This is a genomic window from Fusobacterium sp. JB019 (genome assembly GCA_030673965.1).
Classification (GTDB): domain Bacteria; phylum Fusobacteriota; class Fusobacteriia; order Fusobacteriales; family Fusobacteriaceae; genus Fusobacterium_B.
Genome location: JAUTCN010000006.1, coordinates 1 through 57,671, shown reverse-complemented (window position 1 = coordinate 57,671; position 57,671 = coordinate 1). Strand labels below are relative to the sequence as shown.

At 27.2% G+C, this 57,671-nt stretch carries 31 protein-coding genes and 1 riboswitch (1 of these 32 running past the window's edge); of the genes, 9 read left to right on the top strand and 22 right to left on the bottom strand.

The annotated features are described in order from the left end of the window. Positions 1-22,232 carry the 5' portion of a hypothetical protein gene (locus Q7K47_05370; GenBank protein ID MDP0506648.1) on the bottom strand. The gene continues 796 nt to the left of window position 1, outside the view, so the window shows 22,232 of its 23,028 coding nt (coding positions 1-22,232); its start codon is at positions 22,230-22,232; its stop codon lies off the left edge, out of view. A 14-nt stretch (positions 22,233-22,246) separates the two neighbouring features. After that, the gene (locus tag Q7K47_05365; protein ID MDP0506647.1) at positions 22,247-25,675 is read right to left on the bottom strand and encodes a hypothetical protein; all 3,429 of its coding nucleotides are present in this window, start codon (positions 25,673-25,675) and stop codon (positions 22,247-22,249) included. Between the two features lie 266 nt (positions 25,676-25,941). Here Q7K47_05365 and Q7K47_05360 point away from each other — a divergent pair, with 266 nt between their 5' ends. The 6 genes from Q7K47_05360 (at position 25,942) to Q7K47_05335 (ending at position 32,247) form a co-directional block, all read left to right on the top strand. After that, complete coding sequence (locus Q7K47_05360; protein MDP0506646.1) at positions 25,942-26,832, top strand: class I SAM-dependent methyltransferase; 891 nt, start codon at positions 25,942-25,944, stop codon at positions 26,830-26,832. A 5-nt stretch (positions 26,833-26,837) separates the two neighbouring features. Beyond that, on the top strand, positions 26,838-27,785 hold the full coding sequence (locus Q7K47_05355) for a DUF1848 domain-containing protein (GenBank protein MDP0506645.1): 948 nt from the start codon (positions 26,838-26,840) through the stop codon (positions 27,783-27,785). A gap of 87 nt (positions 27,786-27,872) precedes the next feature. Then, positions 27,873-28,586: a hypothetical protein gene (locus Q7K47_05350; protein ID MDP0506644.1), complete on the top strand. Its 714-nt coding sequence runs from the start codon at positions 27,873-27,875 to the stop codon at positions 28,584-28,586. A gap of 144 nt (positions 28,587-28,730) precedes the next feature. After that, entirely contained in the window at positions 28,731-29,462 is a 732-nt protein-coding gene (locus tag Q7K47_05345) for a DeoR/GlpR family DNA-binding transcription regulator (protein MDP0506643.1), read from the top strand. Positions 29,463-29,474: 12 nt separating this feature from the next. Continuing rightward, positions 29,475-30,386: a 1-phosphofructokinase gene (pfkB, locus tag Q7K47_05340; GenBank protein ID MDP0506642.1), complete on the top strand. Its 912-nt coding sequence runs from the start codon at positions 29,475-29,477 to the stop codon at positions 30,384-30,386. Positions 30,387-30,411: 25 nt separating this feature from the next. After that, complete coding sequence (locus tag Q7K47_05335) at positions 30,412-32,247, top strand: fructose-specific PTS transporter subunit EIIC (GenBank protein ID MDP0506641.1); 1,836 nt, start codon at positions 30,412-30,414, stop codon at positions 32,245-32,247. A gap of 45 nt (positions 32,248-32,292) precedes the next feature. Here the strand turns inward: Q7K47_05335 and Q7K47_05330 are convergent, their stop codons facing one another. Further along, a complete protein-coding gene (locus Q7K47_05330; GenBank protein ID MDP0506640.1) occupies positions 32,293-32,748 on the bottom strand; it encodes a VOC family protein in 456 nt (151 codons plus the stop codon). Positions 32,749-32,892: 144 nt separating this feature from the next. On the opposite strand from Q7K47_05330, the gene Q7K47_05325 reads away from it, so the two are divergent. Then, positions 32,893-33,165 carry a metal-sensing transcriptional repressor gene (locus tag Q7K47_05325; protein MDP0506639.1) on the top strand — a complete coding sequence of 91 codons (273 nt, stop codon included), beginning with the start codon at positions 32,893-32,895 and terminating at the stop codon, positions 33,163-33,165. Between the two features lie 58 nt (positions 33,166-33,223). Here Q7K47_05325 and Q7K47_05320 read toward each other — a convergent pair whose 3' ends face one another. The 19 genes from Q7K47_05320 to Q7K47_05230 all read right to left on the bottom strand — a co-directional run bounded on the left by Q7K47_05320 (position 33,224) and on the right by Q7K47_05230 (position 53,628). Continuing rightward, a complete protein-coding gene (locus tag Q7K47_05320) occupies positions 33,224-34,474 on the bottom strand; it encodes a hypothetical protein (GenBank protein MDP0506638.1) in 1,251 nt (416 codons plus the stop codon). Positions 34,475-34,494: 20 nt separating this feature from the next. Continuing rightward, positions 34,495-35,565: a YibE/F family protein gene (locus Q7K47_05315; protein ID MDP0506637.1), complete on the bottom strand. Its 1,071-nt coding sequence runs from the start codon at positions 35,563-35,565 to the stop codon at positions 34,495-34,497. 147 nt (positions 35,566-35,712) lie between these two features. Continuing rightward, on the bottom strand, positions 35,713-36,369 hold the full coding sequence (locus Q7K47_05310) for an outer membrane beta-barrel protein (protein MDP0506636.1): 657 nt from the start codon (positions 36,367-36,369) through the stop codon (positions 35,713-35,715). Positions 36,370-36,562: 193 nt separating this feature from the next. Then, positions 36,563-37,195: an outer membrane beta-barrel protein gene (locus tag Q7K47_05305; protein ID MDP0506635.1), complete on the bottom strand. Its 633-nt coding sequence runs from the start codon at positions 37,193-37,195 to the stop codon at positions 36,563-36,565. A gap of 87 nt (positions 37,196-37,282) precedes the next feature. After that, the gene (locus Q7K47_05300; protein ID MDP0506634.1) at positions 37,283-39,265 is read right to left on the bottom strand and encodes a glycoside hydrolase family 13 protein; all 1,983 of its coding nucleotides are present in this window, start codon (positions 39,263-39,265) and stop codon (positions 37,283-37,285) included. An 8-nt stretch (positions 39,266-39,273) separates the two neighbouring features. Further along, entirely contained in the window at positions 39,274-41,715 is a 2,442-nt protein-coding gene (locus tag Q7K47_05295) for a glycogen/starch/alpha-glucan phosphorylase (GenBank protein MDP0506633.1), read from the bottom strand. Between the two features lie 42 nt (positions 41,716-41,757). Further along, entirely contained in the window at positions 41,758-43,197 is a 1,440-nt protein-coding gene (gene glgA / locus Q7K47_05290) for a glycogen synthase GlgA (protein ID MDP0506632.1), read from the bottom strand. Between the two features lie 39 nt (positions 43,198-43,236). Further along, complete coding sequence (glgD, locus tag Q7K47_05285; protein ID MDP0506631.1) at positions 43,237-44,355, bottom strand: glucose-1-phosphate adenylyltransferase subunit GlgD; 1,119 nt, start codon at positions 44,353-44,355, stop codon at positions 43,237-43,239. A gap of 23 nt (positions 44,356-44,378) precedes the next feature. Further along, positions 44,379-45,521 carry a glucose-1-phosphate adenylyltransferase gene (locus Q7K47_05280; protein MDP0506630.1) on the bottom strand — a complete coding sequence of 381 codons (1,143 nt, stop codon included), beginning with the start codon at positions 45,519-45,521 and terminating at the stop codon, positions 44,379-44,381. Positions 45,522-45,551: 30 nt separating this feature from the next. Next, positions 45,552-47,495 (bottom strand): 1,4-alpha-glucan branching protein GlgB, encoded by a 1,944-nt coding sequence (glgB, locus tag Q7K47_05275; protein MDP0506629.1) that lies wholly within the window; start codon positions 47,493-47,495, stop codon positions 45,552-45,554. 33 nt (positions 47,496-47,528) lie between these two features. Further along, entirely contained in the window at positions 47,529-47,963 is a 435-nt protein-coding gene (locus Q7K47_05270; protein ID MDP0506628.1) for a DUF523 domain-containing protein, read from the bottom strand. Between the two features lie 9 nt (positions 47,964-47,972). Further along, positions 47,973-48,860: an RluA family pseudouridine synthase gene (locus Q7K47_05265; protein MDP0506627.1), complete on the bottom strand. Its 888-nt coding sequence runs from the start codon at positions 48,858-48,860 to the stop codon at positions 47,973-47,975. Positions 48,861-49,118: 258 nt separating this feature from the next. Then, entirely contained in the window at positions 49,119-49,802 is a 684-nt protein-coding gene (locus tag Q7K47_05260; protein MDP0506626.1) for a LytTR family transcriptional regulator DNA-binding domain-containing protein, read from the bottom strand. Continuing rightward, positions 49,795-50,307, bottom strand: a complete 513-nt coding sequence (locus Q7K47_05255) for a flavodoxin family protein (protein ID MDP0506625.1) — start codon at positions 50,305-50,307, stop codon at positions 49,795-49,797. The genes Q7K47_05260 and Q7K47_05255 overlap by 8 nt, the downstream gene beginning before the upstream one ends. A 15-nt stretch (positions 50,308-50,322) precedes the next feature. Beyond that, a complete protein-coding gene (locus Q7K47_05250) occupies positions 50,323-50,976 on the bottom strand; it encodes an energy transducer TonB (GenBank protein ID MDP0506624.1) in 654 nt (217 codons plus the stop codon). Between the two features lie 16 nt (positions 50,977-50,992). Then, a complete protein-coding gene (locus Q7K47_05245) occupies positions 50,993-51,382 on the bottom strand; it encodes a biopolymer transporter ExbD (protein ID MDP0506623.1) in 390 nt (129 codons plus the stop codon). Between the two features lie 12 nt (positions 51,383-51,394). Then, on the bottom strand, positions 51,395-52,006 hold the full coding sequence (locus Q7K47_05240; GenBank protein MDP0506622.1) for a MotA/TolQ/ExbB proton channel family protein: 612 nt from the start codon (positions 52,004-52,006) through the stop codon (positions 51,395-51,397). Next, a complete protein-coding gene (locus Q7K47_05235) occupies positions 52,007-52,384 on the bottom strand; it encodes a YbaN family protein (protein ID MDP0506621.1) in 378 nt (125 codons plus the stop codon). Positions 52,385-52,386: 2 nt separating this feature from the next. Further along, on the bottom strand, positions 52,387-53,628 hold the full coding sequence (locus tag Q7K47_05230) for a coproporphyrinogen-III oxidase family protein (protein MDP0506620.1): 1,242 nt from the start codon (positions 53,626-53,628) through the stop codon (positions 52,387-52,389). Between the two features lie 275 nt (positions 53,629-53,903). On the opposite strand from Q7K47_05230, the gene Q7K47_05225 reads away from it, so the two are divergent. Both Q7K47_05225 and megL read left to right on the top strand, forming a co-directional pair. Beyond that, positions 53,904-56,066 (top strand): TonB-dependent receptor, encoded by a 2,163-nt coding sequence (locus Q7K47_05225; GenBank protein MDP0506619.1) that lies wholly within the window; start codon positions 53,904-53,906, stop codon positions 56,064-56,066. Between the two features lie 64 nt (positions 56,067-56,130). Further along, positions 56,131-56,216: riboswitch (SAM riboswitch) on the top strand. Between the two features lie 78 nt (positions 56,217-56,294). After that, on the top strand, positions 56,295-57,485 hold the full coding sequence (megL, locus tag Q7K47_05220) for a methionine gamma-lyase (GenBank protein ID MDP0506618.1): 1,191 nt from the start codon (positions 56,295-56,297) through the stop codon (positions 57,483-57,485). Positions 57,486-57,671: the final 186 nt, after the last annotated feature.

Sequence of the window (57,671 nt, the reverse complement as noted above, 5' to 3'; positions counted from 1 at the left end):
ACAACTGCTATATTCTCATACATATTTGGTGATACACCAACTCCTACTCTAAGTAAATATGTTATTTTTAAATTTTCTTTTTCCATTAATTTTCTAATGAAAAATTCCATTTTTCTTCCCTTAAGTGTAGGATCAATTGTTGCTTTTTCATATTTTCCTGTACTGTCTTTTCTATATATTCTCGCACTTCCCTTAACATATCTGAATCCTGATGGAAGTTTATCCTCAATATAGATTTTTGGAACATTTCCTCTTTCCCTTTGATTTTCTACTTCAAGTTCATAGGCTATCAAATCTCCAACACTTGCCTTATCTTTATTAGCTTTCTTAGATATTTTTATAACCTTATCTCTTATCATAGCTTGTAATAAAGGTGGCTCTTGATCTGGAATAATTTTTCCATCAAAACTAGTTAATCTATTTAATGCTACTGGAGTATTCCTTTCTTCTTTTGCTTTAATTTTATTTTCAATAGGAACTCCTTCTTCTTTTAAATTACTATTGTTTACTAGTTTATCAATAGCTTCTTCTAAATCTTCTGGTAGATCTTCATTTATTTTTATTTTAAATTCAATCTCTACTTTTTTTTCTTCTGATCCCATAGGTGGAACTTGGAATGTTCCTGATATTCCTATTTTTTTATTTTCATCCTCTTCAACTTTTGTATTATAATCTGTTGTTCCTGTTACAGTTAAAGAATTATCAATATATTTAGAAAAATAAGTTATATCATTCATAAGGGAAATATTATGATTTTCTTGTTGATTTAAAAGATCTTCAATATCTACTTTTACATCCCTATTATATGGATTTATTATAGTTGTAGTATATGTTATTTCTTCACCAGTTTCAGCTATATTATCACCTGTATAATCATGTGATTTGAATTTAATAATAATTTCATAATCAATAGGTATCTTTGTTTCACTTTTATTTATTATTCCATTATCATTTATTGTAGCTGAGTTTTTAATAAAATCCCCTACATCTATTCCGTCTGGAATAGGCATTTTCACTTTTACTTTAAATTTAACATTAACTTTAGTTTTACCTTTAATTTTAATATTTCCTATTATTCTTTGATTTTTCTTATCATAAACTAGATTCCCATCACTAAAACTATCAGCTTTATCTTTTACTAGTTCTATTGAATTTTCTACAAAATCACAAACTTCAAATAATGAAATATCTTTAATATCTCCTGATTTATTTTCCATTTTAGTTTTTAAATCATCTATAAGTTCTAAAGAATTTTTAGGGTTAACAGATGGGTTATAAAGTTCTAAGTTATATGTTAATATTTCTCCTGATTCAGCTTTTTTATTAATATTTTCATCTTCACATGCTTTCAATACTGTTGTACTAGTATCAAATATTAATCCTTCATCTCTTCTAGAACTATTCTCTTTTATTCCATCGTTTCTTATAAAGGCTGTATTATATACAATTTTGTTTTCATCTACTTCATCTGGTATTTCTGAGTTACTAATTACTTTTATTTGAATAATTCCTATGCTTTTTTCAGGTAAAGTAGTTATTGTATAATTTAATTTTTTATCTTCAGTTGAGAAGAAACTTAAAATATCAGCTTCATTATAAGTTATTGATTTTATTGTTGAGAATTTTAAGATTTCAGCTAAAGAATCTTCAATAACTATATCTTTTACAGGAGACGCTGATAAATTTTCAACTTTGATTTCATAAGTTATTTCTTCATTTAATTGAATTTTTCTATCACCATTTAAAGTTTTAGATGTTTTTGATTTTTTAAGCACAGAATCTAGTACTGGCCCTTCTGTTGCTGGACTTAGTTCTTGTTTTCCACTTATATTACCATTTGTAATTCCTGCTTCATTTGGTAACTCCTTAGGGAAAACTGTATCTTCTGGTAATTTATCTTTTATCTTAACTTTAAATGAAATAACTGCAAAATTTGATTTTTCAATTTCATGAATAACAAATTTAATCTTTTTATTTTCTCCATCAATTATAGGAGAAACATTCTCTTTATCAATTTCTTTTCTGTTAATATTATCTACATATAGTTTTATATCTTTTTTATCTTTATCTTTAACTTCTAAGCTACCAGCTATAAATTCTGAATAATTAAGAATATCTGATATATCATCTTCAAATTCAGTAGACCAAGCATTTATATCCTTATTATCATTTGAGATTTTAATAGTATACTGAACTATATCACCTGGAAGTACGAACACTCTACCATTTTCATTTTCTTCTATCTTCTCATCATTTCTATAAGCTGTAAATTCCTTAATACTTTTTAATTCTACTTTTCCTTTTTTTAGAACTGGGGGTTCTTCATCTTCTACTTTTATAGAAACACCATTTTCAATTAATTCCATTGAATTTTCTAATTTACTTCCATCCTTTGTAAGTAAAGGTAATGGATTTCTTATTACAATATCAATTTTTGCTTCAATTGTTTCTTCACTTGGTAGATTAGTTGCTTTTAATATTAACTTATCTTTTTCTATACTAGAAGAAACATAAGCTTTTCCAGTAATAATTTCCAAAGAATTTTCATCAATATCAGCTATTCTACGACCATTAGGACTTAAGGCCCTTGTAAAGTCATCATTTAATATTACATTTGTAGATTTTGATGAATTATTTTTAAAGTTAAATGTATAAGTTACTCTTTCTCCTGGTTCTACTATATCGTCACCATCTTGAGTTATTGAAGTTTTTGTTCCTGTTATATTTTTCATATTAACCTTATATTCTTCAGTTTCTCCACTTCTTGCATAAGCATCTGGTTTTGTAATATCATCTTCGTCCCCTGCATATCTTATTCTTAATATTCTTGTATCCAGTGGAGTTAATTCAGGTAATGATTTACTAATGACACTATCTTCAATAAATGCATATTTTGAAATTGTTATTTCTGTAATACCTGATCCTTCAACTCTAAATGTTCTTTCTAGTCCAAGAAGAGGTGTACTATCTTTCCAGTTATAACTTGAACTTGCATTTGCAGATGTTAACCACAATGTAATATATCCACTTTGAGAATGCTTAACTTTTATTGTATTATCAATACCCATGGTAAATATTATTGGATCTCCTTCATTTAAAGGTTCTCCGTTTACTTCAACTATACCGTCAGCATCATCACTAGAATCATAATCATCTTCAATATCATATTTATCACCTAGATAATATAGATTTTCTCTTGTCTCGTCTATCTTACCAGCTCTATAATGTAAAGATTTATTTGTTTCTGTTAGCTCACCGTTACTATAATCTCTTTCCATATCTAGAATACTTTCATCTCTTAAAGTATTATCTACAGATACTTTTTCTTTTAGTTTATAGTCATCTTGATTTTCTTCTTTTATTTCCTCTTTGAATTTCAAAGTAATAAATGAATTTTCTTTAATTTTCAAGATATTAATTTTATATTTTCTTGTCCCATCTTCTTTTTCTATTGAAGTAATACTTCCGTTTTCTTCTGGAGTTACTAATGTTATTTTTTCATCCAGTAATATTTCTCCAATATTACTTTCAAAATAAACTCTTTTATTTTCTTGAGGCACATTAGTTTTATTTTCAATAGTTATAGTATGCTCTACAATTTCTGTAGGACATACATTTCCGTCATTTTCTCCAATTGAAACTCCGTCATTTGAAATATGTCCTAAATCATTTAATACATAAGAAGTTTCAGCTTTTTCTCCAAACTTAACATCTAATCCTGAAACTAGTTTCAATTGATAATCTTCTATTTCTCCAGTTACACTATAGTCTTTAGAAAGATCTTCTTTATCACCTGCAAATCTTATTCTTAATTTCTTATCCTCAAAATTTCCATCCTTCATATAGTCTGGAATTTCAAGCTTAACAACATTTACATCCTTTGTAACAAGTTGTTTATCAATTAAAAGTTTTGCATTTGACCAATCATTATTCTTTGCTTCATCAAGGTATATTGAAATATATCCTTCTGTAATCATTTTAGGATCTTCATTAAATTTAATATTAATTTCATTTGTTAAACCGTTATAGATTATATTTTCTTTTCCTAACTTATCCTTTGTAAATATTACTCCATCATTATCACTAGATGTAGTATTATTTTCTTCTTCTGCTACTTTCTCTCCTAGATAGAAATCCTTTGTAATATAGTGTCTAATATTTTCATCTGACTCTACTTCATTTCCAATATTTTCACCATAATCTCTTAACATTAATCCAACATAAGATCTTTCACTTTGGATATCTTCTTCTAAAAATTTAGGTATATACCCTTCATAAATTATTCTATCTTGTAATTTAAATTTACCATCTTCAGTTAAATCTTCACCTATAACTTTAAACTTAACTTTTAGGATTATTGAGCTATTTCCTTCTATTTTTCCTATTGTTATTTTTGTATTATAAGTACTTGGTAAACTAGTATCTACAATATCTTCTATCTTAGAAATATTATTATCTGAAGCATCTACTGATTCAAAAGTAAATTCTTCTCCCCCATATTTACAAAGATTTGAATTTAATATTATTTCTTTATTTTTTTGAACATAATCATTATTATTTACTATCTTTATTCTATGTTCTATTATTTCTCCTGGAACAAAGTTTTCATCATTTGCACCGTATATAACACCATTGATATGAACACCTAAATCCTTAGGCGCATATTTTCCAAGAGTTGTACTTTCCTTTTCAAAAGTAGCACTAAATCCAGAATTAATTTGAATTTTATAGTCTTCAACTTCCCCTGTTTTAGCTACTCCTATAGGTTTTTCTACATCTTCCTTATTAGTGGCGTATCTTATTCTTAAAATTCTATTTAAAGGAGCTTTTTCTTTAATATAATCTTTAATATCAAATATTATATCTTGATCTTTTTCCGTAACCTTAAGTACATAAGCTTCTTTCTCACTAGGAACTTCATCAGTTATTTTCCTAATATTTAAAGAGGTAGATGTATTCCAGTTACTTTTAACATCTGAATCTTCACTTAGCCATAAAGATATATATCCTTCATGATTTGGCTTAATTGTTATTTTATTCGTAAAGTTATTATGCAATATATTTATTTTACTGTCCCCAACAACTTTTGTTTTTAAAATAACACCATCATTAGTTCCTTCTTCAACTGTTTCCCCAAGATAAGCTTTATTTATACCCTTTGTTGTATAATGTCTTACTCCTGAATATTCATCATATGAACCTATGAAGTTTTCACCATAATCTCTTAACATATCTTTTTCTAAATTAGCTAGTTCTAAGTCAGTTGTAAAATCACAAATTTTTTCTCTTAACTTCCATTCTTTCCACTCTATACTTTCCTTAGTTATTTTCATAAAATAAGTTAGTTCTAAAGTTTCATTTCCATCAATTTCATGAACATTAACTTCATATTCATTATATCCAGGTTCAATAGAAGTTGGTACCTTAATTATTGAATCTATTTTATTTTTAGGTTCAATCCATTTTAAATTATCGCTTTCTAAACCATCAAGATAAATTTCTCCAACATTAACCTTTATTCTTATTTTTTTATTTTCTTGAGGTAATTTAGATAAATTTGTTATTATTACTTTTTGTTTTACATATTCACCAAGAGAAATATTTTCATCATTTGGCCCTATTTTCTCTCCATCAAAATTATCAATTGGAACTCCTAAATCTTCTAATTCACCAAATTCTGCTTTGAATCCTGAAACTAATTTTATTTTATAATCCTCTACTTCTCCAGCTTGGTTATATCCTATTGGTAAAATATTATTTTCAGTTAGTGAATAACCTGCTCTTAATATTCTATTTTGATCTTCACCTTTTGCTAAAATATCTCCAACTCTTACAATTATTTCTTTTTCACCTTGAACTACATTAAATAAATCTATATCAAGCTTATCTAATATAGGGGTCCATGTATTTTCATCTAATTTAGATGTCCATAATTTCAAATAACCATTATGAGAAGCTGTTACTGGAATAGCATTATCAAAGTTATTATAAAGAACTAAAGTATTTTCATCTTCTATATCTTTTCTTAAAGTCAGTCCATCATTTTCTAACAATTCATCGTTAACTTCTTCTTCATTATCAAAATTAGTTCCTAATTGTACCTGCTTATCATTTAGTTTAACTGAATAGTATCTGTTTCCTTTGAATGAAACTTCACCTTCTTTTAAAATTGAAGCATAATCTCTTTCCATATTATATTCTATAGTATCAACTACATTACTTTCTAAAGTAAGAGAACTTAAAGCCTTCCATTTCTTCTCTTTTTCATATGTTGCTACCGGTTCACTTTCAACAGTTCCTATTAATTTAATATAGAATGTCTCACTTTTATCTATTTTCTTTATTCTTATGCTATAACTATTTTTAATAGCCAATGGTACTATCTCTAAGTTTTCACTAGGATATTTTTCAACTTTTATTTCTCCATCTTTTGCTTTACTAAATAATTTAATATGATCACTATTTGTATTAATAGTTTCAATATTATTTTTTAGAATAATTTCTACAGGCTCTTCTTGAGATAAAGAAGTTAAGTTCTTTATTTCTATAACTTTAATATTCTTTTCTCCTATAGTTAAGTTCTTATCATTAACTCCTGCCATGGTACCCTTAGAATCTATATCTATTCCTAGGTCATGTAATAACTTTCCTTCTGATATTTTACTTTCAATTTCCTCATTATCAGAATCTGTTTTATTAAATGAATCTATGAATCTTGTAGCTAATCCTGAAACAACTCTAACTTCATAATCTTCAATTTCTCCTGTTGTTCCTATTTTATTTTCTAAAATTACATCCTCTTCATTTAATCCATATCTAACTCTTAATATTTGATCTGTATTTGGAATATCTGGAGTTTTAATATATATTATATTTTTACCCTTTGTAACTTTCACTGCTGAAAGTATATTCTTATCAGTTTCATTATCAACAAGAACATTTTCTAATGTATTTCTTGAATCATCTATTGTAAGAGACGCTCCAACATATCCATCATGTGATACATTTACCTCAACTTTATTTACAAAATTATTTCTTAAAATCTTCTCTTTTTCTAAATTTTCAATAAAGTCAACACCAGTATCTTCTACTTTTTTATCCGTAGGTGATTTTTCATAATTAATATCAGGATCTGTATCTAAAGCTTTTATTTGAATAAATTTCTTTCCAGAACCATCATCATATTTTGATAAATAATGTCTTACATCCTTATCTGTCTTATCATTTATTAATGCATTTCCGTAATCTCTTTTAAATTCATAAGAATACACTCTATCATTAATTAATTCTTCTTTAGTAGGATCTTCTTCATCTACAAATATCTTATCAACTAAATTCCAATCTTCTGGTTCACTTGTAATTTGTTCTTTAAATTCTACATAAATAGTTTCATTTGAATCAATTTGAGCTATTTTCATTATTCCATTTTCAAATGTAACCCCTTCCTTAGAAGAAACTAAACTACCTTCCACATAAGTTCCTACATTTGTCTCAAATCTAAATTCTTTATTAATTTGAACATAATCTACTGGATTTGTTATTTTAATTTTATGCTTGATATATTCCTTGTAGCCTATATATCCATCATCTCTTCCAGGAACATTTATTTCATTTTCATCTGTATTAAATCCAATATCTTTAGGTTTATATTTGCCATCTAATTGGTATTCACCAGAATTATCAAATTTAATATCAAGACCTCTTATTACCTTTAATTTATAGTCTTCGACTTCTCCTGTTCTTGCAAATTCATAAGGAGTTTCAATATCATCTTTATGCAGAGCATATCTAATTCTTAAATATTTATATCCTGAATTTACTATTCCAGGTGTATTTGGTAAATAAGGTGATTCTTGTGGAATATTTAATATTAATTCAGTTGTATTCGCTGGATATTCCACTTGTTTTATTATTTCCTTAACATAATCATTGTCAGTACCATCATTTGACAGCCATACTGAAATATATCCCTTGTAAGGAAGAGGATTTTTTAATTCCACTCTATTTGCTAAATTATTATATATGGAATCATTTAGGAAAATAACTCCGTTATCTTCAAGTAACTCATTAGTTGGGGCATTTTCATAATCTATACTATCTCCTAATTTAATTCCTTCTGTTAGAGCTAAATAATGTCTTGCTCCTGTAAATTCATTCTTAGGATTAGAGTTTAATAAATTATTTCCATAATCTCTTACCATTTCTATTGAAGATTCATCTTGAATTCCGCTAGTTGTATAACTAGTATTTGTTTTATCATACTCAACAACAAATGATACTTTATCAGTTACATTCCATTTCTTTTCAGCTTTTGGATCTCCTCCTGTTAGGGCTTCTGCTTTTATATTTTCTCTAATTTGGATTTGAACTTGTTCTCCTAAAGAATTTTCTTCTGTATTATTCTTATTAGATTCTCCTAGTATCTTATCCAAAGTTAAAATATATTTCTTTCCATTTCCAGTATAACTTGTATCTTCTATTATATTTACTGTTCTTGAAAGTTCTGCTTTTGTTTTAGAATCTAAAACTTTAAAGTAAGTTTTGTCAACTTCACAAATATCAGTATAGTAATTAATTTTTACATCATGTTGCTCTGCTGCTGTTTTATTAGTTACATTTATTTTTCTTATTACATCTTCTATTGGAGATAAGTTACCGTCTCCTGCACCTACTCTTGTAACACCATCCTCTAGTAACAATCCTTCATCTTCAAATTCTTCCAGTAAATCAACTTTTAATCCTGGAACAATCTTAACATTATAGTCTTCTGTTTCTCCAGAAAAACAAGGAGCTAACATATCTTCTATATTAGAATTATTAAGTGCATATCTTATTCTAAATCTTCTTTCTTGTCCTAAATAGTATTTAGCTGGAAGTTTTAAAAATACTTTTTGTACATCACTAGATGAACTGTCATAAGTAACTTTTGTATTATATGAATCACTACTTTCTGTAAGATTTAAAGCTTCCTCTTCATTATTAGTTATTTGTAACTTATCAGATTCTTTCCAAGTATTTCCATCTTCAGAAATAGCAACACTAACATATCCATTATTATTAATATCTAAAGATAATTGATTTATAAATCCATAATATAAGATATTTTTACCATCTTCATTTTTAAAAGATACTCCGTCATCACTGGAAATCTCATTTGTTGGATTTTCTTCCATAGTATAAGAACTTCCTAACTTCATATATTCTCTAGAGTCTGTACCAGTTGTATATGGCCCTACTTTAGTCCCGTAATTTCTTACTTCGCTTCTATAATCTAAAGCATTTAAACTAGATGCATAATCTCTTTTCATTGGCATTGTTTTTTGTGTTTCTTCTGTAGGTTGAACTATCACATTTCCTAAACTATCAGTTTGAACAAATAATAGTTTATTTTTTATAATCCAATTATTCCCATCATTTTCTTTAAATTCTTCAGTTATATGTTGTCTTAAATAAATATTTAAAGTTTCATGAGCTAATATTTTATCAATTAAAATCTCATAATCTTTACATCCTGATGGAGTGTCAATATCTGTTCTTTCTTCTATGGATACTCTATGATCATCTTCTCCCTTTTCTCCATTTATTATAACTTCTCCTTGTAAATCAGAAGTTATTTTTATAAAGTTATTTCCAGTATCTAAATATCCATTATTGATTCTAATTTTTATACTATTTTTAGTTCCATCTGTAAATCCATTCTGTTCTAAAGGAGTTAAGTTTTTAACCTCTAAAACTGTATCTACAACTTCTCCTAAGGATACATTTCCATCTTGAATTCCAACTCTAACCTTATCTAATTCATTTTCATTGGCTATTTTTTCCTCTGAAGTCATAGTTTTAGTTGTTTCTGGTGCATCTTCTGGTTTTACTCCCCTATCAACCATAGAAACTAGTTTTGCTCTTATTCCACTAATCATCTTAACTCTATAATCTTCTACCTCTCCTGTTCTAGCTGTATATAAAGGAGATAATATTCCTTTTTTAGTAGATGAAATTATTGTATCTTTTTTGTCTATTGAATATCTAATTCTTAGAACTTTTTCCTCTCCTTCAAATGAAGGTAACTGTATAAATAAATTATCTGTATCCGTTCCAGTTTTTATAATCTCTCCACTTTCATTAGGGAAATTATATTGACCTTGAACTTCATTAACTTTCTGATAACTTTCCATAGATTCTTCTAATTTAGCATTAACTATATCCTTTTCGATATCCCACTCAGATTTACTATCTGCAGTAGTTGAATTATTTAACCAAATAGTTACAAAACCAGGGAAAGTAGGAGCTATCTCCACTTTATTTTTAAGGTTACTGTATAAAACTTTTCTTCCATCTAAAGAATCTCTTTCAAATAAAATACCATTATCTACCCTATCTTTTATTTCTAAATCTTGATCTAAAACATCTGTTTTTTGATTTGGGTATTCTCCTAATCCAATAGGAACTTCTTTAGAAGAATCTCTTATCTTAGAAATATAATGTCTTGCTTCTTCTGTTAAATCTCTATTCCCTTCAATATATCCACTTCCATAATCTCTACTCATTTGATATTCTGCTGTAGAATTTAAAATTCCATCAACATAAACTCTATCTACTAAAGCCCAATTAACTTCATCTTCCTTTACTACTTTAGCATAAAATTCTAAATAAATAGTTTCTCTTGGTTTTATTTTTCCTAAAGTTATTTCATAATCTTTATTTTCATCTAAACTTTCTAAAGATCTAATCCTTAAACTTTTTGGTTGATTTATTTCTAATCCTTCATTATCTGTTATTTCTCTTTCTACATCTTCTGTTACTTCAGTTTCTGTTCCATCTGAATTTTTAGAATAAATTTTTATTGGATTATTTTCTAAATCTCCTAGAAGAATATCTGCTATTTTTGTTTCATATTTTATCTTTATATTTCGTTGTTCTAAATCTGTTAGGTTTTCTATTCTAATTCTATGTAAAAATCTTTCTTCAGGAATTAAATTTCTATCATTTTTACCAATAACCATCTTTTTACCTGAAACAGTTTCCACTTCAACTCCAAAATCTTCAATATACTCAAATTGAGCTTTTATTCCAGAAATTAATTTCACTAAATATTCTTCTACTTCTCCACTTCTTGCTGAAGTAGAATTATCTTGAACATCCTCTTTATCAAGTGCATATCTAACTCTTAGATATTTATTCTGATTAATTAAATCAGGTGCCTTTACTTTAGCTATATACTCATATTTTGAATTAGGAGTTACTTCCAAAATATCTGATTCATTAAACTCTGAATCAATAACTTTTAACTGAGTTGCATTATCCCAATTTCTATCATCATTATTTATCCAAAAACTTACATAACCCTTGTGACTAGGATATAACTTTAATTCATTAAATAAATTATTAAATATTATTTTTTCTGAATCTTTTACAAAAATTTCAACTCCATCATCATCTGGATCATTAGATTTATTAAGTGCATCATTATACGGTGTCTCTTCAGAATCTGATGTAACCCCTAACCTAATTTTATTTCCATTATCTTTTAAATAATAATGTAAAACTTCATTATCTGGATTCCTATTTCCTTCTAAGTTTCCACCACCATAATCTCTATACATATATGGTAAAACTTGGGTTCCTTGAACTTCTCCATTTACTTCTAGTTTATTTTTTAATTTCCATGTTTCTTTATCTTCATCTGTTATAAGCATTTTCATTTTAATTGTAACTACTTCTTGTTTATAAAGTTTTGGAATAATTATCTTATTTTCATATCCATCTAATAGTTTTGTTACATTTATACTTAAAACTTTTTCTAGGTCCCCTGTTCCATCTGAAGATGATAATTTATTTTGACCTGTGGCATCATAAACTTCATAATAAATAATTCCATTTTCAACATTTTCAACTAAATTATCTTTATATACTTGAGATATGTTACTTTTTAATATAACCTTAGCATCTTCCATATCATATATAGAATCATTTTTTATTGTGAATGTTGTTTCGTAAAGTTCTTTGTAAAGGAAACTTCCATCTTTTATTCCTAATCTTTCATCTTTCAAACTAGTCTTAACTCCTAAATCTTCTGCTGATTTAAATCCAGTTTCCAAAGGGATTACTTTTATTGGAAGATCTTCTACCTCTCCACTTCTTGCTATTCCTAAAGGAGTAGTAATATCTTCCTTATGAGCAGCATATCTAACTCTTAAAATTTTAATAGTTTCAGGAATATCAAAAACTTTTATAACTAAATGATTGTCCCCTTTAGTTACTTTAATTGGCTCTGAAATAAATTCAGAATCAGGAATTTCAGAATCTCTATAAGGAGATACTGGTAAAATATCATCATTTGCCCAGCTTCCTGTTCTATTATCATTATATATATATCCTTCACTTTTATTTAAAAAGAAACTTATATATCCATCGTGACTTACATTTACATTTATTCCATTTTTTATTCCACTATAAAGAACATTACTACCATCTTCATCCTTTTCATGATCAAAAGTAACTCCATCAAATTCATCACTTTTTAAAGAAACATCTCTTATTTCATTTTCAAAATTAATTTCATTTCCTATATGTAAAATTTGATCAATAGTTGCTGCTTTAGCATTTGGATCTGTGGCTCTATAATGTCTAACCTCACCATATATATCTGGAATCTTACCATCTATAGCTACTTCTCCAGAACCATAATCTCTAGCTGTTAAATTATCTCCTTTATTTCCATCGCTTCCAGCTCCAACTAATAAATATTCTCTTGAATCTACAACTTTTTCTTGATCTGGTAATTTATTTAAATAAATTTTTCTTCTATTTGTCCAAAACTCATCTTTTCCATACCATTCATATTTTTTATATCTAGTTAAAGTGCTACTTCCCTCTTCATTATAGTTAGTTTGGGCTTCATTTATTATTTTACCCTTATATCTTATTTTTATTTGTTCTCCTGGAGCGATATTATAAACTGTGATAATTCCATCTCCATCAGTTGTTGCTTCAACTTTAAAAGTAGCTTGTGAATTTGAAATATTACTACTTTCTATAGCTGCTTTATTAGTTTCAGAACCTTTACTAAATATTTTTCTGTATTTTATTTTTTCTCCGTTAACTGTTTCATCACCATTTATATGTCTAAACTTTATTACTTGATTAGCTGTTGATGTATTAGTTAATGTTAAAACATAATCATAATATTCTTTATAAGATAATGTTCCATTTTTAGCATCATAATTATCTTCACTAATTGCATCTGTTTCTTCATTTTCTAGTCCCAAATCATCTATTTCAATATTATCTATTGTAAAAGGTATTGCGAAACTTGCAATTTTATAATCTTCTACTTCTCCAGTAGATAAGAAATCAATTGGTTTTGCTAATCCAGGATCATCTGCTTCTAGTGCATATTTTACTCTAAGAACCCCATAACTTGTTCCCAGATTCTGATGATCATAATCGTTATAATCATTTTCATACCATAAATTTTTAACATATAAATCTATTACATTTTCACCTTTATTAACTTTTATTGGAGTTGAAATTTTCGTATATTCTCCATAAGGTCCATTATATTTTTGATATTTATCTAATAAATGTTCATCCACCCAAGGATAATTACCGCTCCATCCTGTTCTATGCCATAGCCAAAAAGTTACATATCCATCCTCTGTTGCCATGTAATGAAATTTATTATTAGCATCATTATATAGATATAGTTTATTTGATGAATTTTTAGGAATATCTATTCCCCCATCAGATTTAATAAAAGTATCATCATCTGCTGAATTATTTGGTGTACTACTCCAAGTAACCTGATAATTTCTAGTTTCTGGATTTATTATTTCACCTAAATTAGAATAATTAGTAATTGCCTCATTTCTTATCATGTAGGCATGACTTCCATATTTTCTATTATAAAAATCATACGGATTCCAAGTATGAGTTGATGAAGCATTTTCAAAATCTACTTTAAATTCAGGATAATAAACTTTTCCATTCATTTCACTTACTGGATAAGTTCTTCCACTTCCTGATAATGTATAATTTTCATCTGTAATATCTTGAAAAGTTGATGAAATATTTATACTATTTATTATTTTCCATTTATCTTTATCTTCTTCTAATGGTTTCAATTTGAATTTTAATGTCCCTATTTCATTTGGTCCTAACTTCAAATTAAATTTTATTTTTTTACCATTAATAGTTATATCCTTAATATATTCTTCTTTTTTATCCTCTCCGTTTACTAAAAATTCTATTTCTGCTAAATTATTTGTTTTCTTAACATCATAATCTTCAAAGGAGTAAGCTATATTACTATTAATTTCAACTGGTGTAAATTCTGTTTCTTTATCTAAATCATTTCTAAATTCTAGATGCTCTTCAAATAATTCTCTTAAAGTTATTTCACCATCTCTAGCTCCAAATATTTTTCCTGCATTACTTCCTGCACTAGAATTTAATTTAACACCTAAATCTCTTATTTCTCCATCTGTTTTAGGAATAAATCTTCCTTCAATAGGAGGTATTACTCTAACTATATACTCTTCTGCTTCACCTAATTTAGCAGAAGTATTATAATTTTCAATATCTTTTTCATTAACTGAATATCTTATAATAAGATGTTTTCTTGAAGTTCCTGTTTTATATTCAAAATCCTTAGGAATATAAATATATAATTTTTTATTTTCTTTTTCTTCTTCTTTAATTAAGAAAAGCTCATTTCCTGTCCCTTCATCTAAATAATTTTCCTTTATTTTTATAGGTGTATTATCTAGCCATATTTTTACATATCCCTCTTCTGATACTTTTTTTATATTTATTTCATTCCATTGATTACTAAATAAAGTTAATCTTTCTTCAGATTCTCCATATCTTGCTAATGATCTTATTTCAACTCCATCATTATCTTCTCTAGTCGTTTCATGGTAACTATCATTATATGTAACTTGCTCTCCTAAACAAGGCTTTTCTTTAACATAATAATGTCTATTATTTATTGTAGGGCTTGTATCTACTTGTCCATAATCTTTATTAAAGTCAGGATATTTATTCCCTACTATCTTAGGAGTTTGTGTTGAATCTCTCTCTATATTAGAAAAAGAGTTTGCAATATATAACTTATTTATAACTTTATTATCATTTTCTTTAGTTACTAAATAATTAAAAGCTATCTCTACTTTTCCGTTTAATGCTAATCCATTTAAAATAAATTTATAATGAGAATCATCTACTCCTTTTTCAACTGTTATATCCAAAGTACAGTCTACCTTACTATCATCCTCTAAAATTTTATGAGCACTTAAAGCAAGTCTTTCTTTGTTTATTGTTCCATCTTCATTTAGTTCTAATATTCCATTATTAGACTGAAATTCTACAACTTTTCTTGTCATTTGATCGTGATCCAAATCAAAATCTGAAATATTTGTAACTTCAACAGTTTGTCTAACTCTTTCTCCTAATGCAACATTAGCATCATTTAATCCATATATTTTAGAATTTTCAGCTTCCACTCCTAATTCTTCATATTTAATAAATTTTATGTCTGCTGGAGGTAAAACTCTTACATTATATTCTTCAGTTTCCCCTGTACTCATTCCAGTATTAGGTGCATCATCAAAATATCTATCTCCTAAAGAAACTTCTGATAATGTTTGCCCATATCTTATCATTAGTCTACTATTAGCTATATTTGTATGGAAAGAATTTCCACCTGCATCTTTTATTGGTAGAGTAAATTTTATAGTATTTTCTCCTGCATCTATTAATAAAGGTTCTTTTAATATTTTATAATCTCGTCCACCATTATGATTATAAAGCCATAATTGAATATATCCTTTATGAGTAGCTGTTACTTTTATTGTATTTTCCACTTCACTTAATAAAGTTAAAATATTTTCATATTCATTTATAATAACTCCATCATTTTCTAAATGATCTTCTTCATAAACATTATCCCAATCATAATCATTATATCCAACTTTTTCACCTAAATGTGGTTGTTCCTTGGTAAAATAATGCCATCCTGCATATCCACCATCTATTTTTCTTTGTAAATATTGTCCATCTATATCTCTATGATTATAAAATTCATCTTGTTTTATTCCATCATCTGTATTTACAGTTTTTACAATTTTTAAATAGTTATTTAAATTAAAGCTTCTATTTTCTCTTTTTACTTTATAATTAAATTTTACACTTACTTCCCCATTAGCTTTTAAGTTGCTCAAAACAAAATAATATTCTCCTAATTTAGTTCCCTTTTCAATTGATATACTATCAGTTATATCTTCACCAGTTAAATATTTAGCTTCTAACTGACAATTATTAACATCTTCTATCTCCCCCAAAGTAGAACTTAATTTAACAATCTTAGTAGACAAATCCTCCTTATTAAAATCACTATTTGTTAAGTTTTGTACTATTATTTCTTGTCTAATCACTTCGTTTTTTGTCCAATGACCATCATTTTTTCCAAAAATAGTTGTTCCTGAAGCATTTTCAATATCTGTAGTAACTCCTAAATCTTCGCATTTTCCAAAATTGGCAGTCATAGGAGGAAGAACTCTATATTCATAATCTTCCACTTCCCCTGTTGAAGCATTTTCTATAGGAATATCTCCATTACCAGTAACATCTTTTTCTCTAGCACCATATCTTACTCTTAGTTTTACTTCTTCTTTCCCTTCGTAATTATTAGGGAATGTAAATTCAATATGATTTATTCCAGCTACTACCTCTTTAGGAGAAACTAACTCTTTCCATATTTCCTTTCCATCTAAATTAGTATAAATAGATAAATAACCATCATGAGAAACATCTATATCTAAAATATGTTTTGCTCCCCCGTATAAAGTGTTTATTTCTTCAGTTTCTTCTTTCTTTTTATATCTTGGGAAATTCTTTATCCCTTCAGAGGCTATCCCATCACCACTTTGTAAATCATTTTCATTTTTTCCAAAATTTACACTATCTCCTAAAGAAACATCTGTTCCCTCTATTTTAAACTGAAAGTGTTTTAATTTATTATTATACCATCCATTATGTCCTCTATCATGAAGAATATCTCCTAAATTATCAAAACATAAAGTTCTATCATCATATCTTAAATATTGAAATAATTTCCAAGCATATGTATTTCTGTAATATTCAAATGGATTTCCATTATCATTCATCTCCATAGTAAATTTAATTTTTATATTTTTACCTGGATCTATATCCCCAATATTTATCTTATATTCTCTTATTTTAGCTCCATCATAATATGCATCTCTATAATCGTCTTGGATTTTTTCAATACTTATATTTGATTTCTCTAAATTACTATTAGTTCCTGATACTTCAAAAGAATTTAAGTCCACAATATCTGACATGGAAGTTCTGAAAATAATTGACTTACCGCTTTGTTTTGCTCTTGTTATATTTTCAATAGTTATTTCTCTTTCGAATTTTTCCTCTAGAGTTAAAACACCATCTGCAACTCCCTTTTGTTCCCCATCAATATCTAAACCTAAATCTTTAAAATGAGAAAAAGAAAGTTTAAACGGAGGCATAAAGCTATTTATCTTATATTCCTCTACTTCTCCTGTTGTAGCTACTCCTCTTACACTAGAAAGCTCTGATCTTGTAAGACCATATCTTACTCTTACTATAGCTGTGTGAGTTCCACAAAAATCTAATTTAGTATTTGTATGATAACCAGTCCAATATTTACATTTATACCATCCTTCTTGTTTTGTAAGGTCTAACTCTATATTATTTTCACCAGCATCTACATTATAAATTCCATAAAAATCATTTGATTCATCCCAATCTCTTCTATAATTTTCATAATCATTTCCTGTACTATAACTACGATTTATATAATGTATCCATATTGAAACATAACCTTCTTTAGTTGCTGTTACTGGTAAAATATTATTTGCCATATTATAAAGAACGTATTCCCCTGCTGGCCCATTATTTTTCCAAGGACCTATATTTATAATATCCTTTGCCCCTGAAGTTTCTATATTTCTTAGAGCTACCCCATCATTTGTTGATTTAGTCCCCTCTATTACTCCTATAGCTTCATTTGCATTTAACTGATCTTTACTTCTATCTCCATCAATAGTATTTCCTAATTTTATTAATTCTTGTCCTTCTCCTATTTTTACTATATTATGTCTTGCTTTATTAGTAAAATGAGTGCTCACATAATAATCATTGTTTCCAATTAATGTAGAGTCATAATCTTTATTTCCCATATTTATTGTATGAGAGTCATTTAATCTTCCTGCAACTTCAAGTTTATCTGTAGATTTAAATATATATTCTCTTTTATCGCTTAAAGAGCTAGTTGGATTATTTTTTATTATATATTCTTTTTCTAAATTAACTTTAAATCTAACTTCTATTATTTCCTTTGAATTTAATTTAGATATTTTTATTTTATATTTTCTGTCTTGTAATCTTTCTATAGAAACTCTATTTTCTGTATCTTGTGATTGTTCAATAAGATTCACTTTATTATTAACATCATCTTCTAAAGTTCCTTCCATTACAAAAGTCTTTAAATCATTTATATTAAGTATTTCCCCTATATCTGTAGTTAATATAACTTCTTGATCATTTATTTCACCTGAACTTAAATTCTTTATATCAATCTTATACATTAAATCTTCTTTATAAGAATAGTTCCCATCTTTTTCTCCAACTATACCCTTATCTGTTTCTATTCCTAGTTCCTCATGAGAAGCTTTTAAAGAATCAATGCTATCATTAAATTTAACTTTTAATAATTCATAACCTAATATTTCATAATCTTCTACTTCTCCAGTTATTCCTCTGTCTACTGGGCTATTTAGATCGCTTTCAATTAATGAATATCTTACTCTTACTTTAAATTTTTTATCTAATATACCTTGTTTTCTTACTGTTAATTCATTATCCCCTTGAGATACTTCTGTTATATCTGATATTGCCTCCCAAGTTCCTTCATAATTTATCCACGCTCTTACATATCCTGGATTATTTACATTAACATTTAACTTTGTTTCTCCATTTTCATATAATATATTTATATTCTCATCTTTTTCTGAATGAGGAAAAACTACTCCATCTCCCTCATTTACAGGAGTAAATTCACTAGAATTATTAGCAAATAAAATGTTTTCCCCCATTTTTCCTACAGTTCCGTTATCTAACTGAAATCCATAATGTCTTACTTCATCTTGTGTCCCATAGTTTCTTTCAAGAAGATTATTTTCTCTTGTTTCCCATAAAGCTCCCTCACTTAAGAAAGAATCAATTAATTTCCAATTAGTTTCATCTTCTCTATTAACATTCACTTCAAAAGAAATTTCAGTTTTAGATATTGAACCTTCCACAGACTTTTCAAATCTATCAAAAATAAATTTATAATCTTTATATCCTGAAGGAGTATTCTCATCAGTTACCTCATCAACTGATACCTTTATGCCATCACTAGTTAATTTTTTTAAACTACCATCTATCAAACTTCCCATATTAGTTCTGTAAACTATACTTTTCCCTTCAACTGGTATATTTATTAAATTTTTAACTTCAAGTGTATATCTTACTTTTTCTCCAAAACTTACTATGTCATTATCTGCTCCATTTATTTTCCCTTGAATATTTATTCCTAAATCTTCAAAATTTAAAACAGTTGGCTCTAAAGGAGGCAATATAGCAACTTCATAATCTTCTACCTCACCTGAAGAAGCGGTTTTTAAGGGATCACTAACTTCAAGTTCATTATAAGCTGTTCTTATCCTTAAAGTCTTAAATTCTCCTGGTTGATTAGGAGGATTAATCTCTATATTATATTTCCCTGTTTCTGAATTATAATAAGCATTTTTAACTCCTTTAAAAATATGATATCTATCCAGTGATCCTTCCTGCCATTTTTCTTGATTATTTATCCAAACACTGACCCAAGCATTATCACTAATATCAATAGACAATTTATTTGGAACTCCTATGAAAAGAGCATAATGATTCTTATAAAGTTCTTTATTCCCTAAATATTTAGGTACTTCTACACCATTATTACTCATATCATTATCTATAGGACTAATCTCATTATTATAAGTTACCCCTTCCCCTAAATAAAGAGTATCTCCATTTGCTTTGGTTAACTGATAATGTCTTACTTCATCTAATTTAGAATATTTTCCTGTTTTATTATTACCATAGTCTCTATTATTAATCTCTCTTTTACTTGTATTACTAATTAGAATATTTCCATCTCTAATTTCATCTGAAAGCTCCCAAGTATCTCCTTCTTTAAAATCTTCTCTTAATAAATCTCCTTTAACATATAAATATACTTCTTCATTAGGAAGCAGGGAATTTATTAAAATATTATAACCACCTTCTACAAATTGAGAATTTTCTATTCTTTGAATTTTTCCTAAAACATCTTTTCCGTCAGCATCTTTAACTTCTAAAAAACTTTTATCTAAAATTGCCATGGTACTTTTAAAAGTAATCTTTTTATTTCTTATTTCAAAGTTTTGGAAATTTGAAATTTTTATTTTATATTTCACTTTTTCTCCATAACAAAATTTTCCATCTTCACTTCCTATAAAATCTTCTATTGTATCCTCTGTAGGAACTCCTAAATCTTGAATATCTAAAATCTCTACATTTAAACTCTTCATAGGATCTATATCATAAATTTCAACTTCTCCACTTCCTGAATATTTTTCAATACTATTTACATCATTTCTATTTATTGAATATTTCAAAATTAACTTTTCCATCATATCAGTTCCATCAGGAGTATCAAATAATATATCATTATTTCCTGCAACTATCTCTTTTTCAAATATCTTTTCCCAAGAATAATCATACTGTCCTCTATCATTTAAAGAACCTTTTTTCAAATAACCACAAACCCAACCATTATGACTAGCATTAATTGTTATACTATTATTTCCAAAGTATAAATTTTTATATCCTATCTTTGATGAATCTTTTCCTATCCATCCATCATCAACTGATATATCATTTCCTAATCTTACTAGTTCACCTTCAATATCAATTATATTATGTCTTTTTGAAATATTTCCTTCCACTTCATCTACATTTATTGTTAAATCTTTTTTCTCTCCCTTTTCATAATAAAGTTTATCACTAAAAGAATTATATAAAGTATAATCTACTCCAGGTATATTAGCTTCATCAGAATATTTTTCATAAAAAGCATCAACTGACATTGTATATTTACTTTCTGAATCTAAATTTAAAATTTTAAAATTTAATTGCCCATTTTGTATATCTATTTCATAATTATTAGTAGATACAATTTCAGAAACAGCATCTTTTTCTTTAACTAATTTAAAAGTTGTTCCATCAATAAAACCTAATCTTGAAGATGAGATTTTTATTTCTTTTTCATGATTCCAACTTGCAGTATTAGTATTGTCTACTATATAATTAATACTTACTGTTTCTCCTTTTCCTACTATTCCATCATCTTTTCCATAAGTTTCTGCATAATCACTTCCTAAAAATTGAACCCCTTTATCATGCAATTCAACTTTTTCATTTATAGAAGAAACAGTCCCTTGCTCTATTGCAAAATAAGTTGATACTGCATTTTCTACAGGAATTTCTGAAGATACCAAAGGAATAAATATTAAATAACCTCTACCAGACTTATCAGAAGTAAATGTTAAATTAGTTTGCTTCCAATTGTTATTACTCCCATCATCTGATAAAGTTGATATCTCTTTACAGTTTGCTAAAAAACTTTCATCTATTTGAATAGTCCCTTCCTTAGCTTCTGGTAATGAATAAGCTAAATAAACCTTTGTATTAACTATTTTTCTCTTAGTAGTTTCTGTTCTATTATTTATAGAATAACCATTATAATACCAAATATTTGTTTCATATGTTTTCCCACTTACTAATTCCTTACCTAAAGCAACCATTGCTTTTGCACTTGTTGGAACCGTTGTGCTTTCAGCTTGGATTCCAAAATAATTTTTTCCACTCACTGGTTTTAATAAATTATTTTCACTAGTTTCTGAATATAAATTATCTATAACTTTTATAGCTCCATCAACTGCAGTCCAACAATTATACGTATTTTTATTTGAAATAAAACTTCCTGTCATTTCATGTTCAGAAGGATATTCTAGCCAGTTATCTTCTGTTTCTTGTGAAAAACTAACTATACTTAAAATAAAAAACAAAAACATTGTTATGTAACTATACCTTTTGCTAAACTTTCCCATTTATTTCTCCTTTATTAAAATTTCCCTACTATATTTACAAAAACACCCTCAGCCCTATAATCATCATATCTTAAGTCATCACTAAACTTAGTAAAGTTATAGCCAATACCTACCCTTAAATTTTCTTTTACATCATAATCTATTCCTATTATGCATCCTTCTTTCACTTCTGAGTTTTCATCTGAAACCAACCAATGATATTCTCCTGAAATTCTATAATCCCCATAAAAATTATAGCTTGCATTTATTGCATATAATGATGTTTTAGCACTATACCAATTATCTTCATCATTTGCTGCTTTCATTTCAGATTGCTTATATGCTAATTTTCCTCCAACATCTAGTTTCTTTGTAAAAGAATATACTGCGTCAATAGAATAAATATTTGATCTCTCATCTAAATCTCCAAAACTATAATCTTCATCTTTATCAAAACCATTAAGATCATAGATATAGGAATATTTCCATAAAATATTTAATCTATCATTATATATTGGTCTATAAGCTCCACCAATACCTAACTCCATAAATTTTTTGTCATAGTCTCCTGTTTTTTTATTTTCTGTTATTGAAAAATCTAATTTTCCTATAGCTGTCCATTCTTCATTCAATTTATATTTAATATCATTTACTGTTAGCCATTCCTCTGTATCTGTTTTTTCTGACTTATCTTTTATTAATTCTAAACGGTTACTATATTTAAAATTGTCATGATTGTTATATGATAGAGACAAGCTTATTGATTTTCTCTTCTTATTCTCATCTTTTTCTTTTAAATCACCTTGTTCATAACCTATTCCATATTTTGTATTTTTAGTTAAGTTTATATTTAAACCATAAACTTGACTTATTTCTTCCTCAGAATCTTTTCCTGTATTAAATTGATTCTCTTGATATATTTCATATTTTTCACCTAATAAAACTTTTTGTCCAAAAGTAATATCATTATCATTAGTTGAATCATCATTTTCTCTTTTGAAATTTAAATATGTTTCATAATTATCTGCTACTAAATAATTTAGACCTAATAAAGCTCCTTCTTCATCTTGTCCTATAGAATATTCACCTTTAATACTTAAATTTTTAAGTACCTTAGTATTTCCACCTAAATTTATCATTAAATCATTTTCTGAGCTATCTATAGATTGTTGAAGACCTAGATAACCTGTTGTAGAATTACTAAATCTATAATTTCCTTGAATACCTACTTCTGTTTTATTTTCATCGTTGGAATCTTCACTGCTTAAACTATCATTATCATCTGAATCATCTTCACTTCTTTTTATTTCACCTGATAATGTCAACTTGTTATTTACTGCATAATTTCCTTGAATTGATATGTCTTCATTTTCGTCTTCTTTATCTTCATCTTTTATTTTTTCCATTGAATAGCTAAATAAAGTTGATAATTTAGAAGTAATTATTTGTTTAAGAGTAAACCCATATTTTTCTTCTTCATTTCCTTCTTCTAAAGAATCCATTGAAAATCCTTTTTCTTTCTTTTTATACCAAAAATTTGTGAATGAATTCTTATTAAATCTTTTATTTATTTCATTAAGTTTTACAACTCCTTCAATGCTATAAACTTTACCTGAATTATGTCTGCTATCTTCATCATCTGATTTGTAATCTATATCTTTAAATTCCATTCCTCCATTTGAAGAATAATATCCTTTTTCTATTCTTTTACCTTTACTTTTTCCATATTCAAATTTTGCATATGTGTTTTTAGTTTTTCTTAAAACTCCATTAATTCCTTGTAATTCATAAGTTTTATCTAGTTCTGTTGAATGTATTCCTGTTACACCTAATTTAAAATTATCATTTATCCAAGTATTATAATATCCACCTGTTGAATAATCATTTTTTTCAACTAACTCTTTATCATAATATTGGTAATATACCTTTAAATAAATTTTTATATCAGAAATAGGATTATCCTTAATAAGACCACCTATATCACTTGCTCCATACTGATATAGTGGCTCATTTAAAATAATCCTACCTTGAATTCTATTTATTTCATAATCTTCATCCTCTGATAAAGAAATTTCTTTTATTTTTAATCCTGTTTTTTCATTTCTAACTTCTATTTTTACCTCTTCGCTTCCTTCTACTATATCTTTATTTTGTAAATAATAAAGACTACCTCCAGTTCCTAAAAATATATTATATTCTTCTAAAACTTCTGGGTTAGAAAAGAAAGCTCCCCAATTTGTCTTATTTTCTCCATATTTTGTAACTAGAGAACTAGCTCCTTTAAAGTTTGCCCCATATAGAGATTTTGAATAATTTAAATATTCTCCATTATTTATTTCTGTATTATAGTTACCCCATAACACCTTATTTTTATCCCACTCAGCTCTTATATACATTTTCCCTTGAGTATCAACATCCATCTTTGAAAAAGAATCATCGCCAAAAGTATAGCCCTTATCTTCTGTCTTCATATCTTTGAATATTTCTCTGTTATTTCTTCTTCCAAGACCATCAAAAAGATGCTTTATTCTCTGGCTATCAGTATCCAATTGAGCTACTATATTATATTTATCTATTCTATTTCTTGTATAAAAAGCTAGTCTTCCTTCATTAAAAGTATTATCAACATATTCTTCTCCCTTTGTTAATAAATCACTTTTTCTACTTATTCCATTTGTTCCCATTTTTAAATCTGCTATACCAACTAAAAAAGAATAATTATTATCCACCTCAAACTGGATAGGTAAAGAATAATTATCTGTTTTACAACTTACTTCATATTTTCCTGGCATATAGTAACTCTCATATACAAAAGTTCCTTTTTTGTCTACTTTCACTTCTACATTATCTAGTACTATTTTTTCTTCACTTTTAAATTCTTTCCCAAAAAAAGTAACTTTAAAAAAATTCAAAGGAATATTATGAATCACTAGTGATGATTTATCATATATCTTTTCTAATAATCCTTTAAAATCTTTTCTTTTATATTTCATATCTAAAGTATGAATTTTTGTCTCATCAAAATTAGCTTCATCATCATAAGCAACTAATTTATAGTACAATTTCTTCTTATATCTATACTCTAATGGTATCTCTATACTATATTTTTCTAAAAGCTCTTTTCCATTAATATCCTTTGAAAATATTTCATTTCTTCCACTTTCATCTTCATAAAATACTATATTAAATCTATTTATAAAATTAATATAGTTTGTATATATACAAACGCCCAATGAATCAAATTTTTCTCTAAATCCTACTACTTCCATTTTTGGTAAACAAATCATAGGATTTAAACTAACTAATACCTCTCCCTTTTCTTCATAATTGTTTTTTTCTTGTAATTGAAACCCTTGATTAAATATTACATTTTCTTGAACAATTTCTTTTTTTAATTCAGCATTTACAATTTCTGTTAATACTAAAAAAAAGCACACTAAACCTAGTCTGTTTTTTAATAACATATTTATTTTCTCCCCCCAGAAAAAAATTACATAAATCAGTATTTCAATTTTATCCTTATTTGTACTAATTGTCAACTTTTAAGTTTTTTTGAACATCATACAAAAAAACTTGATATTATTGGAACAGCTTTTTATTGAAAAAAATATGTGTTTTTTTGTTATTTTCGTGTTAATTTTAATATTTTTCGTGATAAAAAAATAAAATTTCTTAACTTAAGACTTTCATGGTATAATGTAAATGGACACTTTTTATTTATGGAGGATATATGATTTTATTTGCAATGGAAAAATTAAAAGAAATTTTCTTTGATTTTTTAGATAATTTAGAAGAAAAGGAATATTTATGTGAACTAAAGAATTTTGGTTTTAAAGGTGAAGTACTACCTGATTATCAAAATAAGTTTATCCAACAATATTATCTTTTAAAATATTTTCCAGCTTATTTAACTGAATATTACTTCCTATATAATGAAATGATAAAAAGAAATTTTATAAAAAATGACTTTAATATTCTTTCCATTGGATGTGGATGTGGAATAGATTTTTGGGGAATGAAACTGGCTAATGAAAAATCAGAGCAAAATTTAAATATAAAATATACTGGAGTAGATATAATCAATTGGTCTTACTGGGATAATTATGATTATGATGCTAAAGTTATCAATTCAGATATCCTTAATTTTGATTTTAAAGAAAATGATTATAATACAATTATTTTCCCAAAATCAGTTGGAGAATTTTCTGATGAAGATTTTGAAAAATTAAAAGATTTATTTAGAAATGCTAATTTTAAAAGTGATAAACTTACTATTGTCCTTTCCTTAAGAAAGGCTAGAAATACAAGGGATGCCAGGAGAGGAATTGAGATTTTTAATATAATTCAAAATGAATTAGGTTATAAAACAGATGATTCTTTCACAGAATGTTATTCCTTTGATAAGAAACCAAATGGATTTGCTTATAGAATAGAAGATATACTACCTGAATTTGGTTATCCTAGTAGTTTATCTAATTTTTTAAGTGATTATTATTTAGATTTTTTAGAAGACAATCCTTGTCCATTTAAAAAATTCTGTCATGAAAATGTTTTTTCTAGAAAACCTATCAAAACAATGTCTCAAGTATGTTTTAGTATCATTAATTTTGAAAGGAGATAATGATTATGATTGTTAGTGTTAGTAGAAGAACAGATATTCCTGCTTTTTATAGCAATTGGTTTTTTAACCGTTTAAAAGAAGGATTTGTAGATGTTCCAAATCCTTTTAATGACAAACAAATTAGTAGAATAACTCTTTCTCCAAATACTGTTGATTGTTTTGTGTTTTGGACTAAGGATGCTACTCCTATGCTTTCTAGACTAGATGAACTTAGTGGTTATAACTATTATTTTCAATATACTATCACCCCTTACGGGAAAGATGTTGAACTTAATGTAAAAAATAAAAAAAATATTTTAGAAACTTTTAAAAAGTTATCTAATAAAATAGGAAGTAATAGAGTTGTTTTAAGATATGATCCTATATTTATAAATGAAACTTACACAAAGGAATATCATGTTAGGGCGTTTGAAAATCTTTGCTCTAAATTAAAGGGATATACAGAAAAATGTGTTATTAGTTTCATTGATTATTATAAAAAAACTGAAAAAAACACAAAATCTTTACATATATTAAAAATGAGTGAAGAAGATATAAACTTCATATGTGAAAACTTTTCAAATATAGCTGAAAAATATAACATTAAAATAGAAACTTGTTCTGAAAAATATAATTTAGAAAAGTATGGAATAACCCACGGAAAATGCGTTGATAATAATTTAATTTCTGATATTTTAGGTTTTGAAATAGATATAGAAAAAGATCCATATCAACGGGAAGAATGTGGTTGTGTTAAAAGTATAGATATTGGAGAATACAACACATGTCTTCATAATTGCTTGTATTGCTATGCTAATTTTAACTATGATCAAGTTAGAATTAAATCAAATCTTCATAATCCTCTTTCATCTTTACTTACTGGAGAATTAAAAGATGATATGAAAATAAATGTTAGACAAATGCCTAAATTAAAAAAATTAATCAAACCAATAAAACAACAGTCTCTATTTTAAGAGACTGTTTTCTTTTGTGAAAATATGTTATAATATCCTCGGGGAAAACAATGACCGCACGGTCAATTTTTATTGGAGAGGATTTATATGTTAGAAAAAAATTTAAAAAGAGAAAAGATTAATGTTTTAAAAATGCTTGAAAGAACTTATGGAAAGATTTCTAAAGAAGGGATTGAAGTATTAAATTATGGAAGAATAGCTAATGCTACAGTTTTTAGATATAAAGATGATATGAGGGATCTTACTATAAAAGATTTTTCAGAATCACCATTTATAATAAAAAATACAGTGGGAAGATTATTTATAAAAAATGAAGCTAATAAAATGATGGAACTTAAAAATAACAAGTCAGTTGCAGGGGGAGTAAATATAATATCTCCTTATACACTTAGCTTTAATTATATAGAAGGAACAGCTTTAAAAGGTATCCACGGAAATATTATAGGAAAAGAGTTCTTTATAACTTTAGAAAAAAACATTAAAAAAATACAAGATAAAGATATTGTACATTTAGATTTAAGGAATTTAGGAAATATAATTATGGGAAAGGATGGATATCCTTATATAATAGATTTTCAATCAGCTATTAAAATTAAGTTTTTACCTAGATTTTTAAGAAAAATATTATTTGATTCAGATTTATCAGGAGTATGTAAAGCTTGGCAAAAAAGATGTGTGGAAGAATTAGATGAAGGTAGAAAAAAATTCTTAGAAAATTTTAATAGAATCAGGAAAATATGGATTTTAAAAGGTTATCCCATTCAAAAGTTAATAAGAAAAGTAAGAAAAAGAATATCTTAATACAAAAATTCCAGGAAATCCCTGGAATTTTTCTTTTTCCAGTAAAAGCCCAAAAATCCGCATTTTTGAAAGAAATTGATTATTTTTGATTGATTTTTTTTATTTCATGTGCTATTATTAAAATATAATGAAAGAGGTGATTAAATGTTAACAGTTGAAAGATATAATCTGATTTTGAAACTTATAGAAGAAAAACAAAACATAAAAGTTCACGACATAGTTGAAAAGCTTAAGATTTCTGAAGCTACTGCTAGAAGAGATTTAAATTTTTTAGAAGATAAGGGGAAAATCAAAAGAATCCATGGTGGAGCTGTTTTAGTTGAAACTAAAGAAGAAGACATTGGTTTTAAAAAATTAGTCTTCAACAAGGAAAAAGATATCATCGCCAAAAAATCAATCAAATTCATTCATGAAGGGGATACTATATTTTTAGATGCTGGTACAACTACCTTTGCATTAATCAAATATTTAAAAGATATTCCAAATATAAAAATAGTCACAAATGGTTATTCACACATAAATGAACTTACTGCTATAAATAAAGAAGTTTATTTACTTGGAGGAAAACTTAAGAAAAAAACTGGAGCCTTAGTTGGTTTTTCTGCTATGAATTCTCTTAAAACATACAACTTTGATGTTGTATTTATTGGAGCTAATGGAGTTAATACTGAAGGATATTCTACACCTGATGAAGAGGAAGTTTTAGTTAAATCTGAAGCAATTAAAAGAGGAAAGCGGATATATTTCCTATGTGATCATACAAAATTTAAAACTAAGAGTTTCTTTAATTTTGCATCATTAAATGATGGTGATCTAATTTCTGATACTGATTTACCAAAGGAAATTACAAAGGCAATAGATAAGGCAAAAAAATAATGGAGGCAATTTATGATTTATACAGTTACTTTAAATCCAGCTATAGATTATTATTTAGAAATGAATGAATTTATAGAAGGTAATCTTAATTCTTTAAAAAATGGATACACTCTTCCTGGAGGAAAAGGAATAAATGTATCAAAGGTTTTAAAAAACTTTGGTGTTCCTAGCACTGCCCTTGGTTTTGTAGGAGGTTTTACTGGAGCATATATTAAAAAAAATGTTTCTAATTACGAAATAATTGAAAAATTTATAGATATAAAGGAAAATACTAGAATAAATATTAAAATGAAAACACAAAAATCTGAAAGTGAAATTGCAGGGATGTCCCCTAATATATCTACTCTAGAATATGAACAATTCTTAAAAACAATTGAATGTATTCAGGAAAATGATATTTTAGTATTATCAGGAAGCGTTCCTACTTCATTAAATAAAAATATTTATAAAAAAATCATTGATATTTTACCTGAAAATGTAAAAGTTATTCTTGATACTAGAGGAAAGCCACTACAGTTTTCCCTATGTGAAAAGGTTTTTCTTGTAAAACCTAATAAAGATGAGATTGAAGAATTTTTTAATGAAAAATATCAAAATGAAAAAGAACTTATAGAAGCTGGTAAAAAATTAAGAACTCTTGGAGCTGAAAATGTTATTATTTCCCTTGGAAAAGAAGGTTCCATCTTAATTTCTGAAAAGGGAATCTATAAAGGGGGAGTACCTCAAGGAAAACTTATAAGTTCTGTTGGAGCTGGAGATTCAATGGTTTCTGGTTTATTATATGGTCTTTATTTGAATAAAGATATAGTTGAAGCATATAGATACGCAATTGCATCTGGAAGTTCAACTGCTTTTTCAAAGGGGCTTACTACTTTTGAAGATATGAATAATTTATTAACTGATATAGAGATTCATAAAATTTAAATTAAATATAATTAGGAGGTATAAAATGTTAAAGTCTATGATTACAAAGGAATGTATCAACTTAAATCTTTTAGCTAAAAATAAAGATGCTGTTATTGATGAATTAGTTGATATGCTTTTTGAAAATGGTAAATTAAATGATCGTGAGGATTATAAAAAAGAAATACTTAAAAGAGAAAAACAAAGTTCTACTGGTTTAGAAGAAGGAATTGCTATTCCCCATGCTAAAACTGCAGCTGTAAAAGTTCCAACTGTTGCAATTGGAATATCTAAAGAAGGAATTGATTATGATTCTCTAGATAATGAGCCTTCTAAAATATTTTTTATGATTGCTGCTCCTGAATCTGCTACAGATTCTCATATAGAAGTTCTTTCACAACTTACAACTTCTCTTTTAGAAGATGAGGTTAGAGAAGGAATATTAAAGGCTACTTCAAAGGAAGAAATTATAGATATTCTTCTTAAAACTGAAAAAAAAGAAACAGCAGAAAATAATGACAAAGATTTTGATGTATTAGGAGTTACAGCTTGTCCTACAGGTATTGCCCATACATATATGGCTGCTGATGCTTTAAGAAAAAAAGCTAGTGAACTTGGAATAAAAATAAAAGTAGAAACTAATGGTTCTACTGGTGTAAAAAATGAACTTACAACTGATGAAATTAAAAATGCTAAGGGAATTATTGTAGCTGCTGATAAAAATGTTGAAATGACTAGATTTAATGGAAAACATGTAGTTATAGTTCCTGTAAAAGAAGGAATTAAAAATCCTGAAAAATTAATAAATGAAGCAACAAATAACTCAGCTCCAATATACACAGCTGATGAAACTAAAGCTCCTACTAAAAAAGAAAAAACTGGATTCTATAAACATCTAATGTCAGGTGTTTCTAATATGTTACCATTTGTTGTTGGTGGAGGTATATTAATTGCAATTTCATTTATGTTTGGAATTAAAGCCTTTGATCCTAATGATCCTAGTTTCCATCCATTTGCAAAACTTCTTATGGATATTGGTGGAGGAAATGGATTCTTCCTAATGATTCCTGTTATGGCTGGATTTATTGGAATGAGTATTGCTGACAGACCTGGTTTTGCTCCTGCAATGGTTGCTGGACTTATTTCTGCTAATAATGGTGCTGGTTTCCTTGGAGCTCTAATTGGTGGTTTCCTTGGTGGTTATTCTATAATTTTACTTAAGAAAGTTTTTGCTAAATTACCTGAAAGTTTAGAAGGAATTAAACCTGTATTACTTTATCCTTTATTTGGAATTTTCATTACAGGTACTGTTATGTATAAAGTAATCCTTGGACCTGTAGCTGCTCTTAACTCTGGAATGACTTCAATGCTTGAATCTATGGGAACTGGAAATTTAGTTTTACTTGGAGTTGTACTTGCTGGAATGATGGCTGTTGATATGGGTGGACCTATAAATAAAGCTGCATTTACATTTGGTATTGCTATGATTTCTGCTGGAAACTTCTATCCTCATGCTGCTGTTATGGCTGGTGGAATGGTTCCCCCTTTAGGAATTGCAATTGCAACTACTGTATTTAAAAATAAATTTACTAAAGAAGAAAAAGATGCTGGTAAGACTTGTTATATTATGGGAGCTTCATTTATAACAGAAGGAGCAATACCATTTGCTGCTGCTGACCCTGCTAGAGTTATACCTTCTTGTATAATTGGTTCTGCTATTGCAGGTGGAATATCTATGTTTGCTAAAGTTCAACTTCCTGCTCCTCATGGTGGAATATTTGTTATACCAGTTATGACTAATCCTATTATGTATGTTGTTGCTGTCCTTGTTGGATCATTTATAACAGCTGCTTTAATTGGATTCTTAAAACCTGCCAAATAAAATACTTTTTATAATATGAGAGCTCCTGAAATCAGGAGCTTTTTTTTATTCTATAACTTCCATTAATTCTAAAATAATACCATCTATATCTTTAAAATAAACTGCCTTACTTTTCCCAAATCCATGTTTTGAAAAATCAAACATTTGAGGAGATGAAATAAACTCTACTCCTTTATCTAATAACTCCATATAAACTTTATCAATATCATCAACATAAAAACAAATTTCTGATATGGAACCTCTATGCAAATCAATATCATTTTTCTCATAATCATTTGACAGAAATTCTATTAATTCTATTGGAGGACAAGATAAATTATCACTTCCATTTAAATAAGCTACCCTTACTTTACTATTTTTTTTATTAAATAATAAATCAGTTTCCTCTCCTTCCATAAGAAGCTCTCCTTTAAATTTTAAACCAAGAATATTTTTATAAAAATCTATTGATTTTTCTATATTTTTCACAGTAATTCCCACATGGGCAATTTCTTTTATCATACTTCCTCCTTACTCTTTAATTAAACATTTATTAATAAAATTATTATAACATATTTAAATTTGTTATTTTATTTTCTTGACAATTTATTTTATAACTGATATGATTTCCATATACCCATATGGGTATACAAGGAGGATAGGATTATGAATAAATGTATGAATCATGATAAACTTCATAAAAGGTTAAAGAAAATTATAGGACAAATTAATGCTATAGATAGAATGATTGATGAAGATGTCCCTTGCGATAATATTTTAATGCAAATTAATGCAGCTAAAAGCGCTTTACATAAAGCGGGACAAGTTATCCTAGAAGGACATTTAAAACACTGCGTTAGAGAAGGTATTGAAAATGGTAATGCTGATGAAACAATTAAAAACTTTGCAAAATCAATTGAATATTTTTCAAGATTTTAAAATAAAAATGGTGCAGGAATTCTACACCATTTTTTTATATGAATTAAATATTAAATTTTTATTTAAAAAGCCCATCTAAAACATTATTTATTTTTTCTTTAGCTTTATCTAATTCTTTTCCATATTTTTCTTGGAAATCTTTTTTTAAAGTACTGTAATAATTAGCATCTCCACCTAAATAAATAGTTATTTTTTCAGCTAAATTAGAATCAACATCAACTTTATTTGTTCTTGGGCTATATTTATATGAAATTTTAAAGTTTTGTAAATTCTCATTAGTTCCACCTGTTATTACTTTTATAGCTTCCTTATCATCTAAGAAATACTCTGCTATCTTTTCTTCTTTTAAAACCACATCTTTAATATCAATATCACCATCTACAAAAACTTTAGTTCCAGGTAATAAGAATATTTTTTGATTCATATATAATTTTCCACCTAAATACTCATTTACAGTTGGAATAGTTCCTATATTTACATTTTTTAAAGAAGTATTAATTTCTCCTTCAAATCTATAAAAATTAATTTTTCCATCAATCACACTATCTTCTTCAACATTTTTAGCTGTTAAAACTATTGGAATCATTTTATTCATTCTTGTAATATCTGTCGAAACTCCCTTTATTGTTCCAGCAAATTCTCTTCCAAATAATGTTGTTTTAACATTAAAATTATCAATGTTTACTACCCAATCATCTGGAGATGGATTTCCTAAAGTTGTTCTTATATTTGCCTTTGCTGCTACATATTTTTTCAATATTACTTGAATATATTCAGTACTATAATCTGATAATTTATAATCAATATACTTATCCAATAGAGGTGTTGTTGTTCCTAAGAATATTTGTCTTGCCTTCTCAGTTGTAGCATCATTTTTAAAATTAATTTTTTCAAACATTAGCTTATAATTTTTTATAATTGAAGCTGCTAATTCCTTTGTAGCATCCTCTTGTTTTATAGCTTTTAGCCCTGTATCACTCTTACTAGGTATTAGTAATATATTCTCCACTTCTACACTTTCTAATGTTATTTCCTTTTCAAATATTTTTCTATAGTTAATCTTTGTAGAAATACTTCCTATCTTAACAACATCTTGTGAACTATCTTCATTACTTTCTATCTTAAGACCATCAATATTAAGAATACCACCAAAAATGTTATAACCAACACTATCTATTTTTACATTAGCTTCTAAAGATTTTGTTAAATTTTCTTCTAAAGTTCTTTTTACAATAGTATTTTTAGCTATCAGTCCCCCCGCTACAATTAAGAGCACCAATATCAATATCCCGTGTTTTGCTTTTTTCATATATCTCTTACCTCCAAATTTTATTTTTCTTTCATATGTGCGCATAAATAGGATGTTATAGGAATTACTGCAAGTATTCCTATACTTCCTATAAATCCTCTTAAAATTTCTGTTCCTATAAATTCATAATTTAATATTCTTATAAATTCTAAATCTTGTAAATTTATATAAATAATTAAAACATCAAATAAACTACTTCCAATATAAGCAAGTATCAATGTATTAACCATTGTTCCAACAATATCTTTTCCTATTGTTATTCCTGATGCAAATAATTGATGAGGAGTTATTTCCTTGTGTTTTCTTTTTATTTCTGAAAGGGCTGAAGAAATTGACATTGCCACATCCATAACTGCTCCCATACTACCTATAATAACTCCAGCTGATACAAGCTCTTTTACTTTAATCCCTTTTAATATATCTATATATCCTATTGCTTCCACTGTTGTATAACCCGTAAACTTCATCTTATGAACAAAATACATTGATAAAACTCCAGCTACAAAAGTTCCAAGGACACTACTTATTATAGCAACTTTTCCTTTTTTGTCAAAACCTGTAGTAAAGGCTATTGTAATAAATGATGCAAAAATAGATATAATAACCGCTAACATTATTGGTGAATAACCCTTTGCAACAAAGGGAATAAACCCATAAGTTATTCCTAATATTACAACTAGTAAACTAAATATTGCTTTTACTCCCTTTAGCTTAGCTAAAAGTATTGTAAATCCTACAAATAGCAATAATAAAACTCCATAATGAAATCTTTTATCAATATCTGTAATGTAATATTGCATATTCCCCTCTTCATCTGGCTCATAAGCTAACACTACTCTTGTTCCCTTTTCTACATCTAGATTGTAAGACTCTTCCCCGTAAATTGGCATTTCCACCTGAACTATCTTACCATCAACCTTTATATTATAAAAGGCAACATCTTTTATTTCATCCCCATCAATATGAACATCTGTTAAAATATTATTTTCCGTTGCTGTCCCTATTTTCCCAACAATTTTACCACTTGTATATTCTTCTCCAAAGGAGAAAGTACATATAAGAGTAAATAAAATTAGTACGTATTTTTTCATTTTCTTCCCTCCTTTATACTTACACTACCATTATACCACCCATTTTATTTTTTCAAAAAAAATATACTTAAAATATATAACAAAAAATTCCTCCAGCCTTTAAGCTGAAGGAATATAAGCTTTATATTTTTTAGTTCAACCTATATCTTATAAATCGAAACTATAACCAACTGATAATGTTAATTTTTCATAATCATTTGCATAGTCTCCTTTAATTGCTTTAGTTGCTTTTGCATCAGATTTAGTTACACCATACATTAATTCTACTAAGAAGTTATTATACTCAACTCCTCCACCAATTGCCCAGTATAATCCATCATCAGTTTTAACTGAATAGTTCCCTACTGGAGTTTTTAAATCTTTTTCATTAAAGTTAAACGAATAACCTAAATTAGCTTTAACATAAGGTACATACATACTATCTAAATTAAATTTATATTTTGCTGTTGCATAAATTGGCATTGAATCATAAGAAGCACCTTTTGCATTTATATCACTTCTTTTTCTATCTGCATGACTTTGATAAGCTAAACCTAATCCTGCTTCAAAATTTGAATTCATTTCTTTTAAAAATTCTACCGACACTTCATATCCTAATCCCTTAGTTTCATCATCAACTAATTTTTTATTAGTTCCAACTTCTTTAACCCAAGAATAATTTGAATAAAGATCTCCACCAACTTTAACATCTAAATTATATCCTAATTCCTCAACTTGAACTGGCGCAGCTTCTGCAGTTGGTATAACTTCTTTAGCATATCCTAGTGCTGATATAACAAATAATCCTACTAATATTTTTTTCATTTTTTCCCCCTTAATATTTTTACTTCTTATTTAAATTATTAATATATTTATTATACCAAGTGTTTTTTAATTATTTATTAACTATTTCTTAAGATTTTCTTATTTTTCTCCACCAACACTAGTTGACAAAGAAGCAAATTAAAAGGTCATTGAAATTTTATTTTCAATGACCTTTTTTTATAATATATTGAGGTTAGAGATTAAATTTATATCCAACAGATAACGTTAACTTATTGTAATCTCCTGAATCTTCTTCACCATAACTATCTTGAAACTTAGATTGTGTAACTCCATACATTAATTCTGCTACAAAGTTATCATATTCAAGTCCTCCGCCTAAAGCAAAATAAGATCCATCTGTAACACTTAACCCTGCTTCAACTCTTCCATCTGGAAATTTAAGTGGTTCTTCATTTTTATTGAAAGAATATCCAATATCAAATTTAAAATAAGGTTTATAATTAGATTCTGTAGGAATTTTAAATTTACCTACAAAATAAACTGGAACAGAATCATAATCTCCTCCTAACTCACCTTTGGGACTAATCTTTCTAGTGGCATGTCTCTGATAAGCAACTCCTAATCCTAAATCCACATATTTATTATATTCTTTCATAAATTCTAATGATACTTCAAATCCATTCTCTAAGTCTTCTCTATTTTCTTTAGCATTTCTTGTATTTTGTCCTAAAAATTCATCTCCATTAACTAAAAATTGTGAATATTTTGAATATATTTCAGTCCCTATCTTAGCTTCTATATATTTATTAGAAGCAGCTAAGGAAATTGTAGATAAAACTAAACATCCTATTATAATCTTCTTCATTCCTATCCCCCTATAATATCTTTATAAATATTATAGCAGTTTATTTATCTTTTTTTACTTTTATAACTTTATTTTAATTTAATTACTCTACAAAAGTTTATTTGTTAAAACAACAACCGAAAGAGGTCTAATATTTAATTTTAATATTTCATTATTTAATAGAACCTTTTCCTTTGTTTCATAGTTATAAAGCTCTTCTAAATCAAGATCTCTAAATTCAATATCATAGAAATTAATTGGATGTCTATTTACAATAATTAATGCATAATCATCTTCATATTCACGAACAATTCCATAAACATCTTCTTTTATGTATATTTGCTTAAATTTTCCAATAGAAAACATCTTACTTGATTTTCTAAGTTTAATTAAATTTTTATACATATTATAAATTTCTTTATTTTCATGCCCCCAAGGATAAGTCCTTCTATTATCAGGATCTTTTCCACCAGAAACTCCTACTTCATCACCATAATAGATTAAAGGTACTCCAGGAAAAACCATCTGCATTGTTACCATAAGTTTTAATATTCTTTCACCTATAATTTCAGATAAGTGTTCCTTTGTTAATATATGTTCCTTATGTAATTCCCTTCTATATATCTCTTCTTGAATACGTCTAGCTACTCTTTCGCACATGGTTATAATCCTCTCAACATCATGAGAACCTAACATATTTGTAAGAGCATAAAAGTTTTCTTTTGGATAGTTTTCTTTTATATTTTCAAATAACATTACTAATTTTTTAGTATCAAACTTATTTGAAAAATAATCTAAGAAAATCTCTTTAAAAGGATAATTTGTTACAGAATCAAGTTGTCTTCCTCTCATATAACTTCTTCTTTTATTATAGCTTATTTTATTAGTTGCATCTTCCCAAACTTCTCCTAAAATAACAGAATCTTTGTCTATTTCGTGACATCTTTTCCTTAATTTCACTAAAAATTCTGAAGGAAGTTCATCAGCCACATCAAGTCTCCAACCTTTTATCCCTAATTTCATCCAATGAGCAATCACACTATCTTCAGCTTCTATAATATAATCTATGAAGGAAGGAATTCTTTCATTTACACATGGCAAATCCTTAACTCCCCACCAACATTCATATTCATTTGGATATTTTTTAAATTTATACCAATCATAATAAATTGAACCAACAGAATTATAAGCACCTACTGAATCATAATTAGAAAATCTATTAAAATATATACTATCCCTTCCAGTATGATTAAATACACCATCTAGCATAATTCCAATACCTTTAGTTTTAGCATTATCTATTAAACTTTTAAAATCTTTTTCTGTTCCAAGAACTTCATCAATTTTCTTATAATCTCCAGTATCATACCTATGATTACTAGCTGCTTTAAAAATAGGATTTAAATATATTAAATCAATTCCTAAATTTTTAATATAATCTAGTTTTTTTTCTATACCCTTTAAATTTCCACCATAAAAATCCCAACGTACTATTTCTCTTTTTGCATTTCTAATATAGAATGGAATATCATCCCAATTACCATAAATAAAAGAATTTTTCTTTGGACTATTTACCATTCCATCTTCATTTCCATTAAAAAATCTATCAGGAAATATTTGATACATAATAGCTTCCTTATACCAATCTGGAGTTTTATTATCCTCATAATATGTTGTTATTTGATAACAATGCTGACCATTTTGATAAACTTGTCCAATTCCTCCAAGTTCACATTCATTATTTCCATAAAATTTAATAGTTCCATCTTCTAAAACAATCTCAAAGGAATAAAATAATAATTCTGGATTATTAGAAGTTTTAAATTTATGTATATAAGAATTATAGTTCTCTTCTTGTACATCCTTTTCTAATTCCATTTCTTTAACTTTTAACATTTGGTTATAAGGATTTTCATTAGTATCTTTTCCTAATCTAAAAAATACATTCTTTATAGGAGCACTTTTATTTATTTTTATTCTAATTCTAACATCACAATTACAAGGTACAGCTCCGTAAGGAGCTTTGTATTCTGTATCTTGTGAATTATATTTCACATAATTATCATTCCATTTAAAACTTAAATATTCCATATTTTCACCTACATTTCAACCTTTTTAGGTTTTATATTCCAGATTTCATCTGCATATTTTTTAATTGTGTTATCTGATGAGAATATTCCTGAATGTCCAATATTAATCAAACACATTTTAACCCATTTTTCTCTGTCTCTATATAATTCATCTACTTTTTCTTGAGCTTTTACATATGAGTCAAAATCTTTAAATACGAAGAATTCATCATTAGTATTAAATAAATTATCAACTATAATATCAAATTCATGTTTATCAGCATTATAGTAACCATTTTTCATTTGTTCTATTATTTTTTGTAATCTTGGATCGTTATCAAATACTTTCTTAGCATTATAACCGCCATAAGCATAATAATCCATAACTTCTTCTGCTGTTAAACCAAACACTACTATATTATCTCTTCCTACAGCTCTTTCTATTTCAACATTTGCACCATCTAAAGTTGCTAAAGTTATTGCTCCATTCATCATAAATTTCATATTTCCTGTTCCAGAAGCTTCCTTTGATGCTGTTGAAATTTGTTCACTAATATCACCAGCAGGAATTACTTTTTGTGCTAGAGTAACTCCATAGTTTTCTAAGAATACTATTTTTATTTTTCCATTTATACTCTTATCATTATTTATTTTTTCTGCAACTGTATTTATAAGTTTTATTATTCTTTTAGCTAAATAATATCCTGGTGCTGCTTTTGCTCCAAAGAAGAAAGTTCTAGGAACTATATCCTTTTTAGGATTTTCTTTTAATTCATTATATAAATTCATAATATTAAATAAATTTAATAATTGACGTTTATATGCATGAAGTCTTTTTACTTGAATATCATAAATTGAATTTGGATCAATTTCAATATTATATTTTTTCTTTACAAATTCAGCTAATTCAACTTTTCTATTATGTTTAATATCTGCAATTTTCTTTAGATATTTTTTATCATCTTTATATTCTAGTAATTTTGCCATTTTTTCTGTATCAGTAACCCAAGATATATCTCCAACTACATCCACTATTAAATTTGCAAGTTCTGGATTAGCTTCAATCAGCCATCTTCTATGAGTTATTCCATTTGTTTTATTATTAAATCTTTCTGGATACATCTCATAAAAATCTTTCAATTCTCTATGTTTTAATATTTCAGTATGAAGCCATGCAACCCCATTTATTGAGTGAGAACCAACAATTGCTAAATTTGCCATTTTAATTTGTCCGTCTCTAATAATTGACATATTATTAATTTTATTCCAATCTCCATAATATTTTTTTGCAACTTCTATTGAAAATCTTCTATTAATTTCTTCTATTATCATATAAAGTCTTGGAAGTAATTTTTTAAACATATCAATTGGCCATTTTTCTAAAGCTTCAGCCATTATTGTATGATTTGTATAAGCTAGAGTTTTAACTGTAATTCTCCAAGCTTCATTCCAATCTAAATCTTCCTCATCTAATAATATTCTCATAAGTTCTGCAACTGAAAGGGCCGGATGAGTATCATTAATATGAATTCCCACATAATTATGAAATTCATTAATAGGTTCTCCTAATTTTCTAAATCTTCTAACAATTGATTGAATCCCAGCACTTACTAGAAAATATTCTTGTTTTAATCTAAGTCTTTTTCCAGCCTCTCCTGAATCATCAGGATACAACACTTGAGAAATTTCTTCAACTGCATATCTTTTTTCTAAATATTCTAAATATTCTCCCCTTTGAAGAGTAGAAAGATTTATATCCTTTTCTTCTATTTCAGCGTTCCAAAGTCTAAGGGTATTTACATTATTTGTTCCAAATCCTGAAACAGGAACATCATAAGGAACTGCTATAATTTTTTCACAGGCTTCATAAACTGGTTTTAAACCCTTTCCTTGTTTAACTAAGTAAACATTACCACCAAAGTTAACTTCTACTTTTTTACTTGGTTTTTTTATTTCCCAAACGAAATCTTTTTTCAACCAGTCATCTAGTTTTTCAACTTGATAACCATTTTCAATCTTTTGTTTAAACAAACCATGCTTAAAACGTATTCCATTACCATGAGCTGGAAGTGAAAGTGACGCCATAGAATCTATGAAACAAGCTGCTAGTCTTCCAAGTCCACCATTTCCTAGACCTGCATCAGCTTCTTGTCTTACAAGCTCATTAAAATCTACTCCTAGTTCTCCTAAGGCTTCTTCACAAACATCTCTTATTCCTAAGTTTATTAAATTTGATTCTAATAATCTTCCTATTAAAAATTCCATAGAAAAATAATATATTTGCTTAACTTTATCTTTTTTATAAGCTCTAGTTGTCTTGGATAATTTTTCAGATAAATAATCTTTAACTAATTTTCCTAAAGCTAAATATTTATGTTCCAAAGAAGCTTCATCTACTCCTTCAGCAAAAGTAAACTCAAGTCTTTTTATATAATCTTCTTTGATTTTTCTTTTTATTTCTTCTTTTTCCATATCCAATTTAAACAACTCCTTTACACGAATATTTATATCCAATTACTCAGTTTCTTTTAATTTTTTATAAATATCTCTATATTTTTTAGCAGATTCTTTCCAACTGATTTCTGATCTCATTGCATTTTTTTGAATTTCTAACCATTCTTTTTTATGTGCATATATTTTAATTGCATTTTCAATTGTATGTAACATATCATGAGCATTATAATTTGTAAAAGAGAATCCGTTTCCTGTCTTAGTCTTATGATTATAAGCTTGTACAGTATCCTTTAATCCTCCTGTTTCTCTAACAATTGGAAGAGTTCCATATCTTAAAGCAATTAATTGCCCAATACCACAAGGCTCAAATTGAGAAGGCATTAAGAACATATCAGATCCTGCATATACATGTCTTGCTATTTTGTTGCTAAATCCAATATATGCTTTTAATTTTTTAGGATATTTATTTGAATAATATCTAAATAAATCTTCATACATTTGATTTCCAGTTCCAACAACAACAAGTTGCATATCTAAAGCAAGTATTTCTTTAATTACACCTTTAACTAAGTCAAGTCCCTTTTGACCAACTAACCTAGTTACCATTCCTATAACTGGAATATTTTTATCAACTGGTAATCCCATTTCTTTTTGTAAAGCTTCCTTATTTACTAATTTATTTTTCAAAGTAGTAAGACCATATTCCTTTACAATATTGTTATCTTTTCTAGGATTATAATCTTTGTAATCTATTCCATTCAAAATTCCATAAAGTTTATAGTCTATTCCATTTAATAATCCATCTAAATTTTCACCAAAATATGGTATTTTTATTTCATTTGCATAAGTTTCACTAACAGTTGTAACTATATCTGAATAAATTAATCCACCTTTTATAAATGATACTCCATCATAAAATTTTAGTTTTTCTTCAGTGAAATAAGAGTTATCAAGACCAAGCAATTCTCCTAATATAGTTCTTGAAAATACTCCTTGATATTTTAAGTTATGTATTGTAAATATTGTTCTCATTTTTTGATATCTTACATCATATCTATAGAATGCATCTAGCAATACTGGAATCATACCAGAATGCCAATCATTACAATGAATAACATCAGGAACAAATCCATCCATATATTTTATTGCTTCTAAAACTCCTCTTGAAAAAAATGAAAAGATTTCTCCATCATCATAATGTCCATAAGGTTCATTTCTTTTAAAATAATATTCATTATCCATAAAATAAAAATCCACACCATCATACTTTAAGTGTTCAAGTCCGCAATATTGATTTCTCCATCCTACTGGAACTTTAAATTCTGCCACATGCTCCATTTTATCAATATATTCAGGGGATATTTTACTATATTTTGGTATAATAACTCTAATATCCACCTTTGATTTTTTTAAAGCCTTTGGCAATGAGTGCGCTACATCTGCAAGCCCCCCAGTTTTTATAAATGGGGCTGCCTCAGAAGCTACAAATAATACTTTCATTTTTATTACCCCCCTTGAATAAAATTTTTAAATATTTATTTAGTCAAAATTTGTTAACTCTTTTTCTATAACTAAAGGATATAAATCACTTCCCTTAAGTTCTGTTCCTTCAGATAATATTACATTTTTATCTAAAATTACATTTTTTAATTTCACACCACTTTTAATAGTACAGTTTTGTAAAATGATACTATTTTCAATATAAGCTCCCTCTTCTATAACTGTGCTCCTTGAAATTATACTTCTCTTAACTTCACCTTTAATTTTACATCCATTTGCAACTAATGCATTTGAAACTTTACATGTTTCAAAATATTCTGTAGGAACTGAATCCTTTGATTTACTGTATACTGGGTTTTCATCATCAAAGAATAATTCCTTTGTTGTTTCAACTGAAAGCATATCCATATTAGTTTTAAAATATGAAAGAAGTGAATTAATAGCTCCTAGATAACCTGTATATTCATATCCTCTTATTTTTAATTTTCCTATTTGTTCATATATTATTGATCTAGAATTACGAGAATAATTTATATACGCACATTTTTCAATTAATTCTATTAATAATTTTTTACTTAATACAAACATTTCCATTGAAATATTTGCTTCTTTAGATTGTCCTTGATTTTTATAAACTTCAGCTACAGTGCCATCTGCATTAAAATTATATGCTCCTAATTCTAAAAAGTCTATATCAGCTGTATCTACTTTTTTATAAACTGCAGTTATATCAGCTCCACTTTTTTCATGTTCATCCATTAATTTTTTTAGATCAAAACTTGAAATTAAATGAGTTGAGGAAATTACTACATACTCTTCTTTAGATCTCATTAAGAATTCTATATTTTCTTTTAGAACTTTAATATCATAAGTTAAACGTTCTTTTGCAATATCATTAAAAACAAATATTCCACCATGACGTCTATTTAAATCCCAAGCTCTTCCAGTTCCTACATGATCTCTTAAAGATCTTGCATCGCTTTCTGTAAGTATTGCAACTGATGTTATTCCTGCATTTACCATATTTGATAATGCAAAATCTATCACTCTATATTTTCCACCTAAAGGTATTGCTGCTATTGATCTATGAGCTGCAAGTCTTCTAAGATTGTCTCTACTTTCTGTTGCACTTATTATCCCTAAATATTTTTTTATCATACCTCATATCTCCTTCCTAAAAATTATTTGATAACATCTTCATTAACTTTTCTATCCTCTTCTATTAAAAGAATTTCTGACTTACCACAAACCTTTTTATCTTCTTTTACTACAACATTTCTTCCTAAAATAGCTTTCTCAATTGTAGCTCCCTTTTTTATATCAGAATTACACATTACAACAGAATCCCTAACTATTGCTCCTTTTTCAACAATTACCCCTGAGAAAAGAACTGAATTTTCAACTGTTCCATTGATAACGCATCCTTCTGTTATTAAAGAATTTTTAACAATTGCATTTTCCCCTATAACTTGACTTGGCTTGTTTGCAGATTTCGAATAAATTCTCCAATTTTTATCGAATATATCAAATTTCTTTCTAGGATTTAATAAATCCATATTTGCTTCCCATAAACTTTCTATTGTTCCTACATCTTTCCAATACCCTTCAAATGGATAAGCTACTAATTTTTTACCTTCTCCTAATAATTTTGGAATTATATCCTTACCAAAATCATTTGTAGAATTTTTATTCTCTTCATCTTCTACTAAAGCTTTCTTTAATTCTTTCCATTTAAATATATATATTCCCATTGAAGCTAATGTACTTTTTGGATGTTCTGGTTTTTCTTCAAATTCATATATTTCATGATCTCCCTTAACATTCATAATCCCAAATCTACTAGCTTCTTCTAAAGATACATCTATAACCGCTATTGTAGCATCTGCATTTCTAGCCTTATGATAACTAAGCATTTTGTTATAGTCCATCTTATAAATATGGTCCCCAGATAATATTAATACATATTCTGGATCATAATCATCAATAAAATCAATATTTTGATAAATTGAATTAGCTGTACCCTTATACCAAAATCCCCCATTTTCTTGCATAAAAGGAGGTAATAAACTGATTCCACCGAAGTTTCTATCTAAATCCCAAGTTCTACCTATACCTAAATAATTATTTAGTATTCTTGGCTTATATTGAATTAAAACTCCAACTGTGTCTATCCCTGAATTTGAACAATTACTCAAAGGAAAATCGATAATTCTATATTTTCCTCCAAAAGGAACCGCTGGTTTTGCATTATTTTTTGTAAGTAATTTTAGTCTGCTACCTTGCCCACCGGCTAAAATCATTGCCATCATTTCTTTTTTCATAATCTATCTCTCCTTCCTACTTTTTTATATATGTTAACATCCTTCATCCGCCCAAATTGGTTTTAGTACAATTGTTGACAAAGGAGGTATATCCACTATTACTGAATAAGGCATATCTAATCTGCCTTGGGTTCTTGGTTCTATGATACCTCTATTTAATATATTTGATCCACCATAAATATCTCTATCACTATTAAAGATTTCTTTATAATCTGTTATTCTTGGTATTCCTAAAATAAAATTTTCATATTTTACAGGAGTAAAGTTACAAACAATAACTAAGTAATCCTTTGGATCTTTACTTTTTCTAACATATGAAACTATCCCCTGTGAAGAATTATTAGGATCTATCCATTTAAATCCATCCATGGAACAATCTAATTCCCAAAGAGATTTTTCTTCTTTATATAAATGATTCAAGTCTTTCACATATGTTTTTATACTGTCATGAAGTGGATATTTAAGCATTTTCCACTCTAGTCCTTCATAAAATCTCCATTCCATAAATTGTCCTATTTCTCCACCCATAAATAATAATTTTTTTCCTGGGTGAGTATACATATACCCGTAAAATGTTCTTAAAGATGGAAATTTTTGTTCATAACTTCCACTCATTTTATCTAATAAGGATTTCTTCCCATGTACAACCTCATCATGAGAAATTGATAATATATAGTTTTCTGAAAAACTATACATTAAAGAAAATGTAACTAGATTATGATTATACTTTCTATATATTGGATCTTCTTCCATATATTTAAGCATGTCATTCATCCAGCCCATATTCCACTTGTAATTAAACCCAAGACCACCAATATATGGTGGTCTCGTTACTAAAGGCCAAGATGTGGCTTCTTCAGCAATCATCAATGGGTTCTTTGTATATTTGAAAATTGTTTTATTTAGCTCTTTTAAAAACTTTATAGCTTCTAAATCTTCATCCCCACCATTTTTATTTTTTAATCCATAAACTTCTGGTTGACCATATTCTAAATAAATTATATTTGATACTGCATCTGCTCTTATTCCATCAACATGATAAATATCATATAAGAACACTGCATTTGATATTAAAAAATTTTTTACTTCTGTTTTTGCTAAATTAAAATTAGCTGTACCCCAACCTCTATTTTCAAATCTGATTGCATCATCATATTCATAAAGAGACTGACCATCAAATTGGTAAAGTCCATGACTATCCTTACAAAAATGTCCTGGTACCCAATCTAATATAACTCCTATTCCTGCCTTATGACATTCGTTTACTAAAATTTTAAATTGTTCAGGTGTCCCATATCTACTTGTTATTGAATAATAACCTGTAGTTTGATATCCCCAAGAAGCATCTAAAGGATGTTCTGCTAGAGGCATTATCTCTATATGAGTATACCCCATTTCTTTAATATATGGGACTAACTTACTTGCGATTTCTTCATAGTTATAGAAACCACTTTCTAATTTTAATTCTTCTATTGTTTTATACTTGTCTTCCTTATCAAAAGTTTGTATCTCACTATCTGGTTTTTTCTTCCAAGATCCTAAATGAATTTCATATATATTCATTGGACTTTCATAAGAATTCCATTTTGCTCTTTTTTTAAGCCAAGCACTATCTTCCCATGGAAATTCTTTAAAAACATCCATTACAACTGAAGCTGTATAAGGTCTAAGTTCTGAACAAAAAGCCATTGGATCTGATTTTAAAAATCTTCTCCCATCATGAGTTATTATTTCAAATTTATATATATCCCCTTCCTGTATCCCAGGAATAAATAAAGACCATACACCATTTTCAAAATTAAAATTCATTAAATGATCGCTTCCATTCCAACCATTAAATTTCCCTACAACTCTTACTTCCTTTGCATGGGGAGCCCAAACATTAAAAGAAGCTCCTTTTATATTATTTTGAATTTTTAAGTGACAACCTAAAAATTCATATATTTTTCCATTTATTCCTGAATTAAAAACTTTCACGGGATATACACCTCCAAGTATTTATTCTAAAATTTAATCTCTGTCATATTCCTCATCAGATATTACTTCTATTCCATTTTCTAAAAATAATCTCACTGTTAAACCATTCCCAGGAATAAGTTTTCCTGAAAATGTCCCATCATATATTTTTCCAAAACCACAAGAAGGACTTCTTCTTTGTAATATTGCTTTCTTAGCTCCTAAAACTTTTGCTATTTCTAAAGATCTTTTAGCTCCTAATAAAAATTCATCAGTTACATCAGCTCCTGCTTCAGTCACAACCTTAATCTCCCCAGCTTTTTCTATAATTTCAGCTGGATTTCTAGGAGTTTTTAATCCTCCTAATTGTTCTGGACAAATTGGAACTGCTTTTCCTTCATTTACTAACTTTAATACATTTTCATTTAAGTTATTTTCTCCACTATATTTGCAATTTATACCACATAGACAACTACTTACAACTATCATACTTCCTCCCTATTTCTTTCTAGTTTCTCTAAACATTCCTGCAAATTTTCCAGGTATTTTAGTTTTTAAAGATATAGTTTTTCCAGTTGTTGGATGTACAAAAACTATAGTTCTTGCATGTAATCCAATTCTTCTAAGAGGATTTGTTTTTGCACCATATTTTTTATCCCCTGCTACACTATGACCTATACTTTGCATATGTACACGAATTTGATTTTTTCTTCCTGTTTCTATATTAGCTTCAACTAAAGAATAACCTCTACTTCTATTTAAAACTTCATAATGAGTTATTGCTTTTTTAGATCCATCTATTTTTTTATCACTTGAATATGTTACCATTGCTGAATTTTCTTTCAAATAAGAAACTATTGTATCCTTATCTTTTTCTACTCTTCCCTCTACAACTGCAACATATATTCTTTCTTTAACAATATCTTGCCACCCTGTTTGTAATTTTTGTTGAGTTTCTGGATTTTTAGCAAATATCATAACTCCAGATGTTCCTCTATCTAGTCTATGAACTATAAATACCTTTGCTCTTTCATCCTTTGCCTTAAGATAAGTTCTTACTATATTATATGCTGTTTTTTCCTTTTCCTTATCTGTAGCCATTGAAAGTAATCCTTCAGCCTTTTCAATTGCTATTATGTCATCATCTTCAAATATTACTGTAATACCTCTTAAACTATTTTCTGTAATTCTTGAAGTTGAAATTATTACATCATCACCAATTTCTAATTTATGATTAAACTGAGATATTCTCGCATTATTTACTAACACTTGACCGTTTTTTAAAAGAGATTTTATATTATTTCTACTTTTCCCTTGAAGCTTTTCTATTAAAAACTTCATTAATTCATTTCCCTCTTTTACTTTAAACATTAAATTTTTCTTCATTGTTCCTCCTAATTATTTTAACGTAAATAAACTATTTAACATTTAAATTATAACATAATATCACATTAATAAGCTTTTTTTTACATTTATTTTTTTTATTTTTATTTTTTTTAATTTTTGATTAATTTTTACTATTTTTTTGATTTTTTATTGAAAATTATCCCTAAAAACCCTTCAAAACACTATATTTAGAAAACAAAAAGCGCTACAAAAGTTTAATTATATTAAACTTTCATAGCACAATCTGCAATACCATCTTTATATTATTATTTTGTTAGCAATTAAACATCTTTGTTCCTCAAGTTTTTTAAGCTTGGCTCTACTGATGTATAAGCAAGAATAATCTTTAAAAATAATTCTTTCCTCTCTATAATCTAAAATCTTTATTTGTTCTAGGTTTACTATTAATCCTCTTTCTATTTTATTAAATTGTTTTATTCCTTTTAATTTTTCACTAACTGATCCAAAAGTTCTTTTCAAAGAAAAAACATTTTTATCTTCTAAATGAAAATTAACTCTTCTTTCAATCCTTGAAAAATCAATATATTTTATTTCATTAAACTCTATAATTCCCTTTTGATATGTATCGTTAATAAAAAATTCTTTGCAATTTTTTAATTTATTTAATGAAATTTTTATACTTTTTTCTATTTCAAAAAAATCATCTCTTAATATACAATCATCTACTATATCAAGTAAAAATAAAGATCTCATTTCCTTAATATTATCCCTTTCTAGGAGAACTATTACAGAAATATTTAGATTAGAATAAAATTTCAAATTTTCATAAAAATTACTATCTTTTTCTAAACTTAAAATTAAAATCTTAAATTCTTCATCACTTTTTAAGGGATTTATAAAATTATAACTAAACTTTCCCTGTAAATCTTTCACTAACTCATTTCCACCTATTATCCCAATATTTATAGGAGTGCTACCCATTTATTCCTTCTATAATACTTTTAAATTTAGATTTAGCGTCCTCTAAATCTTCTAAATTTGGATGAGTACTTGCATCAGTCCATCTTTTTATTCTTTCAGGATTTGGTCCATGAGGGTGGTCTACTGGAAATTGTTTTTTCATAAATTCTATTAATTTAGGGTCTACTGCTCCTTGACATAAATAATGTCCTATTACTTCATTATTATTTTTTATAAATAACTCTTCTATTCTTTTAACACAATCTTTAGCATGATCTGAATCAGGGTAGGCTCCTAAAGTAAAGAAAAATGCTACTTTTTTATTTTCTAACTTTTCTATAAAATCAATAGCCTCTTTATTAGCTGTTCCTTTATCTATCCATGCACCTACTATAACTAAATCATAATCTAAATTATTAATATCATCAATATTTTTTATTTCTGAACCATCTATAACTTCATTTATAGCTTCTGCTACCTTTTTAGTATTTCCTGTTTTTGTTGAATATGCAACTAAAGTTTTCATTTTCACTCTCCTATTTTATGATTTTGGTTTAAATACAAATTCTTTATTAAAATATACATTCATTTTTTTACCATTAAAAACAATTGGCTTAAATCTCCATTTTCTTAAACTTGCTATTACCGCATCATCAAATCCAAATTTCTTATGAGATTTAGTAATCTTGATATCTTTTACTATCCCTTTTGTATCAACTAAAAATCTAACTCCAACTATTACTTCCTTAGAATATCTTATTATTTCAGCCTGTCTTGGATAATCTGGATCTATCTGTCTTAATATTTCAAAATGTATTCCCTTTGAAGAATAAGAAGTATAACTACCATCTGAATTAGCTACAAAATTTCCTAATTTTTTAGGTTTAGATTTCTTTTGAATTTTTTTCTTATCTTTTTTTATTACTTCTTTTTTTCTTTTCATTTTACTTTTAAAATCATTATCTTTTTTCTTCTTAACTTTTTCTTTTTTCACTTCTTCTTTTTTAGGTGCTACTTCATTACTTCCTTTTACCTTCTTTATATTATCTATTCTTTGTTCTTTATTCTTCACATTATAAGATATTGGAATTGTCCCTCTTGAAGAAAAATTAGGATCCCCTAAAGTTTCATGAATATGATTAAATTTAAGAAAGAAAGCTAAGTGAATTAGTAGAGCTAATAAAAAATATCTCATTTATACTCCCCCTATATTACTCATTAAAATTTATTCCTAAATTTTTTATTCCATATTTTTTTATCTTTGTAATTGTATCCATAACTGTTTGATACTTTAAATTTTTGTCCCCTGTTACAGATACTGAATCTACTCCAGCTAAAACTTCAGACAAATCATCTATATTTATTTCTTCACTTTTCCCATTTTTTATAACATAATATTTTTCATTTTTATCTATAACTATTTCAAGTGGAACCTTTTTATTCTTAGCATCAACATTTGCTGTTGGAACTTCAATATCTATTTGCCCGTATTTGTCAAATGTTGTAGACACCATAAAAAATATCAAAAGTAGAAAAACTACATCTATAAGAGGAGTCAAATCTATAGCAAAAAGTTCTCTTTTTTTTCTATATCTTCCCATCTTTCAACCTCCCTAGTTCTTTCTAATTACATTAATAAGATTTGTTGTTACCTTGTCTATATCTTCTTCTGTTTTTTCAATTCTTTTATTTAAAAAGTTATAAACTACAATTGCAGGTATTGCAATTGAAAGCCCTGCAGCTGTTGTAAGTAAAGCTTGAGATATTCCATTTGCTACAACTGCTGGATCTCCAGCCCCGTAAGTTGCTAAATTTCTAAAAGCATGAATCATTCCTGTAACTGTTCCAAGTAAACCTATCATAGGAGCAATATACCCTACAATTCCTAAAATATATAATCTTTTTTCTAATAAGCTTACTCTTTCCATAGCTATTTCTTTTACTAATTGATCGAAATGATGAAAATCTCCATTTGCATCGAAACGAATTAAGAATTCTTTAACTGTAGAACCTATTGTATTTTTTTCCTTATCACAAATTTTGTAAGCTATTTCCATATTTTTATTAGAAACTGCATATATAATTTCAGATTTAAATGTTTTCTTTAAATTTTTCTCCTTCAAAACAAAATAAACCACTCTTTCTAAAATAATTGTTAAAGATAAAATAGACAGTCCAAATAATATCCACATTAAAGGACCTCCAACTTTTAAGTAATACGCCATTTATTTAACCTCCGTAATTTTTTTATTTATTATTTTCAAACTTAAAATATGATATGAAACACATATTAAAACTATTATTAAAAAAAACTTTAAATGAATACTAGAAACTCTATAAATTGAATAACCAATACTTAAAAATATAAATACCATAGCTGATATTTTATTTTTTAAAGTTATTCCTCTTTTTTCTTGATAGTTTTTTATATATTCTCCAAAAATTTTATTTTCCATTAAATATTTATAGAATTTATCAGAAGACTTACTAAAGCAATAACAACTAGCAAGTAAAAAAGGTGTTGTTGGTAAAAGAGGCAGTACTATTCCTACACAACCTAATACCAAAGAAATTATTCCACCTATAAATAATAATTTTTTCATAATTATTTTCCTTTTTCTAAATTTATAATCATTTTTACAACTTCAGCAGTTATACTATTTCCCCAGAAAACTCCAGCCTTTGTATAAGTGTAAGTTTCTTTTTCTAATTTAATTAATCCCTTAATTTCATATTCTTTTAGCAATTCATAAACTTCACCATAATATCTACCTGATAATTCTTGTATTTCAGAAAGATTAACACTTTTAAACTGCATTATTCCAGATAATTTTTTTAAGTTATATTTAAATTCAGAGTCTCTAGAATAAAAAGTCACCATCTTATTAAGGTTATAATATTCTATATCTTCAACTCTTCCCCCTGCACCTGTACCAATTGCAAGTAAATTTTTAGCTCTGTTTATGTTGTCTATATATTTATAAGAATCTTTTCCATTTGATATTTTAGTATGTTCCAATACTTCATAGCCATTTTTAGATGTTATCTCTAAAAATCTATCGTGTAATTCTTTATCTCTTTCAAGATTATATTTAAATATAATTTCTTCTTCATTTCTTGCCTTTGCAATTTTCGATCCCTCTTGTATCATAAGAGAATAGAAACTAGAACTATCCAATCCTAGCTCACACAAAATTCTTGCATCCTCTTCTACTTCTTCTAAAGTTTCCCCTGGATAATTATAAATAATATCTATACAAAGTAACCCACTAAAATTATTTCTAATATTTTTTAATTTTTCAATAACTGTTTTTTTATCATAGGTTCTATTTAATAATTTTCTTCCTCTATCTGAAAAGGTTTGAACTCCAATACTTATCCTATTAACACCATACTTTTCCATAATTTTTAATTTTTCTAAGCTTAAATTATGAATAGTGCTTTCAAAAGTTATTTCATAATCTTTAGAAAAGCTAAAATTTTCTTTTAAGTTAAAAAGAATTTTTTCTAACTGATTAGCTTTATATATTGTTGGTGTTCCTCCTCCAAAAAAAACAACTGAAATTTCTTTTTCTTGAACATATTTTTTTTCACCATATTTTTTTAATTCTTTGCATAAATAATCTGTATAATCATCCAAATTATTATTTAATTGTTTCCTATTCATATTGCAAAAAGAACATATTTTATCGCAATATGGAGTATGTATGTATATTCCACATTCTCTTTTTCCTGTTTTAGAATTCAATATTTTATTAAATCCTATATTAGTCGCCATTTTTCTTTTTAATAAATCATCTATTATATTTTTTACATCATGATGTGATTTATATCTAACCTTAAACATTTCCTTCTCCTTAATCCTTAATTTAAAACAACATTTCTATCGTTAGTCAAAACTAACTTCACCTAGGATACTACTTTTTGCGCTATTTGTCAAATAATTCAAGCTAAAAATACTTTGCATTTCTAAGTAATCTGGGATCTATACTCTAAATAATGTGTATTTTTACTCTTAGTTTGTGTATTTTCAATAGTTTTTCTTTCATATAAATAGTATAATGACTTCACAAATATAATTTGATATCCTAAATATAAGGATGTCTCAATTGAGGGGGAAAGATGAAAAAAGGTTTATTGTTGTTTTATTTAGCATTATCTGCTTTAGCTTTAGCTGATGATGTTACTTTAGGAAAAAGTGTTATCAGTCCTGATTATATAGAAGTTGAAAAATTGAAATCAACTAAAAATGTAATTGTAATTGATGAAAAGGATATTTCTGAAAAAGGTTACCAAAATGTTTCTGAAATTTTAGATGATGTTCCTGGAATAACTGTTGGAACAAGTGGATGGGGAGAAATAGATATTAGAGGTCAAGGAGAAGGACAGGCAGCTAAAAATGTACAAGTTTTAGTTGATGGTGCTCCTATTACTCTTTTATTAAATCATCCTTACACTGCAAATTATGATATTGTTCCTGTGGAACAAATTGAAAAAGTAGAAATTATTCCTGGGGGAGGATCCGTTCTTTATGGTAATGGTACTGTTGGGGGAGTTATAAATATCACTACTAACTTGAAATCCATGGCAAAACCAAAAAATAAAGTAGGTTATGAGTTCACTATTGATCAGGAAAAAAGATATTATGCTAATATTGGAGAAAAAATTAATGATAATTTAACAATTCAATTAAATTATTCTAAAAGTGAAAAAGACTGGTTTTTTGTAGATACATTTGATAACACTGAATATTTTTCTGGTGGTTTTAATTATAAAATAAGTGATAAACAGGGAGTAGCTTTAAAATATAGCCGTTTTGAAGAAAATGGAAAATTTCTTAAACAAGTAAATAATAGATATTTAAAAAAATATGGAAGAGAATACCGTCCTAATCCTAGTAGTGTAACTGTTGGAGTTGATGAGAACAAACAAAAAATCAAAAAAACAATAAGCGGTTACAATATTGCTGATAGATTAGAGGAAAACTGGAAAGGAACTTATTCTTTAGACATTAATGATAATCTTAATTTATCTGTTGATGGATTCCATAACGAAGGACATTTTAAAAACAACCCTTATGAACATGAAAATGATCAAAAAATCGATCAAAAAACTGATGGGATAAAAGCTAAATTAAATTATAAATATGCTAAAAAAAATAGTGTGTTATTTGGTTTAGATTATTTCAAACAAAATGCTAGCATCAATTATGATGATGTTACAATGAGAAGCATTAAAAAAGGAGATATTCCTGAGCCTGGAGAAACTGTTACCTCATCTGGTTATATAAAAAATACAGAAGGAAAATATACTTATAAAGCTGACCAGTTAAATTTCGATTATGAAAGATATGTTAAAGCTCTTTATTTCTTAAATATATTCAAATATAAAGATTTAGAGTTCACTCAAGGAGTTAGATTTGATAGAACAGATTGGAAAACTTATAAAAAAGCTGCTGGTGGTTGGGGAGTTGTAGATGGAACTAGTCATAGAGACAACTGGAACTATGAACTATCTGCTGGATATAATTATAGAGATACTGGTAAAGTGTATGCTAGATATGAAAGAGGTTTTACTGGTCCTGATGGAATGCAAATAACAGACAGAGTTTATATTGACAATAAGAAAGCAACTGTATTAACAAAGGCTGAAGATGAAATATTCGATATTTATGAAATTGGATTAAGAGATTATGTATTAGGTTCTGCTTTTAACTTAACTCTTTTCTATAATGAAACTGACAATCAAATGGATAGATTCTACCATCGTGATAATGGACATTTAAATATGATAACTGCTAATTTATACAAAACTCATAGATACGGTTTAGAAACATCTCTTAGCCAAAACATTGGTAAATTTTCTTTTGAAGAAAGTTATACTTACTTAATGGGAAAATCAGATTATAATGACAAAGGAAAAGCACTTAAAGGAGAAGTTTCTCTTGTAAATTCTGGACTTAAAAAGGTTCCTAAGCATAATATTATGCTTAGCAGTAATTATAATTTTACAGATAATTTTTCTGCAGGTCTTACTTGGAAATATACAGGATCTTATAACAATTTCTCTAAGGAAACTGATAATGAAGATGGAGTTGTTAAATCTAATACTGTTGTTGACTTATCTTTAAAATATAACCATCCTAATGGTATATCTGTTTATGGTGGAATAAACAATTTATTCAATGAAGATTATTTTGGATATGTTAGCGGAAGTGGTAGCTATACTTATGTTGTTCCTCAACAAGGAAGATCATTCTTTGCAGGATTTAGCTATACATTCTAATTTAAATAAAATAAATATTTTGTTGACAATTTTAAAAATTTAGTGTATTATTATTTCAATTTAATATCCATCAAGAGAAACCGAGGGACTGGCCCGATGACGTTTCAGCAACCTATTATATATGTGGTGCTAACTCCAGACAGATGGCAAATACGCTAATTTTAATTTAGTGACCTTTATTACTTGATGGATAGTAATAAAGGTCTTTTTTTATTAGGAGGTTTTCATATGGAAAACATTAAAAATAAAGGAATTGGAACAATATCTATACACGGAGGAAATATCAAAGATCAATTTGGTTGTCTTACAACTCCTATTTATCAAACATCTACCTTTGTATTTGATTCAGCAGAACAAGGAGGAAGAAGATTTGCTCTTGAAGAAGAAGGATATATCTACACTAGACTTAGTAATCCAACTGTAGATGTTGCTGAAAAAAAATTAGCTTTACTTGAAAATGGAGAAGCTGCTTTAGGTACTGGATCTGGAATGGGAGCAATCACTGCTACTTTTTGGACTTTCCTTAAGGCTGGAGATCATATTATAACTGATACAACTTTATATGGATGTGCTTTTTCATTCTTAAATGCAGGTATTTCTAGATTTGGAATTGAAGTTAGCTTTATAGATACATCTGACTTAGAAGCTGTTAAAAAAGCAATAAAACCTAATACAAAAATAATTTACTTGGAAACTCCCTCAAATCCAAATTTAAAAATAGTTGATATTAAAGGTGTATGTGATATTGCTAAAAATTATGAAGATATTAAAGTTGTTATTGATAATACTTTTGCTTCACCATATTGTCAAAAACCTTTAGATTTAGGAGCTGATATAATAGTTCATTCTGCTACAAAATATCTTAATGGTCATGGAGATTTAATTGCTGGTTTTGTTGTTGGAAAAAAAGAAGATATTGATCAAATTAGATTTGTTGGAATAAAAGATATGACTGGAGCTGTACTTGCTCCTGGAGAAGCTAGTTTAATAATTAGAGGATTAAAAACTTTTGAAGTTAGAATGGAAAAACATTGTAAAAGTGCTTTAAAAGTAGCTAAATTTTTAGAAAACCATCCTAAAATTAAAAAAGTATATTATCCTGGTCTTGAATCTCATACAGGTTATGAAATTGTTAAAAATCAAATGCTTGATTTTGGTGGTACTCTAGCCTTTGAATTAAAAAATGGGTTTGAAGCTGGAAAAACACTTTTAAATACAGTTGATCTTTGTACTCTTGCTGTTAGTCTTGGTAGTCCAGAAACATTAATTGAACATCCTGCTTCAATGACTCACTCTCCTTATACAAAGGAAGAACTTGAAGCTGCAGGTCTTGATGAAGGTTTAGTTAGATTATCTGTAGGACTTGAAAATGTTGAAGATATTATAGAAGACCTTGATAATGCTTTAAAAAATTGTTAATTAAAAATAAAAAAAATTGAAAGGAGTGATACAATGATAAAAGTTGCAAAATTTGGTGGATCTTCTCTAGCTGATGCCAAACAATTCAAAAAAGTCAAAGATATTATACTAAAGGATAGCAATATAAGTGCAACTGTTGTATCTGCTCCTGGAAAAAGATTTTCAGAAGATAGTAAAATAACGGAC

What these genes read in the sequence shown, in the direction of transcription:
- Q7K47_05310 (MDP0506636.1), bottom strand. Translation starts at nt 36,369, where the DNA reads ATGAAAAAAATATTAGTAGGATTATTTGTTATATCAGCACTAGGATAT.
- Q7K47_05365 (MDP0506647.1), bottom strand. Translation starts at nt 25,675, where the DNA reads ATGTTATTAAAAAACAGACTAGGTTTAGTGTGCTTTTTTTTAGTATTA.
- Q7K47_05360 (MDP0506646.1), top strand. Translation starts at nt 25,942, where the DNA reads ATGATTTTATTTGCAATGGAAAAATTAAAAGAAATTTTCTTTGATTTT.
- glgD (MDP0506631.1), bottom strand. Translation starts at nt 44,355, where the DNA reads ATGATAAAAAAATATTTAGGGATAATAAGTGCAACAGAAAGTAGAGAC.
- glgA (MDP0506632.1), bottom strand. Translation starts at nt 43,197, where the DNA reads ATGAAAGTATTATTTGTAGCTTCTGAGGCAGCCCCATTTATAAAAACT.
- pfkB (MDP0506642.1), top strand. Translation starts at nt 29,475, where the DNA reads ATGATTTATACAGTTACTTTAAATCCAGCTATAGATTATTATTTAGAA.
- Q7K47_05305 (MDP0506635.1), bottom strand. Translation starts at nt 37,195, where the DNA reads ATGAAGAAGATTATAATAGGATGTTTAGTTTTATCTACAATTTCCTTA.
- Q7K47_05330 (MDP0506640.1), bottom strand. Translation starts at nt 32,748, where the DNA reads ATGATAAAAGAAATTGCCCATGTGGGAATTACTGTGAAAAATATAGAA.
- Q7K47_05325 (MDP0506639.1), top strand. Translation starts at nt 32,893, where the DNA reads ATGAATAAATGTATGAATCATGATAAACTTCATAAAAGGTTAAAGAAA.
- Q7K47_05335 (MDP0506641.1), top strand. Translation starts at nt 30,412, where the DNA reads ATGTTAAAGTCTATGATTACAAAGGAATGTATCAACTTAAATCTTTTA.
- Q7K47_05255 (MDP0506625.1), bottom strand. Translation starts at nt 50,307, where the DNA reads ATGAAAACTTTAGTTGCATATTCAACAAAAACAGGAAATACTAAAAAG.
- Q7K47_05230 (MDP0506620.1), bottom strand. Translation starts at nt 53,628, where the DNA reads ATGTTTAAGGTTAGATATAAATCACATCATGATGTAAAAAATATAATA.
- Q7K47_05235 (MDP0506621.1), bottom strand. Translation starts at nt 52,384, where the DNA reads ATGAAAAAATTATTATTTATAGGTGGAATAATTTCTTTGGTATTAGGT.
- Q7K47_05350 (MDP0506644.1), top strand. Translation starts at nt 27,873, where the DNA reads ATGTTAGAAAAAAATTTAAAAAGAGAAAAGATTAATGTTTTAAAAATG.
- Q7K47_05245 (MDP0506623.1), bottom strand. Translation starts at nt 51,382, where the DNA reads ATGGGAAGATATAGAAAAAAAAGAGAACTTTTTGCTATAGATTTGACT.
- Q7K47_05345 (MDP0506643.1), top strand. Translation starts at nt 28,731, where the DNA reads ATGTTAACAGTTGAAAGATATAATCTGATTTTGAAACTTATAGAAGAA.
- Q7K47_05270 (MDP0506628.1), bottom strand. Translation starts at nt 47,963, where the DNA reads ATGATAGTTGTAAGTAGTTGTCTATGTGGTATAAATTGCAAATATAGT.
- Q7K47_05240 (MDP0506622.1), bottom strand. Translation starts at nt 52,006, where the DNA reads ATGGCGTATTACTTAAAAGTTGGAGGTCCTTTAATGTGGATATTATTT.
- Q7K47_05320 (MDP0506638.1), bottom strand. Translation starts at nt 34,474, where the DNA reads ATGAAAAAAGCAAAACACGGGATATTGATATTGGTGCTCTTAATTGTA.
- Q7K47_05225 (MDP0506619.1), top strand. Translation starts at nt 53,904, where the DNA reads ATGAAAAAAGGTTTATTGTTGTTTTATTTAGCATTATCTGCTTTAGCT.
- Q7K47_05355 (MDP0506645.1), top strand. Translation starts at nt 26,838, where the DNA reads ATGATTGTTAGTGTTAGTAGAAGAACAGATATTCCTGCTTTTTATAGC.
- Q7K47_05295 (MDP0506633.1), bottom strand. Translation starts at nt 41,715, where the DNA reads ATGGAAAAAGAAGAAATAAAAAGAAAAATCAAAGAAGATTATATAAAA.
- Q7K47_05315 (MDP0506637.1), bottom strand. Translation starts at nt 35,565, where the DNA reads ATGAAAAAATACGTACTAATTTTATTTACTCTTATATGTACTTTCTCC.
- Q7K47_05265 (MDP0506627.1), bottom strand. Translation starts at nt 48,860, where the DNA reads ATGAAGAAAAATTTAATGTTTAAAGTAAAAGAGGGAAATGAATTAATG.
- Q7K47_05300 (MDP0506634.1), bottom strand. Translation starts at nt 39,265, where the DNA reads ATGGAATATTTAAGTTTTAAATGGAATGATAATTATGTGAAATATAAT.
- Q7K47_05260 (MDP0506626.1), bottom strand. Translation starts at nt 49,802, where the DNA reads ATGGGTAGCACTCCTATAAATATTGGGATAATAGGTGGAAATGAGTTA.
- Q7K47_05250 (MDP0506624.1), bottom strand. Translation starts at nt 50,976, where the DNA reads ATGAGATATTTTTTATTAGCTCTACTAATTCACTTAGCTTTCTTTCTT.
- megL (MDP0506618.1), top strand. Translation starts at nt 56,295, where the DNA reads ATGGAAAACATTAAAAATAAAGGAATTGGAACAATATCTATACACGGA.